Source organism: Burkholderia sp. Z1, from assembly GCF_014893795.1.
Taxonomy (GTDB): domain Bacteria; phylum Pseudomonadota; class Gammaproteobacteria; order Burkholderiales; family Burkholderiaceae; genus Burkholderia; species Burkholderia theae.
In genome coordinates this window covers 229088-286758 of record NZ_JACFYL010000003.1, presented here as the reverse complement: position 1 = coordinate 286758, position 57671 = coordinate 229088, and the positions used below count along the sequence as shown (strand labels likewise).

The 57671-nt window shown below is 65.4% G+C and carries 46 protein-coding genes and 2 pseudogenes (2 of these 48 running past the window's edge); 19 read left to right on the top strand and 29 right to left on the bottom strand.

Features of this window, described 5'->3' with window-relative positions; all coding sequences use genetic code 11:
- The 5 genes from H3H55_RS33650 to xylA form a co-directional block, all read right to left on the bottom strand.
- Positions 1–277, bottom strand: the start of a protein-coding gene (locus H3H55_RS33650; RefSeq protein WP_193102543.1) for a sugar ABC transporter permease. 923 nt of this gene lie to the left of the window's left edge; the window shows 277 of its 1200 coding nt (coding positions 1–277); its start codon is at positions 275–277; its stop codon lies beyond the left edge, outside the window.
- On the bottom strand, positions 274–1833 hold the full coding sequence (gene xylG, locus H3H55_RS33645) for a D-xylose ABC transporter ATP-binding protein (protein ID WP_193102542.1): 1560 nt from the start codon (positions 1831–1833) through the stop codon (positions 274–276). The genes H3H55_RS33650 and xylG overlap by 4 nt, the downstream gene beginning before the upstream one ends.
- A 60-nt stretch (positions 1834–1893) precedes the next feature.
- A complete protein-coding gene (gene xylF / locus H3H55_RS33640; RefSeq protein WP_193102541.1) occupies positions 1894–2922 on the bottom strand; it encodes a D-xylose ABC transporter substrate-binding protein in 1029 nt (342 codons plus the stop codon).
- A 93-nt stretch (positions 2923–3015) separates the two neighbouring features.
- Positions 3016–4506 carry a xylulokinase gene (gene xylB, locus H3H55_RS33635; protein WP_193102540.1) on the bottom strand — a complete coding sequence of 497 codons (1491 nt, stop codon included), beginning with the start codon at positions 4504–4506 and terminating at the stop codon, positions 3016–3018.
- Between the two features lie 4 nt (positions 4507–4510).
- Positions 4511–5833 carry a xylose isomerase gene (gene xylA, locus H3H55_RS33630; RefSeq protein WP_193102539.1) on the bottom strand — a complete coding sequence of 441 codons (1323 nt, stop codon included), beginning with the start codon at positions 5831–5833 and terminating at the stop codon, positions 4511–4513.
- A 273-nt stretch (positions 5834–6106) separates the two neighbouring features.
- On the opposite strand from xylA, the gene H3H55_RS33625 reads away from it, so the two are divergent.
- Both H3H55_RS33625 and H3H55_RS33620 read left to right on the top strand, forming a co-directional pair.
- Positions 6107–7300 carry a XylR family transcriptional regulator gene (locus H3H55_RS33625; RefSeq protein WP_193102538.1) on the top strand — a complete coding sequence of 398 codons (1194 nt, stop codon included), beginning with the start codon at positions 6107–6109 and terminating at the stop codon, positions 7298–7300.
- Between the two features lie 27 nt (positions 7301–7327).
- Entirely contained in the window at positions 7328–8416 is a 1089-nt protein-coding gene (locus H3H55_RS33620) for an aldose epimerase family protein (protein WP_193102537.1), read from the top strand.
- Positions 8417–8514: 98 nt separating this feature from the next.
- On the opposite strand, the gene yjfF is transcribed toward H3H55_RS33620, so the two are convergent.
- From yjfF to H3H55_RS33585, 7 genes are all read right to left on the bottom strand, one after another.
- Positions 8515–9603: a galactofuranose ABC transporter, permease protein YjfF gene (yjfF, locus tag H3H55_RS33615; protein ID WP_193102536.1), complete on the bottom strand. Its 1089-nt coding sequence runs from the start codon at positions 9601–9603 to the stop codon at positions 8515–8517.
- A complete protein-coding gene (locus H3H55_RS33610; protein ID WP_193102535.1) occupies positions 9600–10640 on the bottom strand; it encodes an ABC transporter permease in 1041 nt (346 codons plus the stop codon). Before H3H55_RS33610 ends, yjfF begins: the two co-directional genes overlap by 4 nt.
- Positions 10637–12151, bottom strand: a complete 1515-nt coding sequence (locus tag H3H55_RS33605) for a sugar ABC transporter ATP-binding protein (RefSeq protein WP_193102534.1) — start codon at positions 12149–12151, stop codon at positions 10637–10639. The genes H3H55_RS33610 and H3H55_RS33605 overlap by 4 nt, the downstream gene beginning before the upstream one ends.
- Before the next feature lie 61 nt (positions 12152–12212).
- Complete coding sequence (locus H3H55_RS33600; protein ID WP_129518347.1) at positions 12213–13175, bottom strand: ABC transporter substrate-binding protein; 963 nt, start codon at positions 13173–13175, stop codon at positions 12213–12215.
- A 429-nt stretch (positions 13176–13604) separates the two neighbouring features.
- Positions 13605–14450, bottom strand: a complete 846-nt coding sequence (locus H3H55_RS33595; RefSeq protein ID WP_193102533.1) for a pirin family protein — start codon at positions 14448–14450, stop codon at positions 13605–13607.
- A 36-nt stretch (positions 14451–14486) separates the two neighbouring features.
- Positions 14487–15092 (bottom strand): FMN-dependent NADH-azoreductase, encoded by a 606-nt coding sequence (locus tag H3H55_RS33590; RefSeq protein ID WP_193102532.1) that lies wholly within the window; start codon positions 15090–15092, stop codon positions 14487–14489.
- A 19-nt stretch (positions 15093–15111) separates the two neighbouring features.
- A complete protein-coding gene (locus H3H55_RS33585) occupies positions 15112–15690 on the bottom strand; it encodes a YceI family protein (protein ID WP_129518350.1) in 579 nt (192 codons plus the stop codon).
- Between the two features lie 118 nt (positions 15691–15808).
- On the opposite strand from H3H55_RS33585, the gene H3H55_RS33580 reads away from it, so the two are divergent.
- Together H3H55_RS33580 and H3H55_RS33575 are read left to right on the top strand one after the other, a co-directional pair.
- A complete protein-coding gene (locus H3H55_RS33580; protein WP_193102531.1) occupies positions 15809–16732 on the top strand; it encodes a LysR family transcriptional regulator in 924 nt (307 codons plus the stop codon).
- Positions 16733–16861: 129 nt separating this feature from the next.
- The gene (locus tag H3H55_RS33575) at positions 16862–18250 is read left to right on the top strand and encodes an MFS transporter (RefSeq protein WP_193102530.1); all 1389 of its coding nucleotides are present in this window, start codon (positions 16862–16864) and stop codon (positions 18248–18250) included.
- 100 nt (positions 18251–18350) lie between these two features.
- Here H3H55_RS33575 and H3H55_RS33570 read toward each other — a convergent pair whose 3' ends face one another.
- Positions 18351–18578 carry a hypothetical protein gene (locus H3H55_RS33570; protein WP_193102529.1) on the bottom strand — a complete coding sequence of 76 codons (228 nt, stop codon included), beginning with the start codon at positions 18576–18578 and terminating at the stop codon, positions 18351–18353.
- Between the two features lie 15 nt (positions 18579–18593).
- Entirely contained in the window at positions 18594–18872 is a 279-nt protein-coding gene (locus tag H3H55_RS33565) for a DUF4148 domain-containing protein (RefSeq protein ID WP_129518354.1), read from the bottom strand.
- 269 nt (positions 18873–19141) lie between these two features.
- On the opposite strand from H3H55_RS33565, the gene H3H55_RS33560 reads away from it, so the two are divergent.
- From H3H55_RS33560 to H3H55_RS33550, 3 genes are read left to right on the top strand one after another with little or no spacing between them, the layout of a single operon-like run.
- The gene (locus tag H3H55_RS33560; RefSeq protein WP_193102528.1) at positions 19142–22372 is read left to right on the top strand and encodes an efflux RND transporter permease subunit; all 3231 of its coding nucleotides are present in this window, start codon (positions 19142–19144) and stop codon (positions 22370–22372) included.
- Positions 22373–22421: 49 nt separating this feature from the next.
- Positions 22422–23777, top strand: a complete 1356-nt coding sequence (locus tag H3H55_RS33555; protein WP_193102527.1) for an efflux RND transporter periplasmic adaptor subunit — start codon at positions 22422–22424, stop codon at positions 23775–23777.
- A 31-nt stretch (positions 23778–23808) separates the two neighbouring features.
- The gene (locus H3H55_RS33550) at positions 23809–25317 is read left to right on the top strand and encodes an efflux transporter outer membrane subunit (RefSeq protein ID WP_193102526.1); all 1509 of its coding nucleotides are present in this window, start codon (positions 23809–23811) and stop codon (positions 25315–25317) included.
- On the opposite strand, the gene H3H55_RS33545 is transcribed toward H3H55_RS33550, so the two are convergent.
- Positions 25298–26776 (bottom strand): heavy metal sensor histidine kinase, encoded by a 1479-nt coding sequence (locus H3H55_RS33545; RefSeq protein WP_193102525.1) that lies wholly within the window; start codon positions 26774–26776, stop codon positions 25298–25300. The two genes, H3H55_RS33550 and H3H55_RS33545, sit on opposite strands and share 20 nt — an antisense overlap.
- The gene (locus tag H3H55_RS33540; protein WP_048249019.1) at positions 26773–27450 is read right to left on the bottom strand and encodes a heavy metal response regulator transcription factor; all 678 of its coding nucleotides are present in this window, start codon (positions 27448–27450) and stop codon (positions 26773–26775) included. Before H3H55_RS33540 ends, H3H55_RS33545 begins: the two co-directional genes overlap by 4 nt.
- Positions 27451–27650: 200 nt before the next feature.
- Here H3H55_RS33540 and H3H55_RS33535 point away from each other — a divergent pair, with 200 nt between their 5' ends.
- Positions 27651–27908 carry a DUF4148 domain-containing protein gene (locus tag H3H55_RS33535; RefSeq protein ID WP_193102524.1) on the top strand — a complete coding sequence of 86 codons (258 nt, stop codon included), beginning with the start codon at positions 27651–27653 and terminating at the stop codon, positions 27906–27908.
- A 300-nt stretch (positions 27909–28208) separates the two neighbouring features.
- On the top strand, positions 28209–28535 hold the full coding sequence (locus H3H55_RS33530; protein WP_226800677.1) for a hypothetical protein: 327 nt from the start codon (positions 28209–28211) through the stop codon (positions 28533–28535).
- A 267-nt stretch (positions 28536–28802) separates the two neighbouring features.
- On the opposite strand, the gene H3H55_RS33525 is transcribed toward H3H55_RS33530, so the two are convergent.
- Together H3H55_RS33525 and H3H55_RS33520 are read right to left on the bottom strand one after the other, a co-directional pair.
- Positions 28803–29147, bottom strand: coding sequence for a DoxX family protein (locus tag H3H55_RS33525; protein ID WP_226800676.1), 345 nt, complete (start codon positions 29145–29147; stop codon positions 28803–28805).
- Positions 29148–29149: 2 nt separating this feature from the next.
- Positions 29150–30205: an NAD-dependent epimerase/dehydratase family protein gene (locus H3H55_RS33520; RefSeq protein ID WP_226800675.1), complete on the bottom strand. Its 1056-nt coding sequence runs from the start codon at positions 30203–30205 to the stop codon at positions 29150–29152.
- Here H3H55_RS33520 and H3H55_RS33515 point away from each other — a divergent pair.
- The 4 genes from H3H55_RS33515 to H3H55_RS33500 all read left to right on the top strand — a co-directional run bounded on the left by H3H55_RS33515 (position 30204) and on the right by H3H55_RS33500 (position 35023).
- Positions 30204–30809, top strand: a complete 606-nt coding sequence (locus H3H55_RS33515; RefSeq protein WP_193102522.1) for a TetR/AcrR family transcriptional regulator — start codon at positions 30204–30206, stop codon at positions 30807–30809. The two genes, H3H55_RS33520 and H3H55_RS33515, sit on opposite strands and share 2 nt — an antisense overlap.
- Before the next feature lie 371 nt (positions 30810–31180).
- Complete coding sequence (locus tag H3H55_RS33510) at positions 31181–32416, top strand: MFS transporter (RefSeq protein ID WP_193102521.1); 1236 nt, start codon at positions 31181–31183, stop codon at positions 32414–32416.
- Positions 32417–32441: 25 nt separating this feature from the next.
- Positions 32442–33404: a LysR family transcriptional regulator gene (locus H3H55_RS33505; protein ID WP_193102520.1), complete on the top strand. Its 963-nt coding sequence runs from the start codon at positions 32442–32444 to the stop codon at positions 33402–33404.
- Between the two features lie 89 nt (positions 33405–33493).
- A complete protein-coding gene (locus tag H3H55_RS33500) occupies positions 33494–35023 on the top strand; it encodes an amidase (RefSeq protein WP_193103097.1) in 1530 nt (509 codons plus the stop codon).
- A gap of 41 nt (positions 35024–35064) precedes the next feature.
- Here the strand turns inward: H3H55_RS33500 and H3H55_RS33495 are convergent, their stop codons facing one another.
- Entirely contained in the window at positions 35065–36309 is a 1245-nt protein-coding gene (locus H3H55_RS33495; protein WP_193102519.1) for a hypothetical protein, read from the bottom strand.
- A 482-nt stretch (positions 36310–36791) separates the two neighbouring features.
- On the opposite strand from H3H55_RS33495, the gene H3H55_RS33490 reads away from it, so the two are divergent.
- From H3H55_RS33490 to H3H55_RS33470, 5 genes and pseudogenes are all read left to right on the top strand, one after another.
- A complete protein-coding gene (locus H3H55_RS33490) occupies positions 36792–37958 on the top strand; it encodes a porin (protein WP_413464001.1) in 1167 nt (388 codons plus the stop codon).
- 381 nt (positions 37959–38339) lie between these two features.
- Positions 38340–38729 (top strand): hypothetical protein, encoded by a 390-nt coding sequence (locus H3H55_RS33485; protein WP_193102518.1) that lies wholly within the window; start codon positions 38340–38342, stop codon positions 38727–38729.
- A 137-nt stretch (positions 38730–38866) separates the two neighbouring features.
- Positions 38867–39214 (top strand): hypothetical protein, encoded by a 348-nt coding sequence (locus H3H55_RS33480; RefSeq protein WP_193102517.1) that lies wholly within the window; start codon positions 38867–38869, stop codon positions 39212–39214.
- Between the two features lie 125 nt (positions 39215–39339).
- Positions 39340–41562: pseudogene (gene bamA, locus H3H55_RS33475) on the top strand (outer membrane protein assembly factor BamA); the annotation flags it as partial.
- Positions 41563–41586: 24 nt separating this feature from the next.
- Positions 41587–43924 (top strand): annotated as a pseudogene (locus H3H55_RS33470) (LPS-assembly protein LptD); the annotation flags it as partial.
- A 58-nt stretch (positions 43925–43982) separates the two neighbouring features.
- Here H3H55_RS33470 and H3H55_RS33465 read toward each other — a convergent pair.
- Positions 43983–44348: a nuclear transport factor 2 family protein gene (locus tag H3H55_RS33465; protein ID WP_193102514.1), complete on the bottom strand. Its 366-nt coding sequence runs from the start codon at positions 44346–44348 to the stop codon at positions 43983–43985.
- 49 nt (positions 44349–44397) lie between these two features.
- Positions 44398–45084: a glutathione S-transferase family protein gene (locus H3H55_RS33460; protein WP_193102513.1), complete on the bottom strand. Its 687-nt coding sequence runs from the start codon at positions 45082–45084 to the stop codon at positions 44398–44400.
- Between the two features lie 92 nt (positions 45085–45176).
- On the opposite strand from H3H55_RS33460, the gene H3H55_RS33455 reads away from it, so the two are divergent.
- Positions 45177–46097, top strand: coding sequence for a LysR family transcriptional regulator (locus H3H55_RS33455; RefSeq protein WP_193102512.1), 921 nt, complete (start codon positions 45177–45179; stop codon positions 46095–46097).
- Between the two features lie 250 nt (positions 46098–46347).
- On the opposite strand, the gene H3H55_RS33450 is transcribed toward H3H55_RS33455, so the two are convergent.
- The 8 genes from H3H55_RS33450 to H3H55_RS37710 form a co-directional block, all read right to left on the bottom strand.
- Positions 46348–47202, bottom strand: a complete 855-nt coding sequence (locus H3H55_RS33450) for a peptidyl-prolyl cis-trans isomerase (RefSeq protein WP_193102511.1) — start codon at positions 47200–47202, stop codon at positions 46348–46350.
- 95 nt (positions 47203–47297) lie between these two features.
- Complete coding sequence (locus tag H3H55_RS33445) at positions 47298–49097, bottom strand: ShlB/FhaC/HecB family hemolysin secretion/activation protein (protein WP_193102510.1); 1800 nt, start codon at positions 49095–49097, stop codon at positions 47298–47300.
- A 141-nt stretch (positions 49098–49238) separates the two neighbouring features.
- Entirely contained in the window at positions 49239–51272 is a 2034-nt protein-coding gene (locus tag H3H55_RS33440; protein WP_193103095.1) for a filamentous hemagglutinin N-terminal domain-containing protein, read from the bottom strand.
- 80 nt (positions 51273–51352) lie between these two features.
- Positions 51353–52105, bottom strand: a complete 753-nt coding sequence (locus tag H3H55_RS33435; RefSeq protein ID WP_193102509.1) for a hypothetical protein — start codon at positions 52103–52105, stop codon at positions 51353–51355.
- A gap of 346 nt (positions 52106–52451) precedes the next feature.
- Positions 52452–52661 (bottom strand): hypothetical protein, encoded by a 210-nt coding sequence (locus H3H55_RS33430; RefSeq protein ID WP_226800673.1) that lies wholly within the window; start codon positions 52659–52661, stop codon positions 52452–52454.
- 133 nt (positions 52662–52794) lie between these two features.
- Positions 52795–53145 carry a hypothetical protein gene (locus tag H3H55_RS33425; RefSeq protein WP_129517433.1) on the bottom strand — a complete coding sequence of 117 codons (351 nt, stop codon included), beginning with the start codon at positions 53143–53145 and terminating at the stop codon, positions 52795–52797.
- 806 nt (positions 53146–53951) lie between these two features.
- Entirely contained in the window at positions 53952–54281 is a 330-nt protein-coding gene (locus H3H55_RS33420; RefSeq protein ID WP_129517434.1) for a colicin immunity protein, read from the bottom strand.
- A gap of 6 nt (positions 54282–54287) precedes the next feature.
- Positions 54288–57671: the 3' portion of a colicin E5-related ribonuclease gene (locus H3H55_RS37710; protein ID WP_319022350.1), read on the bottom strand. 2061 nt of this gene lie beyond the right edge of the window; 3384 of the gene's 5445 nt are visible here — the last part of the coding sequence; its start codon lies off the right edge, out of view; it ends in the stop codon at positions 54288–54290.

Here is a 57671-nt window from a genome sequence, read left to right as displayed (position 1 = left end):
CGACCGACAGGTCGATCTCGCCCGCGATGATCACGAACACCATCCCGCACGCGAGCATGCCGGTGATCGACATCTGCCGCAGCAGGTTTGACACGTTGCGCGGCGTGACGAACGCGCCATCGGTCAGCACCGAGAAGAACGCCCAGATCGCCACGACCGCGAACAGCAGCGCGAGCACCTTGTAGCGCACGAAAATCTGGCGAAGCGGACGGCCAGTTGGACGACGCGTGTCGGCGTCCGGCGTCGCGGCGGTAGAAGAGGAAAGTTCGGAATTCATGTCGTGCTCGTTGCGGTGGGTTCGGTCGGCAGCCGGCCGGGTTTCAGCGCGGCGCCCAGAATCTGTTCCTGCGTCAGACCGTCGTTGACGAAATCGCCGCGCAGTTCGCCCTCGCCGATCACCAATACGCGATCGGCGAGCCCGAGCACCTCGGGCATTTCCGACGACACGACGATCAACGCGACGCCGCGCTTCGCGAGCGCGAACACGAGCCGGTAGATCTCGGCCTTCGCGCCCACGTCGACGCCGCGGGTCGGCTCGTCGAGAATCAGCACCTGCGGCTCGGCCAGCAGCATCTTGGCGAGCACGGCCTTCTGCTGGTTGCCGCCGGACAGGCTCGAGATCGGCAGGAACGGGTGCGCGGCGCGCACCGACAGCCGCTGCATCTCGGTGCGGATCGCGTCCAGCTCGGCGGCCGCATCGATCCGCCCGCGCGCCGCGAAGCGCCGCAGCACCGCCAGCGTGATGTTGTGACCGACGCCGAGCTGCGGCACGATGCCGTGGCGCTTGCGATCCTCGGGCACCATCGCGATGCCCGCGCGGATCGCGTCGGCAGGCGAGCGGATCGTGAGCGGCCGGCCGTTCATCAGCACGGTCGCCGTGCACGCACCCGGATACGCGCCGAAGATCGCCTGCATCAGCTCGGTGCGGCCCGCGCCGACGAGCCCGGCGACGCCGAGGATTTCGCCGCGCCGCACGCTGAACGACACGTCGTCGACCCGCTTGCGGCGCGGGTTCGTCATGTCGCGACAGGTCACGTGGCGCGCTTCCAGCACGACGTCGCCGATCTCGTGCGGCTCGCGCGGATACAGGTCGCGGATCTCGCGGCCGACCATCATCGCGATGATCCGGTCGGTCGTCAGCGCGCGCATCGGTTCGGTCGCGACATGGCGGCCGTCGCGGATCACGGTCACCGTGTCGCACACGGCCTCGACCTCGTCGAGCTTGTGCGAGATGTACACGCACGCGACGCCGCGACGTTTCAGGTCGCGCACGATGTCGAGCAGGATCCGCGTCTCCGCGGCGCTCAGCGACGACGACGGCTCGTCGAGGATCAGCAGCTTCGCGCGCTTGTTCAGCGCCTTCGCGATCTCGATCAGTTGCTGGTGCCCGCCGCCGTAGTTCATCACCGGCTGCGCGACGTTGATCGAGTCGATCCGCAACTCGTGCAGCAGTGCCTCGGCACGCTGGACCATCGCCGCGTAATGCATGCGCCCGCCCGGCAGCGTGATCTCGTTGCCGAGGAAAATGTTCTCGGCAACCGACAGTTCGGGCACGAGCATCAGTTCCTGGTGGATGATCACGATGCCCGCGCGCTCGGTGTCGCGCACGCCGGACGCGACGAGCGGCGCGCCTTCCCAGCGGATCTCGCCGTCCCACGTACCGTGCGGATAGACGCCCGACAACACCTTCATCAGCGTCGATTTGCCCGCGCCGTTCTCGCCGCACAGCCCCACGCACTCGCCCGGCCGCACCATCAGGTCGATGCCGTCGAGCGCTTTCACGCCGTCGAAATCCTTGACGATGCCGCGCATCGTCAGCAAGGGTTCGGTCATTCGCTCATGCCTCGCAGTATGCGCGCGGACGCCCCGGTGGGCCGCCCGCGCGCCGCGCCGTTACTGGCTCGCCAGCTGCGCCTGGGTATAGAAGCCGTCCTTCACGACGATGTCGACGTTGCGCTTGGTCAGCAGCGTCGGCTGCAGCAGCACCGTGTCGACCTTCTTCTTGCCGTTGTCGTATTGCGCGTTGAAGGCGGGCTTCGTGCCCTTCGCGAGGTCCACCGCGAGCTTGGCCGCTTCGCTCGCGATCAGCTTGAGCGGCTTGTAGACGGTCATCGTCTGCGTGCCGGCGATCACCCGCTTGACCGCCGCGAGGTCCGCATCCTGCCCGGACACCGGCACCTTGCCGGCCAGGCGCTGCGCGGCGAGTGCCTGGATCGCGCCGCCCGCGGTGCCGTCGTTCGACGCGACGATCGCATCGATCTTGTTGTTGTTCGCGGTCAGCGCATCCTCGACGATCCGCAGCGCGGTCGACGCACTCCATTCAGGCACCCACTGCTGGCCGACGAGCTTGATGTCACCGCGATCGATCGCCGGCTTCAGCACCTTCAGCTGTCCTTCGCGCAGCATCTTCGCGTTGTTGTCGGTCGGCGCGCCGCCGAGCAGGAAATAATTGCCCTTCGGCTTCGCGTCGTAGACGCCCTGCGCCTGCAGCTCGCCGACCTTCTCGTTGTCGAACGAGATATACGCATCGACGTCGGCGTCGAGGATCAGCCGGTCGTACGACACGACCTTGATGCCCGCCTTGCGTGCCTCGGCGACGACGTTGCCGAGCGTCTTCGAATTGAACGGCACGATCACGATCACGTCCACGCCGCGCGAGATCAGGTTCTCGATCTGCGAGATCTGCCGCTCCTCGCTCGCGTCCGCGGACTGCACGGACACTTTCGCGCCGAGCTTCGTGGCGGCGGCCACGAAGTAGTCGCGATCGCGCGACCAGCGCTCGACCCGCAGGTCGTCGATGCAGAAGCCGATCTCCGGCTTGTCCTTGCTCGCATGCGCGAGCGGTGCGCCCAGCGTGAGGGCCGCCAGCGCAGCGGCGCCTGCCAGTGCATTCAATACGGTACGACGCGTTACGGATTTCATGTCTCCAACTCCTCTCTTTATTGGACAACCCCACGAACGCCGGGCGGCCGCCGAAGCACGCCGCCCATCGTCTAGCTACCGCACGGCACGGCGTTATGCCTCAAGGCCCGCACCTGCCGCAAACACCGGTTCGAGCGCGCGATACAGCGCGCGAAACGTCGGCCGCCGCACGTCGCGATACCACGCGTGGCGCGCCATGTCGGGCTCGCGCACGGCCACCACGGGCGGCTGCGGGCACACCGCGTCGAGCGGCGCATCCGGTTCGAGCGCGAGATGCGCGAGCCGCGCGGCGCCAAGCGCCGGCCCGACTTCGCCGCCCGCGCGCAAGGTCAGCGCGCGGCCGCTCAGGTCGGCGAGCATCTGTGTCCAGTACGCGCTGCGCGAGCCGCCGCCGATGACCGTGATGCCGTCGGGTGCGAGCCCGGCCGCATGCAGCGCGTCGATCCCGTCGAGCAGCGCGAAGCCGACGCCCTCGAGCGTCGCGTTCGCGAGGTCCGCGCGCTGCGTGTCGGGCGTCAGCCCGTAGAACACGCCTTTCGCATTCACGTCGTTGTGCGGCGTGCGCTCGCCGCTCAGATAAGGCAGGAACCACGGACGATCCGCGCGCGCGTTCGCCTCGGCGTCGGCGAGCAGCGCCGCGACGCCGTCGTAGCCGGCCAGTTGCGCGGTGAAATCGACGCACCCGGCCGCATTCAGCATCACCGACATCAGGTGCCAGGTGCGCGGCAATGCGTGACAGAAGCTGTGGACCGCCGACTCCGGATTCGCGCGAAAACCGTCCGACACCGCGAAATACACGCCCGACGTGCCGAGCGACAGCAGCGCATCGCCGGGCCGCACGATGCCGACACCGACCGCACCGGCCGCGTTGTCGCCGCCGCCCGCGACGACCGGAATGTCGCGCAACCCCAGTGCACGCGCGACCGCCGGCTGCAGCGTGCCGGTGATGCGATTGCCCTCGAACACGGCGGGCACCTGTGCGCGCGACAGCCCGCACGCGGCGAGCAGCGTGTCGTCGTAGTCGCGCTTCTCGACGTCGAGCCACAGCGTGCCGGCGGCATCCGACGGATCGGTCGCGAACACGCCGGTCAGCCGGTAGCGCAGATAATCCTTCGGCAACAGCACGTGGGCGATGCGCGCGAACACGTCCGGCTCGTGCCGGCGCACCCACAGCAGCTTCGGCGCGGTGAAACCCGGCATCGCGAGGTTGCCGGCGACGGCGCGCAGCGTGGGCGCCAGCCGCTCGAGCTCCGCGCACTCGGCGTCCGCGCGACCGTCGTTCCACAGGATCGCGGGGCGCAGCACGTCGCCGCGTGCATCGAGCAGCGTCGCGCCGTGCATCTGCCCGGTCAGGCCGAGCGCGTCGATGTCGCGCGGATCGATGCCGGCCGCGCGCGCGTCGGCGACCAGCGCCGCCAGCGCGCCGCACGCCGCATCCCACCAGTCGCGCGGCGCCTGTTCGGACCAGCGCGGCCGCGGCCGGCTCACCGCCAGCGGCCGGCTCGCGCTGGCGCGCACCGTACCGTCGCGGTCGAGCAGCACGGCCTTCACGCCCGACGTGCCGAGATCGAGTCCGATATACATAGTGTTAGCGCAGCCCGTAGATCGCCTGGTTCACGATGTTCTCGAGCCGTTCCTGCGCGCCGCTTGCATGCTGCGGGTTCACGCCGCGCGCGAGCGCGTCGGCGGCGAGCGACTCCAGCGTGTAGCCGCCCGACAGGATCTCGCGGCCGAATGCGCTGTCCCACTGCGCGTAGCGCTGCCGGCGCAGCGCGTCGAGCCGGTCGTTTTCGACCAGCACGGCCGCGCGCTCGACGGCCAGCGCGAGCACGTCGATCGCGCCGACATGGCCGTAGAACAGGTCTTCCGGATCGACGCTCTGGCGACGCACCTTCGCGTCGAAGTTCATGCCGCCGGTGGTGAAGCCGCCGTGACGCAGGATCTCGTAGAACGCGAGGGTCAGCTCCTCGACGCTGTTCGGGAACTGGTCGGTGTCCCAGCCGTTCTGCGCATCGCCGCGATTCGCATCGACGCTGCCGAACACATCGAGCGCGAACGCGTTCGCGATCTCGTGATGGAACGAATGGCCGGCGAGCGTCGCGTGGTTCGCTTCGATATTCACGCGGATCTCGTTCTGCAATCCGTATTGCGTGAGGAAACCGTGCACGGTCGCGACGTCGTAGTCGTACTGGTGCTTGGTCGGCTCCTGCGGCTTGGGCTCGATCAGCAGCGCGCCGTTGAAGCCGATCCGGTGCTTGTGCTCGACGACCATCGACAGGAAGCGGGCGAACTGCTCGCGCTCGCGCACGAGATCGGTATTGAGCAGCGTCTCGTACCCTTCGCGGCCGCCCCACAGCACGTAGTTCTCGCCGCCGAGCCGATGCGTCGCGTCGAGCGCGTGGCGCACCTGGGTGGCCGCCCACGCGAATACATCGGGGTTCGGGTTGGTCGCCGCGCCCGCCGCGAAGCGCGGATGCGAGAACAGGTTCGCGGTGCCCCACAGCAGCCGAACGCCCGTCGTCTGCTGACGCTCGGCCAGATAGTCAGTCATCCGCGCGAAGTGCTCGACGTACTCGCGCAGGCTATCGCCCTCCGGCGACACGTCGGTGTCGTGGAACGTATAGAACGGCGTGCCGAGCTTCGTGAAGAACTCGAATGCCGCATCGGCCTTCTGCCGCGCCCGCTCGAGCGGGTCGCCCGGCTGCTGCCATGGCCGTCGGAACGCGCCCTGGCCGAAGATATCGTGGCCGGGCCACACGAACGTGTGCCAGTAGCACACCGCGATCCGCAGGTGTTCCTCGAGCGTCTTGCCGAGCACCTGTTTCGTGCGGTCGTAATACCGGTAGGCCAGCGGGTTGTCCGACTGCGGACCTTCGTAGCGAATCGCGGGAATATGTTCGAAATACGACATGGCGTCTCCGTCCGGTTTCTTGTTGCAGTGCGGCGCGCATCGCGGTGGCGTGCGAGCCGAATTCGATCTGGCTGGATCGTGCCCGCACGCCCTCGCACCCGCAATTGCGAAATTGCGCAGCACGCTTAACGTTTCTTGCCAGTGCGCTGCGCACGGCCCACATTCCGTCCTACAATCGCCGGACACCAGACAGATCAGACAGCCGCGCGGCCTGGCCCGCGCGCCCGGAGACAACGACGCGACGCCATGGTCGGCGCGCGCTTCGAGACCGAGATGAATCGCGCCCCTTCCACCCAGACGCCGCACCGCATCGCGCTGCTGTTCAACGCCAACAAGGTCTACGACCGCGAGATCATCAGCGGCATCGGCCAGTACCTGCGCTCGACGCGCGTGGTCTGGGACCTGTTCCTCGAAGACGACTTCCGCTGCCGGCTCGCCGGCATCGAGCGCTTCGACGGCGACGGCATCATCGCGGACTTCGACGATCCGGCCGTCGCCGACGCGCTCGCCGGCTCGCCGCTGCCGATCGTCGCGGTCGGCTCGTCGTACGAGGATCCGGCGCAGTATCCGGACGACGTGCCGTATATCGCGACCGACAACGCGAAGCTCGTGTCGCTCGCGTACACGCACCTGATCGGCGCCGGGCTGCCGCACTTCGCGATGTACAGCCTGCCCGTCGCGCAGGAGAACCGCTGGGCGCAGCAGCGTGAACGCGCGTTCGAGCGGCTCTCGCACGCGGACGGCGCCGATGCGGCGATCTACCGCGGGCTGTCGACGAGCGCGTCGGGGTGGAACCACGCGATCGAGCAGCTGATCGGCTGGCTGCATGCGCTGCCGAAGCCTGTCGGCATCATTGCGGTGACCGACGCGCGCGCGCGGCACCTGCTGCAGGCGTGCCTGATCGCCGGCCTCGCGGTGCCGGAACAGGTCGCGATCATCGGCATCGACAACGACCCGCTCACACGCACGCTCACGCGCATTCCGCTGTCGTCCGTGATCCAGGGCACCGAGGAAATGGGCCGTACCGCCGCGCACCTGCTGCACCAGATGCTGCGCGGCGCGCGTTTTCCCGACCGGCGGATTCTCGTGCCGCCCGTCGGGATCAACGTGTTCGAATCGACTCGCCACCAGCCGCTCACGAGTCCGTACGTGATGCACGCACGCCACTTCATTCGCCAGTACGCGTGCCAGGGCATCAAGACCGAGCAGGTGGCGGACTACGTCGGCGTGTCGCGCTCGCTGCTCGAAGAGCACTTCCGGCGCGAACTGCAGCGCACCGTGCACCAGGAAATCCTGCGCCACAAACTCGAAGCGGCGCAGGCGTTGCTCGCCGGCCGGCAGGCGTCGAGCGCCGAAGTCGCGATCCGCTGCGGGTTCACGTCGCTCCAATACATGTACGCGGTGTTCCGGCGCGAGCTGGGTTGCACACCGCGCGAATACCAGGAACGCGCGGTCGCCGCGCACTGAAGCTCGCCGTTCACCTCGAATCCACCCATGCACATCGATACCGATTCCCCCCGCCTGACGCCCGGCGTCGCCCGCGTGTCCTCCGAGCCGTGGGGCACGCTGCCCGACGGCGAACCGGTGCGGCGCTACACGCTGCGCAACACGCACGGGATGCGCGTCGTCGTCAGCGACCTCGGCGCGACCGTCGTGTCGTGGCTCGCGCCCGACCGCACCGGACGCTTCGCCGATATCGTGCTCGCGCACGACACGCCCGCGGAATACCTCGAATCGGGTGTCTACCTCGGCGCGACGATCGGCCGCTGGGCGAACCGGATCGCCGGCGCGCGCTTCACGCTCGACGGGGTCGACTACTCGCTCGATCGCAACGAGAACGACAACCTGCTGCATGGCGGCGCGAGCGGCTTTCATCGCCAGCGCTGGGAAGTCGTCGACGACTGCGGCGGGCTGACGCTGCGGCTCGATTCGCCCGAAGGCGATGCGGGTTTTCCGGGCAACGTGAGCGTGCTGGTTCGCTACACGCTCGACGACGACGGCACGCTGACGATCGACTACACCGGCGTCACCGACGCGCGCACGCCGCTCAACCTGACGAATCACAGCTATTTCAACCTCAGCGGCCGCGCGGGCAGCGACGTGCGCGGCCACGTGCTGAGCATCGACGCCGACGCGTTCCTCGAAGTCGACGACGCGCTGATCCCGACCGGCACCGCCGACGTGACCGGCACGGCCTTCGATTTTCGGCAGAGCGCGCCGCTCGGCGCACGCCTCGACTGGCCGCATGCGCAACTCGCGCGGGCGCGCGGCTTCGATCACTGCTTCGTGCTGCGCGACCGTGCGCGCGCGGTCCGGCCTGTCGCCGGCATCTACGATCCGGAAAGCGGCCGCGAACTGGTCGTATCGACCGATCAGCGCGGCCTGCAACTCTATACGGGCAACTATCTCGACGACGTGCGCGTGAGCGGCGGCACGCGTTGCGCGCGACATGCCGCGTTGTGCGTCGAAGCCGGCGGCTTTCCGGATCAGGTCAACATGGCTGGCCTGTGCGACGACGTCATCCTGCAGCCGGGCGCCGTCTATCGACAGACCACGCTGTACCGCGTAGCCGTTCGCGCGTAACGCGCGCGGCGGCCGCCTTCGACAGACACCCGCGGCAAAGTACCGCCCGCGCCGCTGCGCCGCTGCTCGTCACGACGCAGCGCGCGTCGTGCAATCCACTACACGCGCCGCATCGTCGAGACGAGCGCCGCATCCTCGCCAGGCTCGGCCGGCCGCGCGTGCGCGGTGTCGCGCTTCGGCCGTTGCGGGTCGAGCCCCGTGCCACCGGTACGCCGCCGCGCCGCATGCCGCTCGATGACCCGCTGCAGCACGCAGAACACGCACAGCAGCGCGCCGATCACGATCCGCGTCCACCACGAGCTCAACGTGCCGTCGAACGTGATCAGCACCTGGATCGTGCCGAGGATGCCGACGCCGAACACCGAGCCGATCACGTAACCCACGCCGCCCGTGAGCAGCGTGCCGCCGATCACGGTCGCGGCGATCGCGTCGAGTTCCATCCCCTGCGCCTGCAGTCCGTAGCCCGACAGCACATACAGCGTGAACACCACGCCGCCGAGCGCCGAACACAGCCCGCTCAACGCATAGACGCCGATCTTCGTGCGCGCGACCGGCAACCCCATCAGCAGCGCCGATCGTTCGTTGCCGCCGATCGCGTACACGTTGCGGCCGAAGCGCGTGAAATGCGCGACGTAGATCGCGACGGCCAGCGTCACGAGCGCGACCAGTGCACCCGCGCTCAACGTGCCGCCGCCGACCGGCACGCTGATGCCCGCGATCGCATGAAACGTCGGCTCGTTGATCGTGATCGACTGCGTCGTGATCAGGAAGCACGCGCCGCGCGCGAGAAACATCCCGGCCAGCGTGACGATGAACGGCTGCAGCCGGAAATAATGAATCAGCGCGCCCATCGCCGCGCCGTACAGCGCGCCGAACGCCAGCACCAGCGGCACGATCACCCACACGGGCCAGTGCAGCCGCTCGGCGCCGACCGCGCAGAATATCGTTGTCAGCGCAACGACTGAGCCGACCGACAGGTCGATGCCGCCCGACACGATCACGAACGTCATCCCGATCGCGACGATCAGCAGGAACGCGTTGTCGACGAACAGCCCGGTCAGCACCTGCATCGAGAAGAATCCCGTGTACATCACGGACCCGAAACCGAACAGCGCGGCGAACAGCACGATCGTCACGACGATCGGCAGCGTGCGCGGGTCGGCGAGCCGGCCAAGAAATCGGTTCATCGCGGTGTCGCTCCGGGAGTGGCGCGCGAACGCGCGGAAGGCAGCAGCCGCGACGCGTGCCGGACGACGAGCGCGCGCGCCGCGTCCGACTGGATCAGCGTCACGACGATCACGACGACCGCCTTGACGACCAGCGTCGCCTCCGGCGGCACGCCGATCGAATAGGTCGTGTAGGTCAACGTCTGGATGATCAGCGCGCCGAGCACCGAACCGGCGAGACTGAAGCGGCCGCCGAGCAGCGACGTGCCGCCGAGCGTCACCGCGAGGATCGCGTCGAGTTCGAGCAGCAGCCCCGCGTTGTTGCCGTCGGCGCTGCGCACGTTCGAGCTCGCGAGGATGCCGGCGAGCGCCGACATCACACCGGAACACAGATACACGCCGAACACGACCGCGCCCGAGCGCAGCCCGACGAGCCGCGTCGCGACCGGGTTCACGCCGATCGCGCGGATGAACAGCCCGAGCGCCGTGCGGTTCACCAGCAGCGCGGTCGCGGCGATCGTCGCGACCGCGATCCACACCGAGCACGGCACCGTCGCCAGATACCCGCCGCCGAGCGCGAGGTAGCCGGGCGCGCCGATCGGAATGATCTGGCCGCCCGTCAGCAGTTGCGCGACGCCCCGCCCGGCCACCATCAGGATCAGCGTCGCGATGATCGGCTGCATCCCGACGAACGCGACGAGCAGGCCGTTCCATGCGCCTGCGAGCAGCCCGACGCCGAGCGCCGCGGCCAGCGCCACGCCGATCCGCGACGGGTCCGCATCGAGCACGATTGCCGCGGCCGCGCCGGCGATCGCGACGATCGCGCCGACCGAGATGTCGATCCCGCGCGTTGCGATCACGAGCGTCATGCCGAGCGACACGATCACGAGCGGCGCCGCGCGGTTCAGGATGTCGATCGGCGCGCCGAACAGGTGGCCGTCGAGCAGTGAAATCGCCAGGAAGCCCGGACGATGCGCGACGTCGAGCGCGAACAGCAGCGCGAGCGTCAGCACCGGCCACGCGAGCGGATGACGAAACAGCGTGCGCACACGCATCATGACTGGCCTCCCGCGATCAGCCGGTAAACCTGCTCTTCGGACGCGTCGGCGCCGGTCAGCTCGGCGACCTTGCGCCGGTCGCGCAGCACCGCGATCCGGTGGCTCACGCGCACGACCTCGCCGATCTCCGACGAGATGAACAGGATCGCGAGCCCGGTCGCGCACAGCGCGAGCACGCGCTCCATGATGTCGAACTTCGCGGCGACGTCGATGCCGCGGGTCGGCTCGTCGAGAATCAGCAGCTTCGGGTCGGTCGCGAGCCAGCGCGCGAGCAGCACCTTCTGCTGGTTGCCGCCCGACAGCAGCCCGATCGGCTGCTCCGCGTCGCGCGCCTTGATGCCGAGCCGCGCGATATACGTGTCGGCGATCTCGCGCTGACGCGCGCGTCCAATCAGCCGCCACCAGCCGCGCCGCGCCTGCAGCGCGAGGATGATGTTCTCGCGGATCGACAGCGCGGCGACGATGCCCTCCTTCTTGCGGTCTTCCGGGCAGTACGCGATTCCGTGCCTGACCGCATCATGCGGCGACGCGAGCCGCTTGCGCGTGCCGTCGATCTCGATCGCGCCGGTGTCGGTGCGCTCCGCGGCGAACGCGAGCTGCGCGGTTTCGGTGCGCCCCGAGCCGAGCAGCCCGGCCAGCCCGACGATCTCGCCGGGCCGCACGTCGAGATCGAGCGGGCTCATCATCCCGCGCCGGCCGACCTGCTGCAGCGACAGGAACGGCGCGGCCGTGCCGGCGGTCCGCTCGACCGCGGCGGCACCCGCCTGCAGCGTGTCGGACATCCGTTCGCGGCCCGTCATCTTCGCGACCAGCGTGTCGACCGGCAGGTCGCGCGCCAGATATTCGCCTTCGCGCTCGCCGTTGCGCATCACGGTGATCCGGTCGGACACCGCGTAGGTCTGCTCGAGGAAATGCGTGACGAACAGGATCGCGATGCCCGAAGCCTTCAGCCGGCGCAGCACGTCGAACAGCCGCGCGACCTCGCCGTCGTCGAGGCTCGACGTCGGTTCGTCGAGAATCAGCACACGCGCATCGACCGACACCGCGCGCGCGATCGCGACCATCTGCTGCACCGCGATCGGATACGCGTCGAGCGAGCGCGTGACGTCGAGCGACAGGTCGAGTTCGGCCAGCGCGGCGCGCGCCCGTGCATGGATCGCGTTCCAGTCAATCGCGCCGCGCCGCATCGGCTGCCGGCCCGCGAAGATGTTCTCCGCGACCGACAGGTTCGCGCACAAGTTCACTTCCTGATAGAGCGTCTGGATCCCGGCCGCCTCGGCGTCGCGCGGCGCGGCGAAGCGCACGGCCTCGCCGCCGACGCGAATCTCGCCCGCATCGTGCGCATGCACGCCGGTGAGCACGTTGATCAGCGTCGACTTGCCCGCGCCGTTCTGGCCCATCAGCGCGTGGATCTCGCCCGGAAACAGCCGGAAGCTCACGCGCTGCAGCGCGCTGACGCCCGGAAACGACTTGTCGATGTCGATCATCTCGACCACCGGCGGATTCGTCATCAACCCTCCATCGAAGCGGTTGCGGGCGGCGGCTGCTACGCCGCCGCCCATGCGGGCCAGGTCAGTATTTGCGGGTCGGCATCACCTGCGCCGCGACGTTCATCGGGAACACGGTCTCGTTCGTCACGATGCGCTTGGGCAACTGCTTGCCGGCGACGACGTCCTTCACCGCAGTCATCAGTTGCGGGCCGAGCAGCGGACTGCATTCGACGTCGACGTTGATCTTGCCGGCGACCATCGCCTGGAAGCCGCCCTTGGTCGCATCGAACGACACGACGCTCACGTCCTTGCCGGGCTTGATGCCGGCCTCTTCCATCGCCTGGATCGCGCCGAGCGCCATGTCGTCGTTGTGCGCATAGACGACGTTGATCTGCTTGCCGTAGGTCTTCGCGAACGCTTCCATCACCTGCTTGCCACCGGCGAGCGTGAAGTCGCCGCTCTGCGACGCGATCACCTTGAATTTCGGATTGTTCTTGATCACTTCGAGCAGGCCGGCGCGGCGATCGTTGGCCGGTGCCGAGCCGACCGTGCCCTGCAGCTCGACGATGTTGATCGGGCCCGCGTCGTTCTTGTAGTGCTCTTCCATCCAGTGGCCGGCGCGCCGCCCTTCCTCGAGGAAGTCCGAGCCGATCATCGTCACGTACAGCGACGGATCCTTCACGTCGACGCCGCGGTCGGTCAGGATCACCGGGATGTGCGCGGCCTTCGCCTCGGTCAGCACCGGCTCCCAGCCCGATTCGACGACCGGCGAGAACGCGATCACGTCGACCTTCTGCGCGATGAACGAGCGGATCGCGCGGATCTGGTTCTCCTGCTTCTGCTGCGCGTCCGAGAATTTCAGGTTGATGCCGGCATCCTTCGCCGCGCCCTTCACCGACACGGTGTTCGCGGTGCGCCACGCGCTCTCCGCGCCCACCTGCGAGAACCCGAGCGTGATCGGCTTTTGCTGGGCGAACGCGCTCGGCGCCAGTACCGTCGCCGCGGCGACGATCGCACCGGCCGCCAGCTTCCTGATGAATGTCATGGTCCGTCTCCGATGATGTCGTTGTATGCCGCGGCGCTGTTCTGGTTCTGCTTGGCGCGGACGCGGTTCGGGGCGGCGCTGGCCGGTGCGTCCGGCCGGCCCGGTCTGCATGCCCCGCATCAGTCTAGGAACAAGTCCGATAACCTTCCAATGAAATCTTGGATGGGAGCGATATCCGAACCGGCATACGTATAAACACTGATGCGCGGGGAAGCCCGGCGTGGCGGCAGCGCCGGGCACGCCGCGTCACGATTCCGTGAACGGAATGACGGCAGGCGGCGGCAGAAAGGGAGATTGGGGTCTGCTTCGGATTCAGAGGGAGGCGGCGGACGGCACGATCATCGGCATGCCCGGACACAGCACGACGAGGGCAAGCCAGCGCTTGCCCTCGTCGATACCCTGCGTCGTGATGAAACGGCGTCTGCCGGATCAGCGCAACGCGCCCTTGGCGCGCAGTTCGTGGCCGATGCGCACGATTTCACGCTCGCCCTCCACCAGCGCGGCGGCGCTCGTGTGCACCGAGTAGTTGCCCAGATGGAGATCGTGCGGATGCGGGATGGCCGTGCCGACCACGAAGCGCACGTCGGTCACCGCGTCGAATTCGATCGCGGCGTCGGACGGGTCGAACACCGCCAGCTCGCCCTGCCCGACCGGGTCCGGCGTAAGCAGGCTGCCATCCATCACCGCCGTCCAGCCGACCCGCGCGCCCTGCTGCGGCTGGCAGGTCCAGCGCTCGCCGGCCTTGAGGGTCACGACGAAGTAGTTGATGCCCGGCGGCGCATCGATCGGGCTGACCGCGTCGCCGCTGCGGCCGAGCAGCACGCGCGCCGGGCCGTCCGACGGGATATCGTCGATCGACAGGTGCTGGCTGAACGCCGGCGCCAGCTCGCGCCCGGGCGGCAGCGCGACCCATAACTGGAACGCCTTGACCGGCGGCACGACGGTGCCCGTATGCCAGACGCCGCGCCCGGCGCTCATCCATTCGATGTCGCCCGCCTCCATCGTGCCTGCGTGGCCGGTGGATTCGGCGTAGGTGCCGCGTCCGTCGATCGCGAGCGTCAGCGTCGCGATCCCCGAATGCGGATGCCAGCCGAAGGCCGGCTGCCCCAGCGGCGCCTGCGTATCGATCAGGTCGAGAAAGACGAACGGCTTGATCATCTCGCCAACGTCGGACGGGCTCGCCATCCGGACGACCGGCCCGTGCGCGTGGCCGCGCGTACGGAACACGACGTGACGCTCGGCGACGGCGACTGCGGGTTGCGTGGCATTCGACATGGTGGTTCTCCAGTAGCTGGTATCCGGCGCGTTGCGTCAGGCCGCGAGCGCAGCCGCCGCTTCCTTCGCCGATGCGATGGCGCCGCTGCGCTTGTCCTGCCCCATCGCCACGCCTTCCGCGCGAATGAACGTGATGTCCGTGATGCCGAGGAAGCCGAACGCCGCTTTCAGATAGGTTTCCTGATGATCGAACGCGGCCGCCGGCGAGCCTTCGCTGTACACGCCGCCGCGCGACGACGCGACGACCAGCTTCTTGCCGACGCACAGGCCGATCGGCCCGTTCTCGCCGTAGCGAAACGTCTTGCCGGCGACGGAGATGCGGTCGATCCACGCCTTCAGCTGCGATGCAATGCCGAAGTTGTACATCGGTGCGCCGACGACCACGATGTCGGCCGCGAGAAATTCGTCGAGCGCGCGCTGGCCGATCTCGACGTCCGCCTTCAGCGCGTCGTCGATCGGTGCGCCTTGCGCGGCGGCGAGGTGGTCGGCCGTCAGATGGCCGATCGGCGTGGCGGCGAGATCGAGGCGCGTCACCGTGAGGCCGGGGGTGCGGCCGCGGAAAGTCGCGACGGCTTCCGCCGACAGTTCACGGCTGACCGAGCCTTGGCCGAGGATGCTGGAATCGATATGCAGCAGTTTCATGAGGATTCTCCGAAAGGGCTTATTGCTTGAGGGCTTCGGCCGTGATCAGCAGGCGCGTCTTCATGCTGAAGCCGTACGTCTTGCCGAAATCGACGCCGAACTCGCTGCGATCGAACTCGCCCACCGCATCGACGCCGCACACTTCGCGCTTGAGCATCGGATGCGGCATGCACTTGAACGAATCGATCTTCAGCGTCAGCGGCCGCGTCACGCCATGCATCGTGAGATTGCCGACGACCGTCGCCGGCTTGTCGCCGTTGAACGTGATCGCACCCTTGTAGGTCGCGTCCGGGAACTTCGACGCATCGAAGAACTGGTTCGATTGCAGGTCCTGGTCGAGCTTCGTGCTGCCCGTATGCACCGACGCAATGGCGGTCGTCACTTCGACGGTGCCCGTCTTGGCCGCACGATCGAGCGTCACGGTGCCGCTCGATTTGTCGAACTTGCCGCGCCAGACCGACAGGCCGCCGATGTGATCGGCCTCGAAGCTCGGGTACGTATGGTCCGGATCGAGCTGGTACGTCGACGCGGCCGCGAATGCGGAAAACGACAGCGATGCGGCGAGTGCGCCTGCCACGATCGTCAGATGCTTGTTCAATTCAATCTCCTTGGGACGTCAGGTGTTCGTCTGTAGCGTGATACGAGTATGGAGACTGAAGCTGCTTTACACTAGACGGATAAATAGGATTTGATTAATCCATTTTTGGATGAATCCGATGCTCGATCTGAATGATCTCGCGCTGTTCGTCCAGGTCGTCCGCGCCGGCAGCTTCTCGGAGGCCGCGCGGCGCCTGCGCATGCCGGCCAATACGCTGAGCCGGCGCATCGACCAGCTCGAAGGGCAACTCGGCACGCGCCTGCTGCATCGCTCGACCCGCAAGCTCGCGCCGAGCACGGAGGGCCAGACGCTGTTCGAGCGCTATGCGCCGGCACTCGACCGGATCTTCGAGATCGAGCGGCTGCATGCGGACGAGCAGGAACCGTCCGGCACGGTTCGCGTGACCGCGATGGCCGGCCTGTTCGAATTCTTCCGGCTCGAATGGCTGGCCGAGTTCTATGCGCGTTATCCGCAGATCAGCATCGACTTCCTGCTCGACGACACGCCGGCCGACCTGATCGGCGAGCGCATCGACCTCGCGCTGCGGATGGGCATCGAGACCGGCGGCAGCTTCCGCGTGCGCCGGATCGCGCCGGGCACGATGATCCTCGCGGCCAGCCCTGCGTACCTGGAACGGCGTGCCGCGCCGCGCACGCCGCGCGATCTCGCCGAACACGATTGCCTGACGGTTTCCAGCCGCCAGGGCCGCAGCATGTGGCGCCTGCAGGGGCCGCGCGGTACTCAGGAAATCGCAATCGATGGCCGCTTCTCGGTGAACGACATGCGCGTGGTGGTGCAGGCGTGCGTCGCCGGGCTCGGGATCGCGCTGCTGCCGCAGTTGCTCGCCGAACCGGCGATCGAACAAGGAAAACTCGTGCGGGTATTGCCCTCCTATCGACGCTCGAGCACCGGCCTCGGGCTGCAGCTCGTCTATACGAGCCGCCCGCCGCTGCCGCAGGCTGTCGCGCTCTTCGCCGAGTTCCTGCTGGAAAAACTGGGCGACGGCATGCCCGGGCAGCCAGCGAGCCAGGCAGACCGATAACGTTTCCTTGTCGGCGCAAACGGAATTTCTTGTTGGACGCGGAATTTCGGCGATCCAACACTGCGGGGCATCGCGTCGGGGTCCGACCGACGCCATACAAGGGCCCGGTGCCCATCGCAGGAGACAGCCATGCCGGCAGCAGGAAGGTCCATCAATGTCCGTGAGTTCATCGACGCGCGCGCGGTCAGCCCGTTTCAGTGGCTGGTCGGGTTTCTCACGTTCGTCGTGATCTCGCTGGACGGCTGGGATACCGTCATCATCGGCTTCGTCGTCCCCGAACTGATCAAGGAATGGGGCGTCACCAAGAACGCGCTGGCGCCGGTACTGAGCGCCGCGTTGTTCGGCCTGGCGGCGGGCGCACTGCTCGGCGGGCCGATTGCCGACCGGTTCGGGCGCAAGCGCGTGCTGGTCGCCAGCGTGCTGATCATCGGCCTCGGGACGCTGGCCACCGCGCACGCCACGTCGCTCGCGACGATGCTGCCGATCCGGTTCGTCACCGGGCTCGGTCTCGGCGCCGTGATGCCGAACGTCGTGACGCTGTGGTCCGAGTACGTGCCGGAACGCCGGCGCTCGTTCCTCGTGACGATCGTGTACAGCGGCTTCACGGTGGGCGCCGCACTGTGCGGCTTCATCGCGGCCTGGATCATTCCGAGCTACGGATGGCGCACGATGCTCACGGTCGGCGGCGCGCTGGCCGTGGTGTGCGTGCCGCTTCTGATGCGCTGGCTGCCGGAATCGGTGGCATTCCTGACGGTTCAGAACAAGCGTCCCGAACGGATCGCGAAAATTCTGTCCGCGATCGGCCGGACGCGCGTGCCGGCCGATACGTCATTCTTCCTGCCGGCCCAGCCCAGGGTGAAAGGCGGCGCGATCGGCACCATCCTGTCGAAGCGCTACGTCGCCGGCACGGTCCTCATCTGGCTGTGTTATTTCGTCGGGCTGTTCGTCACCTACCTGCTCTACAACTGGCTGCCGACGATGGCGAAAGAGGCCGGCTACACGAGTGCGCAGGGCGCGATCATGGTCGGCTTCCTGAACTGGGGCGGCACGCTGGGCTCGATCGCGATCGGCTGGCTGATGGATCGCTTCGATCGATACCGGACGATCGCGTTGAGCTTTTGCCTGGCAGCCGTGTCGCTCTGGGCAGTCCATGGGATGCAGTCGACGTTCGGCGCGTTGCAGGTGCTCGCGTTCGCGTGGGGATGGTTCATACCCGGCACCAATACGGGGATGAACGCGTTGACCGCGCGCTTCTACCCGACCGTCGCGCGCTCCACCGGCCTGAGCTGGATGCATGCGTTCGGGCGGCTGGGCGCCATCGGCAGCGCGTTTGCCGGCGCAGCCATCCTGAGCGCGGGATTGGGGCTCGGCCAGATTCTCCCGATGATGGCGGTTGCGCCGCTGACGGGTGCGGTGGCCGTGCTCGTCATCGCGGGGCTCGTGAAGCGGTGGGCGCTGGCCGACGAATCGGTGTCGGTGGTGGTGCCTGCGGCGACCGAGGTTTCGCCGAATACGTGACGCACGTTGAACCCTGGACGATCGCGCGGCTGCATGCATGCCGCGCGTGCGTCCGCCGGTCCACGCCGAAACCGGAACGCATGACGGCCGTCGCCGCGGCTCAGTTCCGGCATGCCACCGCCTTCCTGTCGGTGTCGCGATCCTGATTCGAAACGACGCTTGCAGCGTGCGCCCGCGTGTCGTCACTTACCCGCGTCGGATTCAACTCGCGTAACACGCTGGCGCGCCCGCCATCGTCATCCGGCAGTTGCGGCATCCCGCGCGCAAAGGCCGGCGCGACCGCCACCGCGAGCAGCGCGGCGATCGCCAGTCGGGAAAGAACCTTCATCGCCCGGCTCCCGCTTTACTGCGCATTGACGGACGGCACGGACGTCGACGCGGTCGCGGTGCCCGGTTCGCCGTGCGCGATCGCATAAAGCTCGGCATTGCGCGAGATCGTCTGCGTGCTCGGCGGATAGTCCCAGTTCGACGTCGGCACGGTGCCGTCGCGCTGCGCCTGGACCAGCTGGGCGATCACGTCGGCGCGCGTCAGGCCCGACGACGACGTCTGTGCGAAAGCGGCGACCGGCGTGCCGATTGCGAGTGCGAGCAGCGCGGTGGCTGCGATCAGTTTGCGATTCATGATGAAACTCCCGGAACGGTTCGATGAGGACGCATCGTCGATGCGCCGCCGGCGGTGCCGCGAATGCGGTTCGCCGCCCGACACCTTCATTCTGGTCATCGCGGCCGGCACGACGCTGACCGCCACATGACAATCCTGAAATCTGCGGCTCGGCACGCAGATAACAGCTTCGTAATCTTCGAGTCAGGGCCGGGTCAACGCGGCGCCGGCAGACTGCACGCTCGTCGCATCGAATGCGGCGCCCCTGCCCTGCTTCGAGGAACAAACTCATGTGGATCGTCCGGCTGGCGTTGCGCAGGCCCTATACGTTCGTCGTGCTCGCGCTGCTGATCTTCATCGCGGGACCGCTCGCGCTGCTGCGCACGCCGACCGACATCTTCCCGAACATCGACATTCCGGTGGTCAGCATCGTCTGGTCGTACAACGGCTTCTCCGCCGAGGACATGGCCAAGCGCATCACGTCGAACTACGAGCGCGCGCTCACGTCCGACGTCGACGACATCGAGCACATCGAATCGCAATCGCTGAACGGCGTGTCGGTCGTGAAGATCTTCTTCCACCCCGGCGCGGACATCAATCGCGCGATCGCGGAAGCCGCGAGCAATTCCGCGTCAATCCTGCGGATCCTGCCGCCCGGCACGCTGCCGCCGAACATCATCACGTACAACGCGTCGACGGTGCCGATCCTGCAGCTCGGGCTGTCGAGCGACACGCTCGCCGAGCAGCAGCTGTACGACCTCGGCAACAGCTTCATCCGCACGCAGCTCGCGACCGTCCAGGGCGCGGCCGTGCCGCTGCCGTTCGGCGGCAAGATCCGCCAGATCGTCGTCGATCTCGACACGCGCGCGCTGCAGGCGAAGGGGCTCGCGCCGATCGACGTGGTAAACGCGATCAACGCGCAGAACCTGATCCTGCCCGGCGGCACCGCGAAAATCGGCACGCGCGAATACAACGTGCAGATGAACGGCAGCACGCAGACGGTCGCCGCGCTGAACAACCTGCCGGTGAAGACGATCGGCGGCAGCGTCGTGTATGTGCGCGACGTCGCGCATGTCCGCGACGGTTACGCGCCGCAGACCAACATCGTGCGCGCCGACGGCAAGCGCGCGGCGCTGCTGACCGTCGAGAAGACCGGTAGCGCATCGACGCTGACGATCATCGACCAGGTCAAAGCGATGCTGCCGAAGATCGCGGCCGGCCTGCCGAAGGCGCTGCACATCTCGGCGCTCGGCGATCAATCCGTGTTCGTGAAAGCGGCGATCCAGGGCGTCGTGCGCGAGGCGCTGATCGCCGCGTGCCTGACCTCGCTGATGATCCTGCTGTTTCTCGGCAGCTGGCGCGCGACGCTGATCATCGCGGTGTCGATCCCGCTCGCGGTACTCACATCGCTGCTCGCGCTCGCCGCGCTCGGCCAGACGATCAACATCATGACGCTCGGCGGGCTCGCGCTCGCGGTCGGGATACTCGTCGACGACGCGACCGTCGCGATCGAGAACATCACGCATCACCTCGAACGCGGTGCGCCGCTCGAAGACGCGATCCTGACCGGCGCGGGCGAGATCGCGGTGCCGACCTTCGTATCGACGCTGTCGATCTGCATCGTGTTCGTGCCGATGTTCCTGCTGACCGGCGTCGCGCGCTACCTGTTCGTGCCGATGGCCGAGGCGGTGATCTTCGCGATGGTCGCGTCGTATTTCTTCTCGCGCACGCTGGTGCCGACGCTCGCGATGGCGCTGATGCGCGCGAAGGGGCACGGCAAGCCGCCGCGCGGCGTGTTCGCACGGATCGCGCGTTTCCAGACCGCGTTCGAGCAGCGTTTCGAGGCAGTGCGGCTGCGCTATCGCGCGCTGCTGTCGGCGGCGATCGCGCGCCGCCGCCGTTTCGCGGCGGCCTTCCTGCTCGCGTGCGCCGCATCGACCGGCCTGTTCGCGCTCGCCGGGCAGGATTTCTTCCCGTCGGTCGACACGGGTGAGATCCGCCTGCACCTGCGCGCGCCGACCGGCACGCGGATCGAGGAAACCGCACGCCTGACCGACGAGGTCGAAGCGCGCATCCACGACGTGATTCCCGCGAACGAGATCGCGAGCGTGCTCGACAACATCGGCGTGCCGGTCAGCGGGATCAACCTCACGTACGACTCGTCCGACCCGATCGGCACCGAGGACGCCGACGTGATGATCACGCTGAAGCCGAACCACGCGCCGACTGCCGCCTATGTCGCGAAGCTGCGCAACCTGCTCGCGCAGTCGTTCCCCGGCGTGACGTTCGCATTCCTGCCGGCCGATATCGTCAGCCAGATCCTCAACTTCGGGCTGCCCGCGCCGATCGACATCCAGATCGTCGGCAACAAGCTCGACCAGAACCGCGTCGTCGCGAATGCGCTGCTCGCGAAGCTGCGCGGCGTGCGCGGCCTCGTCGACGCGCGCATCCAGCAGCCCGGCGACGAGCCGGCGATCAACGTGAACGTGGATCGCACCAAGGCGATCCAGGCCGGCCTCGAACAGCGCGACGTCGCGCAGAACCTGCTGATCGCGCTGTCCGGCAGTTCGCAGACGACGCCGAACTTCTGGCTCGACCCGCGCAATGGCGTCAGTTATCCGCTGATGGTGCAGACGCCGCAGTATTCGGTCGATTCGCTGCAGGCGCTCGCGAACGTGCCGCTGCCCGCCGGCACCGCCCGTTCGCCGCAGACGCCGGCCGGCGGCCCGGCGGCCGGTGCGCCCGCGCAAAACCTGCTCGGCGCGCTCGGCAGCTTCTCGCGCGCGACGCAGCAGGCGGTCGTGTCGCACTACAACGTGCAGCCGGTGCTCGACCTCTTCGCGTCGGTGCAGGGGCGCGATCTCGGCGGCGTCACGGCCGACGTGACGAAGCTCGTCGACGACGCGCGCGCGCAGTTGCCGCCCGGTTCGTCGATCGTGCTGCGCGGCCAGGTGCAGGCGATGCACGAATCGTTCGCCGGGCTGCTCGGCGGCCTCGCGCTCGCGATCGCACTCGTCTACCTGCTGATGGTCGTCAACTTCCAGTCGTGGCTCGACCCGCTCGTGATCGTCGGCGGCCTGCCCGCGTCGCTCGCCGGTATCGCATGGATGCTGTTCGTCACGCGCACGACGCTGTCGGTGCCCGCGCTGACCGGCACGATCCTGTGCATCGGCATCGCGACCGCGAACAGCATTCTGGTCGTCAACGCGGCGCGCGAGTTGATCGCGGGCGGCGCGCCGCCGTGGCAGGCCGCGCTCGATGCAGGCTTCAGCCGCTTCCGGCCGGTCGTGATGACCGCGCTCGCGATGCTGATCGGCATGCTGCCGATGGCGCTGGGCCTCGGCGACGGCGGCGAGCAGAACGCGCCGCTCGGCCGCGCGGTGATCGGCGGGCTCGCGTTCGGCACGGTGTCGACGCTGCTGTTCGTGCCCGTCTTGTTCGGCTTCGTCCATGCGTGGCTCGAGCGCCGCCGCGACGCGGCCGCCACGCGCCGCGCGCAGGACACGCCGGCGCTGTCCTGATCGCCGCTTCATGCCGATTCCCTTCGACTCGCCCGACCTCGACCCCATCATGAACGACTCGACCGAACCCCTCGCCCCTGCACCGGCCGCCGAAGCGGACACGGCGCCGCCAACCGTGCGCGACACGTCACCCGAAGCCGCACCGCGCCGCCGCCCCCGCAAACTCGCCGTGCCGCTGGCCGTGCTTGCGGTGGCCGTCGCGCTGCTGGCCGCCGGCATCGTGCCGCGCGTCGATGCACGCGCCGCGCAACGCGTGCAGGTGGCCGCGCAGCAGGCGTTGCCGGTCTCCGTGATCCTGCCGGGCACCGCGCCCGCCGACCAGACGCTGACGCTGCCGGGCTCGGTGATGCCCTATGCCGAGGCGTCGATCTATGCGCGCACGAGCGGTTATATCGCGCACTGGAGCGCCGACATCGGCGCGCACGTGAAGGCCGGGCAGACGCTCGCGCAGATCACCGCGCCCGACCTCGACGCGCAGTTGCGGCAGGCGCGCGCCGACGCGGCGACCGCGCAGGCGAACTACGACTACGCGAAATCGACCGCGCAGCGCTGGCAGGACATGCTGAAAACGCAATCGGTATCGCAGCAGGACACCGACACGAAGGTCGCCGACATGAACGCGAAACGCGCGATGCTGGCTTCCGCGCAGGCGAACGTCGCGCACCTGACCGAGCTGGTGTCGTACGAAACCGTCGCGGCGCCGTTCGACGGCGTGATCACCGCGCGCAACGTCGACGTCGGCACGCTCGTCACCGCGGGCGGCACGCCGGGCAGCCCCGGCCTGTCCGGCGAGCTGTTCCATCTCGAACAGACCGGCACGCTGCGCGTGTTCGTCGACGTGCCGCAGGACAGCGCGGCCGGCGTGACGACGGGCACGTCCGTCTACCTGACCACGCAGCAGTACCCGGCGCGGCGCTTCGCCGCCCGCGTCGCGCGCAGCGCCGGCGCGATCGATCCGGTCACGCGCACGCTGCGCGTCGAGATCGACGTCGACAACGCCGACGGCGCGCTGATGCCCGGCGCGTATGCGCAGGCGCACCTGCTCGTGCCGAGCGCGGCCCCCGCGTTCGAGCTGCCCGTCAGCGCGCTGCTGTTCCGGCCGAACGGTGTGACGGTCGCGACCGTCGCCGCGAACGGCACCACCGCGCTGAAGACCGTGCAGATCGGGCGCGATTTCGGCACGCACGTCGAGATCGTGTCGGGGCTCGCCGCCGGCGATCGCGTGATCGACAACCCGGGCGATTCGATTTCGGCCGGCGAGGCGGTGAAGATCGTGGCGGTCGCGCATGGCGCGGCGCCGGCCACGCAAACCGGCCCGGTTACCGGTGCGAAGGCCGCACCGCGCGCCGCTGCGGCGGCGCCCGCTTCGATGCCGGCAGCGGTTGTCACGCCGGCCCGCGGCTGATCCGCCGATGCAAACCCGCGAGAGTTCCGTCATGTACTTCCTTCGTCCGCTTCCGTTCGCCCGCCGCGTCGTCGTGCTCGGCGTCGCCGCCTCTTTGACCGCGTTGTCCGCATGCTCGACGTTGCCTGCCTATTCGCCGCCCTCCGTCGCGGTGCCCGCGCACTATGCGGGCGTACCGGCTTCGGGCGCCCCCAACGCCCAGCCCGGCTGGAACGTCGCCGCGCCGGCCGATGCCGCGTCGCGCGGCCCATGGTGGACCGTCTTCGACGACGCCGACCTGAACGCGCTCGAAGCGCGCATCGACATCTCGAACCAGACCGTGAAGAAAGCTGTCGCGGATCTCCAGCAGGCCCGCGCGATGGTCGACTACCAGCATGCGGGGTTCCTGCCGACCGTGACGGCGGGCGTCACGCAGACCCGCTCGCGCATATCGCAGAACAAGCTCGGCTCGTCGCTCGCCGGTAAAACGACACCCGACTATCAGGCCGGCGTGGCCGCGAGCTGGGAACCCGACCTGTTCGGCCGCGTGCGCGACGCGGTGACCGGCGCACAGGCGAACGCCGACGCGAGCGCGGCCGACCTGCAGGCCGTGAAGCTGTCGGTCACGTCCACGCTCGCGACCGACTATTTCGCGCTGCGCTCGCTCGATACGCAGAAGCAGTTGCTCGACGACACGGTGCGCGCGTACGCGGACGCGCTGAAGCTGCTGAAACAACAGCTCGCGGCCGGTGCGATCGACGCGTCGGCCGTCGCGCAGGCCGCGACACAACTGGAATCGACGCGCACGCAGGACACCGACATCGACGCGTCCCGTGCGCAGCTTCAGCATGCGATCGCGACGCTCGTCGGCGAAAGTGCGTCGACGTTCGCGCTGCCGCCGCGCGTGCAGGCGTTCGACGTGCCGGCGATCCCGGCCGGCGTGCCGTCGCAACTGCTCGAGCGGCGGCCCGACATCGCGGCGGCCGAGCGCCGCGTCGCGGCCGCCAACGCGCAGATCGGCGAGGCGCGCGCCGCGTTCTTTCCCGATCTCGTGCTGTCGGCGAGCGCCGGGCTCGAAAGCGGCTTCTTCGCGCCGTGGCTGACCGCGCCGAGCCTGTTCTGGTCGCTCGGCTCGCAGCTCGCCGGCACGCTGTTCGACGGCGGGCGCCGCAGCGCGTCGCTGCGCGGCGCGCATGCGCAATACGACGGCACGGTCGCCGACTATCGGCAGACCGTGCTGGTCGCGTTCCAGCAGGTCGAGGATCAGCTGTCCACGCTCGATGCGCTCGCGTCGGAGGCCGGCAGCCAGCAGCGCGCGACTGATGCGGCCGACCTGTCGCTGCGGCTGACGACGAACCGCTTCAACGCGGGCGCGGTCAGCTACCTGGATGTCGTGACCGCGCAGACGATCGCGCTGACGAACCGGCGCCTGGCCGACCAGATCGCCGCGCGCCGGATGGAGGCCGCAGTCGGGTTGCTGACCGCGCTGGGCGGCGGCTGGCACACGGGTGCGGACACAACCGCCGCCGGGCACCCGGCCGCTACGCCGTCGGCGTCTTGATGAACGTGAGGATGAAGCGCGTCCCGCCCGCGTCGCTCTCGACGCGCGCGGTGCCGCCGTGCAGTTCCATCACCGACCGCACGATCGCGAGTCCCAGCCCGGCCGTGCCGCCCGGCACGCCGCCGCTGCGCGCGGGGTCACCGCGCACGAAGCGGTCGAAGATACGCGGCAGCAGCGCGGGATCGATCGGCTCGCCCGGGTTCGAGACGACGACGCACACCGCGTCCGCCATTTCGTCGACGCGCAGCGCAATGACGCCGCCCGCCGGCGTATAGCGCAGCGCGTTCGCGAGCAGGTTGCTGACCGCGCGGCGAAACAGTTCGAGATCGGCGGTCAGCCGGCCGTGCCCGTCGACGCGCAGCGTCGAACCGGCTTCATCGGCGAGCCCTTCGAAATAACCGGCGATGCGCTCCAGTTCGTCGTGCACGTCGAATGCGCGCTGCCGCGTGACGAAGCCGGGATGTTCGGCGCGCGCGAGAAACAGCACGTTCTCGATCATCCGCGCGAGACGGTCGTATTCCTCGAGATTCGATTCGAGCAGCGCCTGGTATTCGTCGGCCGAACGCGGCCGCGCCAGCGCCACCTCGGTCGCGCCGCGCATGTTGTTCAGCGGCGTGCGCAGGTCGTGCGCGAGATCCGCGCTGAATTGCGACAGGTGCCCGAACGCCTGCTGCAGGCGGCCGAGCATCGCATTCTGCGCGTCGACGAGCGCCGTCAGCTCGCGCGGTGCGCGCGCTGCATCGAGCCGCGTATCGAGCTTGTCGACGGTGATGCGGCCCGTGTTCGCGACGATCTCGCGCAGCGGTGCGAGCGCGCTGCGGATCAGCCAGTAGCTGAGCAGCATCGCGAACAGCGCGCCGAGGCCGCCGGCGATCTTCAGCTTGTCGCGGTAACCGTCGAGCAGTGCGGCGCGATCGCTCATGTTGCGCGCGAGCGCGATCCGGATCAGCGTGTGATCGCGCAGCGCGGCCTCGGCGACGATACCGCGCACCGGCGTGCCGCCGTCGGCGGTCCACGTCGCGATCCGGTCGACGGTAATCCGGTCGTTCGCGGGCACCGGCGTCGTGTGCGGCGGAAACAGTTCGGCATCGGGTAACGCGGGCCGCGCCGGCAGCGCGGGCGACGATGCGTCCGGCGGATCCTCGAGCTCGGTGCGCTCGACGTTGTGGCGCGCGAGCACGTTGCCCTGCGCGTCGGCGACGGCCAGCGACAGCGCCGCGTTGCCAAGCACCTGGCTCGTCAGCCGGTCCGCATGCGCGCGCACCGCGTCGAGCGAATCGAGCTCGCCCGCCAGCCGGCGCGTGTGCCGCGCGGCGAGCACGATGTCCAGGTCGTCCTGCGCGCTCACCTGCCGCTCGAGGCCGCTGTACACATACGTGCCGACGAGCGCGAACACGGCGAGCGTGGTCGCGCCGAACGCGAGCGCGAGCGTCGCGCCGAGCGAGCGGCCGAGCGTCATGCGCCGTCCTTCGGTTCGAGCACGTAACCGACGCCGCGCACCGTATGGATCAGCTTGACGGCGAACGCGTCGTCGATCTTCGCGCGCAGCCGCCGGATCGCGACTTCGACGACATTGGTGTCGCTGTCGAAATTCATGTCCCACACGTACGACGCGATCTGCGTGCGGCTCAGCACCTCGCCTTGCCGGCGCGCGAGCAATTGCAGCAGCGAGAACTCGCGCGGCGTCAGGTCAATCCGCACCGTGCCGCGCTTCACGCGGCGGCGCACGACGTCGATCTCCAGGTCGCCCACGGCAATACGCTCCGTCTCGCGCGGCGGCCCGCGGCGCGCGAGCGTGCGGATGCGGGCGAGCAGTTCGACGAACGCGAAAGGCTTCACGAGGTAATCGTCGGCGCCGAGTTCGAGGCCGTGCACGCGGTCCTGCACGTCGTCGCGCGCGGTCAGGAACAGCACGGGCGTCGTGTGCGTGTCGCGCAGCCGCTTCAGCACGCTCCAGCCGTCGAGCACCGGCAGCATCACGTCGAGCACGATCACGTCGTAGCTTTCTTCCTGCGCGAGCGTCAGCCCCTCGCCGCCGTCCTTCGCGAGATCGACGCTGAAACCGGATTCCTCGAGCCCCTTCTTCAGGTACGCGCCGGTCTTCGGTTCGTCTTCGACTATCAGGATGCGCATGATCGGCTCCGTCGCATTCGGTGATGACATGCGCCGATGTTACCGGGAATCGATGCGGGCGCGCCGCCCCGCGCGGGCGCGACACGGCTTGATTACGAAACTGTAATCAGCGGGTCAGTGTGGTGACGGCTCGGGAAACCAGAATGGGAAACGTGGGCCCCTCCCCACTCGCCCGTTCATTCATCCGCCCAGGAGCCATCATGAAACTCGTCGCTGCTTTCGTCGTTGCCACGCTGAGCCTGCCGTTCGGCACGCAGGCCTTCGCCCAGTCCACGCAGGCGCCGATCACGCGCGCCGAAGTGCGCCAGCAACTGATCGATGCCGAAGCCGACGGCCTGCTGCCGTCGAACCGGAACGACTACCCGCCGTCGCAGTCGCAGATCGCGCGCAACCGCCAGCTTTACGCGCTCCAGCATCCGGACGCGGCGCCGGTCGCGACCGCTTCGACCGGAAATTGATGTCGGCTTATTACCGACAGCCGGCTGACAGCCGCATGTCGCACCTGCCCCGCACATTGCCGAATATTCCGCGGCGCGCCAAAACCGCGTCCGCGGAATCCATTTCAATCAAGTGCTTGAACGTATCGTCTCGACCGCTGTAATACCGTTTAACGATCGACCCGCGTGCGTGAAAGCCGCCCTTGATCGCCTTATCCGCGGCACCGCTATTTTTGGAAATCGGACGTTACCCCCGTGTAATTCTCATTCATCCGACCTTCCACTAGATTGAAGGCGTTCCCAGCGCAACGAGGTGACACGATGAATGCGAAACAATGGGCCGTCCTAGGCTCGGGCGTGCTGATTGCATGCCTTTCCGTACAGCCGGCGATGGCCGGTATTTCGATCGGTGTCGGCATTGCGGCGCCCGCGCCCGTCTATGTCGCACCGGCACCCGTGTATGTCGCGCCGCCGCCGGTCGTCGTTCCAGCGCCGCCGGTGGCCTACGCGCCGTATGCACCGGCCGTCGTGGCCGCGCCCGTGATGGTGCCCACGGTCGGCATCGCGCTCGGCTGGCATGGTGGCCGCTACTGGGATGGCCGCCGCTGGTGGGGTCGGCAGGACTGGGCCGCGCATCACCGCTGGTAAGCGCACGTCGCGCGGCCGACGCCGACACCGGCTCGCCGCAAACAAACTTGATCGACTGCACGCCCCGCGCGGCGGATGCGGATCAGAGGCGGCGATGCGATCGCTGCCCCTAGTCCTTTTTGTGGTTCTTCATGGATTTCCAGCGGATATCTGTCGGATAACGACCCGCAAGCGATGCTCGTCGCTCTCGACAACGGACCTTCGCCAGAGGCAATGTGAGTTGCAGGCCTGACGTCCCTGTCTCGCTCACGTGATGGCGAGCAGGCTTCAACCGCGGATCGCCGCAGTCGCCACGATGAGCGCCGAGAAGAAAAGCGCCGGAGCGATATGCCGGAATGGCTCCCGATTTCGCAGCAACGTGAATAACGCGCCGATCATGATCGCACCGGCCAGCATCAGACCCAGCACCCTCGTTTGATGTCCAACAAGAAGTGCCGCACTGAACAGTTCGAGCGCGCCGCAAAGCAACTGAAACCATGCCGGGTAACCCCAGCGTGCGAAGTCGCGCTTCGCCGCGCCGCGTCTTGAGAGATTGACCACGCCGGCAACCGCGAACAGCACCGCTGCGATCGTCGCGAGAATCGACTCAACAGAAGCAGGGTTGAACGCCATCGTCATGCTCCGTTGCGTTGCTGAAAATGCTCCCGTGCAGAGAGGTCCGCAATCAGGCCCGGGCCATGCGGCTCCCACGCCAGTACGTGCCGCGCATGCTGGCCGCTGACCGTCTGGTCGAGCGCCAGTGCATCGGCAAATGGCCCAAGCGATTGGCGAGCGTGGTCGAGCGGCCAGCATTCGACGCGGTCGGCGCCGACCGACGCCCGAATCGCTTCGCCCATTTCGGCAACCGCCACGGCCTCTTCCGCGACCACGTTGAAGATCTGTCCGTTGACGCGATCGTCCCCGCTTGCCAGCCGCGCCACCGCGCTCAGATAGGCCGTGGCCAGATCATCGACGTGCACGGCAGGCCAGTGATTACGACCATCGCCGACGATGCTCACGCTGCCGGTCTGGCCGACCATGCCGGCAAGCATGCCGAAGATGCCGCCGCCGTAGCCGTGGACCATCGCCGGCCTGAGGATCGCCGCGGCAATCGAACGGCGTGCTGCCAGCGCCTGCACGCGTTGCTCCACGGCGGGCCGCCAGGCGACGAGGGGGGTCGGGTTCAGCGCCGATGTTTCCGTCGCCGGCTTGTCTTCCGTATTGCCGTAGACCCATATGCCCGATGTGTAGACGAACGCCGCGCCCGGATGCAGATGGGCAAGCATCGCCTCAACGGCGGCCTCGTCGGCAGCGGCGGCGGAAGCATCGTTGGTCGACGCCATGTGCACGACGCCATCGGCAGCACCGGCAGCCGCGGCAAAGGACTGTGGCTCACGCAAGTCGCCCGCATGCAGTTTCACGCCGAAACGAGCCAGCGCGCTCGCGGCCGCCGACCGGTCGTCGCGCACCAGCGCCGTCACTTGATGGCCGAGGCGGATTGCCTGGCGCGCGACCGCTTGCCCGATGTAGCCCGTACCACCTGTAATGAACAGTTCCATGGTGTTTTCCTCGATGAGTGCCCGCGAAGTCGACAGGTCACAAAAACGAGACTCATCAGTCTCGTTTCGGCCAATGTAGACGAGACTGGACAGTCTTGTCAACGATTCGACGATCTGATATTTATCGGGCATGAACACTTCCTCTGTCCCCGACTTGAGCCCGCTGCAACGCCGCAAGCGGTCCGCCATCCTCGACGGTGCGAAAACCGTTTTCTTAAGCCAGGGTTTCGGCCTGGCGACCATGGACGACGTCGCCGCGGCCGCGGGCGTCGGCAAACAGACGGTCTACCGTCACTTCAAGTCGAAGGAAGCACTCTTCGTTGGCCTGGTGACCTCGATGTGCGCTCAGGTGGGTGGCGTGCTTGCCGGCGCGCTGGACGCGCAAGCCGACGGCTTGCCCGAAGCCGAGTTGCGCGAACTGGGATGGGCCTTGGCCCGGATCCTCATCGTTCCGGACAATCTGCGGCTTTACCGGGCCATCGTTGCCGAGGCCGAGCGTCTCCCGGAACTCGGCCAGGTGTTTTACGAAAACGGCTTAAAGGTCGTGCGTGCGTTCGCCGCGAAAATTCTGCAACAGAGATTCGACGAATCGACGGCTGCATTGCGTGCAGCGACATTCGTTCAACTCGTGCTGGGCGACGCGTATCTGGAACTGTCGATTGGCTTCCCGGTGCCCGATGTCGATGCGCGCTTTGCGTTGCAGGTCGACGAGGCGGTTGCGGCAGCGCTTCGTTAAGGCGCAGCGCACGCCAATGCCGGACAGGTGTTGCCGCGAGCATCACGCGTACGTCATGCGTTTGCCTCCCTCCGAGCCGAGATGCGGCCGTCCGTGCCGCATGCCCTCCCGATTCGACTCAGCCACCGTGGCGACACCGGAACGCTTCGTCGTCCACCCGATGCGAAGCACGCATTCGTCTTGTGCGTGAAACGCACCTACGCCACCACCACCCGCCGCCCGTTTCAGTGATTTTTCGCGAACGGAGGAATCTGAATATGTCACTTGTCGGCCAGTTTGTAGCTACTTACGATCGATTCGACTAGTCGCGGTGGGACTGCACGGCACAGCTGAAGCGGGCCCGGTCTTCTCTCTGTTGGCGGATGCTCGGCATGATCGACCCCCATGAAAGCAAACGCGCTAGCCTCGCGGTGTTCGCGCTGCTCTACCTCGGTTTTTGTCTGTCGTACATCGATCGCTCGGCGATCGCGCTGTCGTTCGTCGCCATCGGCAAGGAGTTCCACGTCGGCGCGGCCGCACTCGGCGTGGTGATGAGCACGTTCTATATCGGTTATGCCGCCATGCAGATTCCCGGCGGATGGCTCGCGGATCGCTGGGGCAGCAAGAAGGTTATCGTCGTATCGATCCTGTCGTGGTCGGTATTCACGTTGATGACCGGTCTCGCGTGGTCGCTGGCTTCGCTGATCGCGATCCGCTTCATCTTCGGTCTCGGCGAAGGCGGTTATCCCGGCGCTGCAATGAAGGGCATGGCCGAATCGAGTGCGCGGGAAGATCGCCCGAAACTGTTTGCGCTGCTCATGTCGTCGAACTATGTCGGCAGCTTCATCGCACCGCTCGCCATCGCCCCCCTCATCCTGACTCTCGGCTGGCGTCACGCGTTTGTCGTCGCGGGTGTGGTGGGTCTCGTGTTCGCGCTGTTCTATCTGTTCGCGGTGAAGGACACGCATCAAAAGCGCGATTCGGCAGGCCGACCCGCACGCATCGACGGCGCGGCAACGCGCGCGCTCCTCAAGATGCCGCTGATGTGGAAGATTCTGCTGACCTGGTTCGGCATGGGCATCGTCAACAAGGGACTCGATGCGTGGATGCCCACGTATCTGCTGACCGAAAGACATCTCGATCTCAGGGCGGTCGGCATGCTCACGCCACTGCCGTTCGTGGCGGCAAGCATCTCGACGGCGCTCGGCGGCTGGATTCTCGCGCGCTGGTTCGACGGCCGCGAAAAATGGTTGATGGCCGCGTGCTGCGCGATCTCGGGCTTCTTCCTCTACGCGATGTACACGGCCGAAACGGTGGCCGGCGTGATTACCTATCAGGCCATCGTCTACTTCTTCAAGTCGTTCGTCTTCGCCGGCGTGTTTGCGCTACCGGCAAAATTCCTGCCGCAAAAACTCATCGGCACGGGTACCGGCATGGTGAACTTCGGCGGACAGGTCGCGGGATTTGTCGCGCCCGCGGTCATCGGCCTGCTGATCGCGGTCACCGGCAACTATGACGCGGTATTCGGCTTCCTGATCGTGGCAACGGCATTTGCGTTCGTCACCAGTCTGTCGATCCGGCTGTCGCCCGAGACAGATTCACGCATCGGCGCTGTCGAGGAGGCCTGATCGCGCCGCCCGCCCACCGGACGTTATGATGGAACATTGCGTGTCCTCCCGTCGATCCATCATGAGCGCCCGTATTCTTCAGGAAGCCGCTGTCCGTTATTTCCTCGAAGTGGTCAACGCCGGTTCCGTCGCCGATGCCGCCACTCGCCTGAATGTCGTGCCATCCGCGGTGAGCCGCCAGATTGCGCGGCTCGAGAACGAGCTTGGCACGCCGCTCTTCGTGCGGCAATCGCGCGGCATGGTCCCGAGCAAGGCGGGCGAAATGCTTGCCGCGTATGCGCGCCGCTCGCAGCTCGACGCCGAACAGATTTCGCTGGAAATCGACGCGCTGCGCGGTGAGGCCGAACGCACGATCCGCATCGCCTGCACCGAAGGATTCGCGGCCCACTTTCTGCCGCGCGCGATGGCGGACTTCCGGCGTACGGTCGCGCCGGCCTCGTTCGAGGTCGTCGTCGATACGGCCGCCGACGTCACGCAGCGCGTGCGCGACGGCGAATGCGATATCGGCCTCACGTTCAGCTTCGGGCCGTCCAAGGACATTCAGATCTGCTTTTCCGCGCCGTCGCCCGTATTCGCGATCGTTGCGTCGTCTCATCCGCTCGCGCGGGCCGAGCAGGTGTCGTTTCGCGAATTGCTGGCGTACCCGCTCGCGTTGCCGGGGGTGCATTCGACGCTGCACAAGCTGATCGATATCTATTGCAGCCGCGAAGGCGTCGCGTGCAAGAGCGTCCTCCGCAGCGCGACGCTCGAAACGCTCCTCGGTTTCACACTCGCAAGCGACGCCGTCACGTTCTGCGGCGAACTCGTGGTGCGCCCGCGTCTCGCGTCCGGCGAACTCGTCGCGTTGCCCGTGCCGGAGCTCACCACCGGCGAGCGTGCCATCGAAATTCAAACCCTCGCGCGACGTGAACTCCCGCCGCTGCTGCAATCGTTTGTCGAGCATCTGAGCAACGGGATTTCGCCGTCCGCACGCGTTGAGCAAAAGTGAACCGACCGTTCGATAATCATCACTGGCGGCCGTTTTTCTCGTCGTCTACATTGAGCGGACCCCTGCCTCGTCACTTAAAGCACCGTCCGATGAACCACCGTCACGAACTGACCCGTTACAGCGCCGTCGAGCTGCGTGTGTTGTTGCAGGCGCGGGAAATTTCCGCCGTCGAATTGCTTGAAGCCTGCATCGCGCGAATCGAAGCACTGAATCCATATGTCAACGCCATCACGGCAACGAGCTTCGAACGTGCGCGGATCGAAGCCCGGGCCGCGGATGCCGGATTCGCACGCGGCGACACCGTCGGTGCCTTGCATGGCTTGCCGATCGGCATCAAGGATCTCGAAGAGACCGAAGGCCTGCTGACGACGTACGGCTCGCCGATCTATCGCGCGAATGTGCCTGCGCACGACAACACGCTGGTGCGCCGCCTGCGAGCAGCGGGTGCGATCGTCGTCGGCAAAACCAACGTGCCGGAACTGGGTGCGGGTGCGAACAGCTTCAATCCCGTGTGGGGCGCAACGGGCAATCCGTTCGATCCGCGCCTGAACGCCGGTGGCTCGTCGGGTGGCTCAGCGGCCGCGCTCGCGCTCGACCTGGTGCCGCTTGCCAGCGGCTCGGACACCGGCGGCTCGCTGCGTATTCCGGCCGCGAAATGCGGTGTGGTCGGTTTGCGCACCTCGCCGGGGCTCGTGCCGAGCGATCGCAAGCCGCTTGGCTGGACGCCGATTGCGGTGGTCGGGCCGATGGGACGCACCGTCGAAGACACCTGGCTGCAACTCGCCGCGACGGTCGGCCAGTCGAGCACCGATCCGCTCGGCTATCCGTTCGCGATGAGTCCGACGATGGACGGCCGCGCCCCCACCGACCTGTCGAAACTGCGCATCGGTTACACCGAGGATTTCGGCGTATGCGAAGTGGACGACGACATTCGCGCCGTGTTCCGCCGCAAGATCGACTTTCTGCGTCGCGAGGTGGCCGTCTGCGATCCGATCGACGTGGACTTCGAGGGCGCGCATCGCTGCTTCGATGTCCTGCGCGCGGAGGCCTTCGTCGCCGGCCTGCAAAAGGCGTACGAGGCCAACCCCGATTCACTCGGCCCGAATCCGCGCGCGAACTACGAAATGGGTATCGGCCTCGGGCTCGCGGATTGCGTGCGTGCGCACGGCGACCAGACGCGCTTGTTCCGCCGCTTCCAGACGCTGTTCGACCGTTACGACGTGATTCTTTCGCCGACGACGCCCGTCTCGCCGTTTCCGTGGACGCAGCCGTATCTGAAATCGGTGAACGGTGTCGAACTCGAGAACTACTATCGCTGGCTGTCGCTCACGTACGTCGTGACGCTCGCGACGAATCCGGCACTGTCGCTGCCGTGCGGTGTCGATCATCGCGGCATGCCGTTTGGTCTGCAAATGATCGGCGCGTTCCGGGGCGATCTTGCGCTGCTCGATGCGGCGCGTTCGTTCGAAACGCTCTTCGCGTCGTCCGACGAAACCCGCCGCCCGATTCCCGATGCCGCGAAGCTGCGCGCGTCGCAGGTCGACCTGAAGTCGATCGTCACGCATCCGCCGATACTGGATGCCGTGTCGGCTTCGAATAGCGCCTCTTCCGTGGCCTGAGCGACGCGCTGCTTATCGCCGATGTTTCTGGCGGCCGCTGTCTACCGCCGCGTCGCCAGGAAATTGCGCGCCGTGCTCGTCAACCGCGACCACGGCCCCGCCCGCCGCTCCGCGCCCTGCTCGGCCAGCCCACCCAGCGCCGCCTTCATCATCGCGAGTTCGCTCGCAAGCACGGTGTCGCAGCCGAAGCTGCCGGCCGCGGCGAGATCCACGATCCGCATCGCCTGATCGACGCACATGTGTGCATAGGCGGCTGTGGCATCCGCATCGGCGCGTGTGCCCAGCGTCGCCTCGGCCAGCTTGCTCGCCCACAGCGCGAGCGCATCGACCGGTGCGCTGCCGTCGCGCACGAGCAGCTTGCCGATTTCCATCGCGGCGAGATGCACGTCCTCGTCGTCGGAGCACGACAGCGTGCGGCTGCGCACCGCATGGTTCCGGTGCGCGGCACGCATCGACGGCGTCAATCCGGTCAGGTTCGCGATCCACGCTTCCGCGGCGCTCAGGTACGCATGCGACCGGATCGCCAGGTCGCAATCGAAGATCGCATCCGCGTGAGTCGTCGCATGCCGCATCGCGAGCAGCCAGCACCCGAGAAAGGCACGATAGGTAGCGGCCGGCCCGACATACGCCGCGTGCGCCTTGAAGAATTCGATGCTGTGATCGGCCGGCCGCTCGCCGACGCACGGGAAGTTATCCGGCAGATCAATTCGCAAGCCGACGACGACGCGCTCGACCGCCGGCACGCTGCGGCCGCACGCGAGCGCCAGGTACGGCAGCGCGATGCAGTGCGCATCGCGATGCGCGACGAGCCGGTCGCAGCACGACTGCCACTGCGCGAGCGGATTGCGCGCGACGACGATATGAACGACGTCCGGGAACGCGCGGCGCATCCATGCGAGGCGTCCGAGCGATTCGCCGAACCGGAATACCGGAATGCATCCGCGATCGAACGCCTGCGCCATCAGTTCGCGCAGAAAGTATTCGATGTCGCCCGCGTATTCAGGTGTCGCCTCTTCGAACTGGTTGGCAGAAAACGCCATCTCGACGCGCGACATGCCGAGCGTGTCCTGCCTGAGCGTATCGGCAATGCTCGCGGCCGGCCGCCGGCCGGGCGCGGGTCCTTCCGAACCGGTGCCGGCATATTGCGCGTAGTCGACCGACTCGACCATCGCGCGCAGCGGTTCGTCGTAGGCCGTCACGCCATCGAGATCACGAAGGCAGGACCACAGCCAGCCGTCGGTCGCACCATATCCGGAATGCAGAAACACCGCTTGGGTCGAGTTCATGGAAGCCATTGGATCGTTGCGTTGAAGTTCGTCCATCACGTCGATCCAGTGTAGGTTCCTGTGGAATTACCCGGTTTACGGGCTCGGTTACGGTGATTTACCGGCCGCACTCGCGCACCGGGCAAGCGGATTTCATACCAGCCCGAGCCATGTCCGATTTCCCCACACCATTTTCATTACGGCATTTGACGCGCGAATGCGCACTCGCGCATCGCTTCGCGCCGCAACATGACCAACCGCCACCGACGCAGCCCCGTGCGACACGGCTCGCGCGGCGAATCGCACCTCGCCATGCAACGCATCAAATCGATTGCGCACGCAACCATCACATTACATGAACGCTTTGCGGAAACCGGCGGTAAACCCGTCGTTGTGGATTCCCAACGGACTGAAAATTGTGACGTGACCTAATGGCGGCTCCTGACGAAGGCCGATCGATTCGGCAGGAACGCAAGCAGTCCCGTTACATGCCAGGAGAGTTCATGATGAAAGGTATTTTGAGGAAATCGCTGTTGTCGCTCGCGTTGCTCACCGGCTTCACTGCCGCGCACGCACAGAGCACGGTGACGCTGTACGGCGTCATCGACGAGTCGCTGCAGTTCACGCACAACGCCACGCCCACCGGCAGCAACCAGCTCGGCCTTTACTCGGGCAACCTGTCCGGCAGCCGCTGGGGCCTGATGGGCAGCGAGGATCTCGGCGGCGGGCTGAAGGCGATCTTCCAGCTCGAGAACGGCTTCAACGTCAACAACGGCAAGATGGGCACCTACAACGGCACGACCTCGCTGTTCGGCCGCCAGGCCTACGTCGGCCTTCAAAGCAATCAATACGGCACGGTCACGCTCGGCCGTCAGTACGATCCGCTCGTCGACCAGGTCCAGGGCCTCACCGAGGACAATTATTTCGGCAGCACGTTCGCCACCGCCGGCGACGTCGACAATTACGACAACAGTTCGCGCACCAACAACGCGATCAAATACCTTTCGCCGAGCTACGGCGGGCTGCAGGTCGAGACGATGTACGCGCTCGGCGGCGTCGCGGGGCAAACCGGATCGGGGCAGACGTGGGCGGTCGCGGCCTCGTACAACAACGGTCCGTTCTCGCTGGCCGCCGGTTACTACGTGGCGGACAACTCGAATTCGACGCTCGCACGCACCGGCTGGTCGTCGACGTCGGACGGCACCTTCGACGGCCCGGTCAACTCGGGCTATGCAACGGCGAAGTCGATCAATATCGCGCGCGTCGCCGCACGCTACATCGCCGGGCCGTACACGGTCGGCCTCGCGTACAGCAATTCGGCGTACAAGGCAGACGCGCAGTCGGCATTCGCGTCGACCGAGAAGTTCAACACGGGCCAGGCCTATTTCAACTACCAGGCCACGCCGGCGCTGCTGCTCGGCCTCGGCTACAGCTATACGCATGCGAGCGGCGATACCAACGCATCCTATAACCAGGTGTCGCTCGGCGCCGACTACAGCCTGTCGAAGCGGACCGACGTGTATCTCGTCGGCGCGTGGCAGAAGGCGACCGGCACGCAGCTGAACGCGGATGGCACCGTGTCGAGCGCCGACGCATCGATCGGCTCGTACGGCGTCGCCGGCACGAACAGCCAGGACATGGTCAGCCTCGGCATCCGCCACCGGTTCTGATCGCAAACGGCACCGGCCATCGTTCGCGACGGCCGGCGCACGACCGTTTTTCGCCGCAATCGTTTGAAATATTGCGGCCTTCCAACGCGCTGAAATGCGCTCCCCGATGCGCAAACCCGGCAAACGATGGCGCGTCACGCGTCACGACGCAGCATCGATTACCGATCGCGCCCATTGCCCGCTGTCAGCGTCTTCGAATATCTCAATAATAGACGGCCACTCTTGCGCGAGATCCAATTCATTCCGCTTACAACACGTCATTCACGGAGTCCTGAATATGACGAAACAATCTTGAAATTTATTTGACGATCGCGTGACCTATGCTTCCGTCACACCGCATACCGGCCACGCCGATAGCGGCCGTCCTCCCCGACAGCGAAAGTGAAAGGCCCGATCATGTATCACACGATGCGCATGGAAGTCTCCACCGAATCCGGGTATCCAGTGATCCGATTCACGATCGACGGCCAGACATCCGTACTCGGCGTTCACGACATCGACCAGATGATCCTGCAGCTCGCGACCGCACGGGCCGCGATGCAGCCGACGCATCCGGTCGAACCGCCGGAAGGCCAGTATCCGCTGCAGATCGACCCGTGCTGGCGCGTCGACCGGCTCGCCGACTACGACGGTGCGGTGCTGTCGATCCGTCACGTCGGGATGGGCTGGATCGCGTTCGCGCTGCCGTCCGGCAACCTGACCAACCTCGTCGAAGCGCTCGCGTCGCCGCCTGAAATGACCGCACCGGTCAACCACGCGATGCTGAACTGATGCGCGATCGGCGCTGACCGCTGTCTCGCCAGACCGCCGAGCTAGATCCAATTTAATTCGCTATGCGAATCATCACGATCCGCCGATACCGGCCTGGATCGTGGCCTTCCGTTCCTTTCTCCCAGGACATGCCCATCATGCGAATCCCCTCCCCGATCACCGCGCTCGCCCGGCGCTCATCCGCCTATGCGTTGTCGGATCTCGGCGCCCGCACCTGGTTTCTGCTGCCGATCGACTCTCGGCCGGCCGTGTCCACGGCCGGCACCGCGCCCGCATTCGACGCGCGTCCGATCTTCCGCTGCCGGCTCACCGGCCGCTATGCACCCGGGCTGTCGCTGAATGCCGTCTGCGGCAACGGCTACGCGGCCGTGCATCAGCTGGCCGAATCGCATGTCGACACGGTATCGCGCCTGCTCGTGCGCGATGCGCAGAACGACGCCGAACATCGCGTTCACGCGCTCGACGACGGGATCGACTGGCAGTGAAGACGCGTTCGATGAGCTTAGGCTGGCTCGCCCGGCTTTGCTGGCTCACGCCAGTCGCATTCCCGGTCCACGCGCAACCGGCGCAGGCCGCGCAAACGGCGCCCGACACACCGGCGTCGACCGGTTTCGCGATCCAGGACATCCGCGTCGAGGGTCTGACGCGCATCGAGCCCGGCACCGTGTTTTCCTATCTGCCGTTCAAGATCGGCGACACCTTCACCGACGACAAGGCATCAGCCGCGATCCGCACGCTTTACGCGACCGGGTTCTTCAACGACGTGCGGATCACGACCGAAGGCAACGTCGTGATCGTGAACGTCGCCGAACGCTCGGTGATCGGCACGATCGATTTCGCGGGCCTCCACGAGTTCGACAAGGACGCGATCGAGAAGGCGATGAAATCGGTCGGCCTGGTGTCCGGACACGCGTACGACCCGTCGCTCGTCAGCAAGGCCGAGCAGGAACTCAAGCGGCAGTACCTGACGCGCGGCTACTACGCGGCCGAGGTGACGACCACCGTCAGCCCCATCGACCGCAACCGCGTCGGGCTGCTGTTCTCCGTCATCGAAGGGCCGAGCGCGAAGATCCGGCAGGTCGCCTTCCTCGGCAACCACGTATTCAGCGACGCGACGCTGCGCGACGAAATGCAGCTGTCGACGCCGAACTGGTTCTCCTGGTACACGAAGGACGACCTGTATTCGAAGGACAAGCTCGCGACCGATCTCGATGCCGTTCGCGCGTACTACCTCGATCGCGGGTATCTGGAGTTCAACATCGAGTCGACCCAGGTGTCGCTGTCCCCGGACCGCAAGGACATGGACCTGACGATCACGCTGCACGAAGGCCAGCCGTACACGATCTCCGCCATCCGTCTGGCCGGCAACCTGCTCGGGCGCGAGGCCGAACTGAACCGGATCATCGAGATTCGCGCGGGGGAACGCTTTTCCGCGGCGAAGCTCAAGGACACGACGCAGGCGCTGATCGACAAGCTCGGCGAGTATGGTTACGCATTCGCCACCATCAATACGGTCCCGCAGATCGACCAGCAGCACCACAAGGTCGACCTCACGCTGCAGGTCACGCCCGGACGCCGCGTCTACGTGCGGCACGTCGACATTTCCGGCAACACGCGCACGCGCGACGAGGTGATCCGCCGCGAAATGCGCCAGATGGAAGATGCATGGTTCGATTCGTCGCGGCTCAAGCTGTCGAAGGACCGCATCAACCGCCTCGGCTATTTCACCGACGTCGACGTCACGACCGTGCCGGTCGATGGCACCGCCGACCAGGTCGACGTGCACGTGAAAGTCACCGAAAAGCCGACCGGCACGATCTCGCTCGGCCTCGGCTACGGTTCCGGCGAAGGCCCGATCATCTCGGCCGGCGTGTCGCAGGACAACGTGTTCGGCAGCGGCCAGACGATTGCCGTCAACGCGAACACCGCGACGACGATGCGCACGCTGACGGTGTCGCAGACCGATCCGTACTTCACGATCGACGGCGTCAAGCGCATCACCGACGTGTACTACAAGACGACCCAGCCGCTCTACTACTCGAGCACGAACGACACCAGCTTCCGGATCATCTCGTACGGTCTGGACACGAAGTTCGGGATCCCGTTCTCCGAAAGCGACATGGTGTATTTCGGGCTCGGGCTCGAACAGGATCGCCTCGACATCGATTCGACCACCCCGCAGAGCTATATCGACTACGTGAACACGTTCGGCCGCGTATCGAACGTCGCACCGTTCACGGTCGGCTGGTCGCGCGACATGCGCGACAGCGCGCTGATCCCGGGGCGCGGCTACTTCCTGCAGGCGAACGCGGAATACGGCACGCCGATCGGCACCGTGTCGTACTACAAGACCGACGTGCAGGCGCAGTACTACCACTCGTTCGCACGCGGCCTCGTGCTCGGGATGAATTTCCAGGCCGGCTACGGCAACGGCCTCGGCGGGCAACCCTACCCGATCTTCAAGAACTACTTCGCGGGCGGCATCGGTTCGGTGCGCGGCTACGAGCCCGGTTCGCTCGGCCCGCGCGACGCAACGACCGGCGACCCGATCGGCGGCTCGAAGATGGTGGTCGGCAACGTCGAGATGACCGTGCCGCTGCCCGGCACCGGCTACGACCGCACGCTGCGCGTGTTCACGTTCGTCGACGGCGGCAACGTATGGGGCACCGAAGGCAATAGCGTCGGTGCGAACGGCTTGCGGTACAGCTACGGCATCGGGCTCGAATGGATCTCGCCGATCGGCCCGCTGAAGATCGACTATGCGCTGCCGATCGTCCACCACACCGGCGACCAGTATCAGAAGTTCCAGTTCCAGATTGGCACGTCGTTCTGATCCCGCCACCGGCCCGCGCAACGCAGCGCGCGGCGGCCTCGTCGCCCGTCTCCGCGCGTCGGCGATCGCACTGCTCGTCGACGCCGCACTGTCGATCGCGATCTGCGCGCCGCGCGACGCCGACGCGCAATTGCTGAACGCCGCGGCGGACCCGTACCGGATCGGCGATGCGTGGGGGCTGCGCATCGCGTCGCAGCTCGTCGAGCATCCGCTTGCGGCCGGCCAGGTCGCGACGACGTTCGGCATCGGCGCGACGGCCACCGGCACCGTCGACCAGGACCTGTCGCTGCACGGCGACGCCGAACTGCGCCGCGGCCCGTCGGTCGTGAAAGCGGACGCGATCCACTACGACGCCGACACCGACATGACCGACGCGTACGGCCATGTGCGGGTCGTCCACGACGGCAACGCACTCGCCGGCCCCGATGCGCATCTGCAGCTCGACAGTGTCGAAGGCACGATGACGTCGCCGCACTACCGCTTCAACCTCACGGGCGGCTCGGGCTCCGGCACGCGCGTCGACCTGCTCGACGACGCGCGCGAGGTCGTCTACGACGGCACCTACACGACCTGTCACTGCGCGAAGGATCCGGCGTGGTATCTCAGGTCGTCGCGGCTCGATCTCGACAACGACGCCGGCGAAGGCGTCGCGCACGACGGCGTGCTGTTTTTCGCGGGCGTCCCGGTGTTCGCGTCTCCGTGGATGTCGTTCCCGCTGAACGGCGAGCGCCACAGCGGCATCCTGCCGCCCACGTTCGCGGTCAGCTCGACCAACGGCGACGACATCGCGGTGCCGATCTATTTCAACCTCGCGCCCAACTACGACCTGACGGTCACGCCCCGGCTGATGACCAAGCGCGGCGCGATGCTCACGACCGACTACCGCTACCTGAGCCCGACCTATTCCGGCTCGCTGTCCGTCAGCGTGCTGCCCGATGACGCAACGACGCACACCAACCGCTACTCGATCGCGTTCCAGCATCGCGAGAACCTCGGCAACGGCTTCGCCGCGTATGCGAACTACAACCGCGTGTCCGACGCATCGGTGCCGTCGGACTTCTCGAGCGCGAACTCGCTCGTCATCGGGTCGCAAACGCTGTTCCAGCAGGAAGCGGGCGTCACCTACAACCACGGGCCGTGGTCGGTGCTCGCGCGCGTGCAGAACTGGCAGTCGTTCACCACCACGCCGCCGTACAACCGCGAACCGGAGCTCGATGCGAAATACACGCGCTACAACGTCGGCGGCTTCGATTTCGGCGTCGACGTGAACGCGACGCGCTTCACGATCCCGATCGCCGATTCGACCGAAGGCAACCGGCTGACGTTCGACACCTCGGTCAGCTACCCGGTCGTGACGCCCGGCTGGTATGTGACGCCGAAGCTCCAGTGGCATGCGGCGTCGTACGACCTCACGTCGATCGGCAGCGACGCGCCGGCCGGGCAACCGAAGAACTTCACCGTCAACGTGCCGACCGCGAGCCTCGACATGGGCGCCACGTTCGAGCGCGCGGTCCGGCTGTTCGGCATCGACCTGATCCAGACGCTCGAACCTCGGCTGTACTACGTCTATACGCCGTACCGCAACCAGACTTTCGCGCCGGCGTTCGACACCGCGCCGCTCGACTTCGGTCTCGCCGAGATCTTCACGAGCAACCGCTTTGTCGGCGGCGACCGCGTCAGCGACATGAACCGCTTGACGGCCGGCGTCACCACGCGATTCGTCGATGCCGGCAGCGGCACCGAGCTCGCGCGCTTCGTGCTCGCGCAGGAATATTACTTTCGCGCGTCGCAGGTCACGATGCCGGGCGACACGCCGCCGACGGTCGGCCCGTCCGACGTGATCGCCGGCGCCGCGTTCCATCTCGACTCCGGCCTCGAGCTGCAGCAGGCCGCCGAATACAACCAGTCGAGCAGCGAACTGACCCAGGCCACGGCCGGCATCGACTGGAAGCCGGCCGCCGGCAAGGTGATCAATCTCGCGTACCTGTACGCCCGTGCCAACGCGACCCTCGACGACGAGCCCGAGAACCAGGTGCTGCTGTCCGCGCAATGGCCGCTGACGCATGCGTTGTCGGGCGTCGGCTCGGTCGACTACGACCTGGCCGCGCACCGGCTGGTCAGCGGGCTGCTCGGGTTCCAGTACGCGGCCGACTGCTGGGCCGTCAGCGTCGCGCTCCAGAAGTACACCAACTACAACGGCACCACGTCGCCGACCACCGGAACCCGCGTGCTGATGCAGTTGCAGCTCAACGGGCTGAGCCGCATCGACAACGGGCTGCTGCAGCAATTCCGCGCGAACGTGCCCGGTTATTCGACGCCGACGCTGCCGGCGCCGACCTCGCGGTTCACGGATTATCCGTAAGCTGTCTCGACGAGCGATTCATTCGACGCGGCGAATAAACCACCCGCCCACCGCACGCCTACGACGGCTCCGAATCGAGGAACACATAGAGCGCGGCAATCTTCCCGTCACGCACGATGATCACGTCCTCGCCCGTATATACGGGCGCTTCGCCACGCAGCCCGGAACCCCACGCGATGCGGCCGGCGTTATGGAGTGCCTGCGGCTTGCCATGCGGCGTGTAGACGAAATGCGGATGCGTTGCGCGCAAATCGCCGGCAAACTTGTCGAGCGCGTCGTGCCCGACGAACGTGCCGGGCGGTACGTAGAGCACACAGTCGTCGGTGTAAAGCGCTTCGATCGCGGCGCGTCGGCGCGCCGCATCGCCCTCGCCGAACACTTCCTGCAGATTGCGGTCGAGCAGTTCATGGATACGGTCGTTCATTTTCGTTCTCCTGATCAAGTAACGTAAATAGTCAGCGCATGCCCTCGCGTTACCGCGCGAGTGCCAGGGTTTTGTCGACGGCGGTGACGACCGCCGGGCGCGCGGCGATTTCGTCGTACCAGCGCGCGACGGCCGGAAAGCGGTCGAGCGACGCGCCGATCGACTGATGGCGCCACACCCAGCCGAAGTGCGCGATGTCCGCGATGCTGTATGCATCGCCGGCCACGTATCGGCTGCGGTCGAGCCCATGCTCGAGCACGCCCAGCGTCCGATCCACTTCCGCCAGCGCGCGCGCTTTCGCGTCCGGTTCCGGCGACGCCTGAATCGCCACCCGGAAGGCCTGCAGGAAAGCCGGGCTCAGCCCCGACGCGTGGAAAAACAGCTGTTCGAACACCTTGCCGCGTTGCGGACCGTCGCTGGGCAGCAGTTGCCCGGTCTTCTCCGCCAGGTACACCAGGATCGCGGCCGACTCGCTCAGCACGATGTCGCCATCGGCATGAGCCGAGCGGTCGACGAGCACCGGCACCTTGGCGTCCGGATTCATCGCCCTGAACGCGTCGGTCTTGTGCTCGCCCCGGCGCAGGTCGACGGGCACGAGCCGATAGTCGACACCCATCTCTTCCAGCGCGATGGGCACCTTGACGCTGTTGGGCGTCGCGAATGCGAAAACTTCCAGCGTGGCCGAATCGGGCTTGCCGGCGGCGACGGCATTCTTTCTTTCGAGTTTGGGTTCCATGATTCATCTCTGTGTTGCGGTGAGACAAATGTATGGCGCCGTGCTATTTTTCGAAATAGAAACGATTGCAAACCATCATTGCAAATATGTCGATGTCGAAACTGCCGGATTTTGAAGGTTTCGCGATGTTCGCGAAGGTCGCCGAAGAAGGCTCGTTCGCCGCTGCCGCGACGGCGATGGGCGTGTCGGTCGCGACGGTTTCGCGCGCCGTGACGCGCCTCGAGGAGCGGCTCGGCGGGCGCCTGTTCAACCGCACGTCGCGACGGCTCGCGCTCACGGATTACGGCCATACGCTGATCGAACGGGCGGCGAAACTCTACGCCGATGCGGAAGACACCGAGGATTTCGCGCGCGAAACGTCGAGCCGGCCGCGCGGCCTCGTGAAGCTGGCCGCGCCGCTGTCGTTCGGCGCGCGCTGGGTTGCGCCACTGCTGCCCGAATTCTTCGAGATCTATCCGGATATCTCCGTCGATCTCCACCTCACCGATACGCATTCCGACCTGATCGGCGAAGGCTTCGACGCCGCACTGCGTATCGCGATCCTCGAAGACTCGTCGCTCGTCGCGCGGCTCATTGCACCGGTTCGCCGGTTCGTCGTAGCGTCGCCGGCTTATCTGTCGCGCCACGGCCGGCCGCGGCATCCGCAGGAGCTCGGCGCCCATCCGTGCCTGACGTACGCGAACCGAAACCAGCGCGACGTGTGGCGCTTCACGCGCCAGGACGGCGAAACGTGCGCGGTCACGCCCGGCGGGATGCTGCGCGGCACCAGCGTGGAAGCGTTGTTGCCGACGGTGCTCGCGGGGCTGGCGATCACCGAGTTGCCCGAGTTCGCCGCGACGCCGTATTTCGCGGACCGGCAGCTTGAACCGATCCTGACCGACTGGCGCCTGCCCGAAGGCGGCCTGTACTTCGTCACGCCGTCTGCGCGCGCACGACCGGCCAAGGTCAGTGCGCTCGCCGATTTCTTTATCGCGAGGCTGGCGACGGCCGAGTGGCGTGCGCCGGCCGGGTGATCGCGCTAGACGCTCATTGCAGGTTCGTGTGCGCCCCCGTCCAGACTTCGATATCGATGCACCGATCGCTGCTGCCACGGCACGTTTCGCTACGGTGTCGTACGCGGCCAGGTAGCCGCGACCGCTCGCAAACGCGCGATTCAGCGCAACGGGCACCGCTCACGCTGAGGTGTTTACAACTTAATTACGGATGCGTGACCGATAGCCGGCCTGCGATTGAGGCGCTGTTGCGACATTCCGTTGGCTACGCTTACTGCTGAATGGTCGCATTCTTCATCAGACCGCCGACGAAATCCACCGTCGCCCTTTCGATCGCCAACGCCTGCAACTGCTGCTGAATCGTCGCCTTCGCCCCATCGAACGACGGCACCTGCGTCGGTCGCTTCGCATCGACCTTGACGATCGCTCGCGGGCCATTTGCGTCATTGCCGACTGCGATTGACTGCGGTGTCACGCCGCCTGCGGGCAACTGCGTGATCGCCTGTGCAACCGCGAGCGGCAATCCTTGCGTATTCCCGTCCGTCACCGGTGTCTTGAAGCTCACCCACGGCAGTTCACCACCTGCCGCGGCAGTCGGCGCCTGGCTGTATTGTCGTGCCAGTGCGTCGAACGACTGCCCCGCTTTCAGGCCGGCCAGCACCGTCGCGGCGGTCGCTGCATCCTTCGTCACGATGATGCGCGGCTTGACCTCTTCCTTGCCGAGCGATGCCACGATCTCCTCGTATCGCGCCTTCACTTGTGCGTCCGTGACGGGTTCGGCTTTCACGTTGTCGCGTACGAAAAGTTGTGTCTCGGCGTTGGATTTTGCAAGCTGCATTGCCGTTTGCACTTCCGGCTTGCTGCCATAGTTCGCCTTTTCTGCCGCTTGCCGAATCAGCACCTGCGCGATCAGCTGGTTCTTGATCGCTTGGCGAAACTGCGGCGTATCGGGCTGGCGGGACGCCTGCAACACCGCATCGACTTCCGCCTTTGTGATCGGCGTGCCGTTCACCGTTGCGACGGCACCAGTCGGCAACGACGAGGATTGTGCGTGCGCCTGGACAGGCAACGCCAATTGCCAGGCAATCGCCGTCGCGACGAGAACGCGGTTGAACGTCATTTGCATGTCTGATGCTCCTGCTTGTATGAAAAGGCACACCGACCTCAGCCGCTGTGCAAAATGTCCGACGCCGCGGGCAACCTGGCCCGCCCCGATACGCCCTAGTAAAACCAGTTCAAGGTGCCGAGCACCAACGTCGCCTTGTTGCCCAGTGCGGCCGGTTGCGTCAGCGCGCGACCGACCAGCACCTCGCCCGACAGCGATTGCTTGCGCCACTGCCATTGCGCACGCAGGCCGGCCCCGATGCCTGCGAGTGTCGGAAAACCCGACGCACCGATCAGGCTTGCTTTGCCGGCGTCGAGAAATACATAGGGCTCGATACGGCCTTCCTTCCACGTCGGCACGTTCACCCACGCGAACTCGTTACGCGAATAAAGACCGCGGTCGCCGGCGATCTCACCCGATCGAAAGCCCCGGATCGTGTCCATGCCGCCAAGATAAAGTTGCTCCGAGCCAAACAGCGCCGTATTCGTGTACTGGCCGCCCAACGCGCCCCGGTACACCAACACCGCCCCATTCAGCCTCGGCAGCGGCAACGTAACCGTCGCTGTCGCATCGAGCTTGGTGAACTGGCTATGCGCGGCGTCGCGCGCGATGCCGTGCTCGTCGTGATTCGCACCGAACCATGGCAGCCCCTGGGATACCCCGCCGTTCACGGTGAAATTTCCCTGCGCGTCGTTCATCACGAACTTGTGCAGCCAGTTGCCGCCAATCCGGAGCACGGCCACCCGCTGCGGATCGAGGTCTGCTCCGTTGATGGTCCGATCGGTGCGACGCCACGACAGTGTCGTGTCGATGCTGGTGATGTCACTCGCGGTCCTGCCGACCAGATAGTTCCAGCCGAAAATATGCGAGAGCGTGCGGCCATAGAGCAGCGCCGTCGAGCCGATCAGTTGCTGATACTCGGAGTCCGCGATCGTGTAGCTGAAGGTATTCCGCCCGAACGGCACGGCGAACGATCCTACCAGCGCGTTGCTGTCCTGACTGTCAAGGAAGTTGACGCTCAACGATTCCTGCAACCCAAGCAGGTTGTTCGCTTCGACACCGGCCCGATAGCGCGTCACCCCGGTTGCCGAACTACCGTAGTTGTCGAGACCGAGATTGAAATACAGCCGGTCACCGGGCTTGTTGTCGATTGCAACGACCGAGTCGCCGGCATTCTGACCCGGCAGGATCTGTATCGCCGCCTGATTGCGGCGCAGACGGTTGATCTGTGCGACGCCTTGATCGATGTCCGACAGACGCAAGGGATCGCCTGGCGACGCCGGGAATGCATTTGCATAGCCGACGTCAGTGAGCCAGCCACCACCCGCCGAAGCTTCGCCGGGTTTGAGCCGATGAATCGGCTGCCCGTTGACGACAAAATCCGCAATGTGGCCGACCTGAATCGTGACCCTGAGCGTGCCGGACGACAGATTCTGCGCGCCGAGCAGCGCGCGAGTCGTCACGTAGCCCGCCGACACGAAGGTATCGGTCAAGCGCTTCAGCAGCACATTGATACGATGCGTACCGAGTTCGTGATTCACAAACTCGGTGACGATGGCATCGAGCTTTGCTCGCGATACGCCGCCGGGTGACTCGAAGGGTTTGCCGTCAGCCGCTTGCAGCACGATCTGATCGACCCGGAATGTCGGGCCGTTTTCGACGATCGCGTCGACCGGTGTCCCGGGCGGGATGTCGAGTGCCGTGCCGAACGGCGGCGGGATCGTCACCGAAGCCGGCGGCTGCTCGAGCTGGCGCTGGCGTGCCTGTTCACGCTGTTGTTCGATGATCAGCTGCGCGGGATCCTGAACCGGTCGGACAGCGGGAGGCACCGTTTGCGCATGCGCCGGCACGTACCATGCGGCGAGGCTCGCGATCAGCAGCGGCAGCTTGTATCGGGGGAAAACGGATGCTTTCATCGTTGTTGTGCGTGCAAAAGCCCGTGAGCCGACGTGGCCCTGCCGGTGGCGCCGCTCATCGACGCCGCAAAGGCGACCGTGACAGCCAGAAAAGCGACGACCGCCACCCCGAGGCGATTTTTTGTTCGATAGTTCATTCGGTTAGCGCCACCACCACGTCGTCAGGCCCAGATGCTGGTCGATTGAAACCGGCGTTCTCGACGGCGCGCGCACGGTGGTGATACCGCCCGCGGCCGTCACACCTTTTCCGCCAGTGAACGAGCCACCGTCGATCACGCCATCGCCGGTCAGGATGACCTGTCCGTTCGCGGAAAATCCGCCGCCGATGTCCATTGCGATCAGCTGCGCCCACGTGCTGCCGAAGAACGCCTTGAAGCCGCGATCCTGATTGATCGCCGAGTATCCGGTCACGCCTTGCGCATAGGCGATCGGCGCATCGACCTTGATGTCACCCGTCGCAAAGACATTACCGCCGACGTTGCGCGCGGTGGTGCCGCTCTTGATCAAGATGTTGCCGCTCGCGTTGGATTGCGAACCGCCACTCGCCTGGATCGTGCCACCGTAGGGCGTGACGTTGCTCGACGCGCTGGCGCGACAGAAGATCCAGCAGCTGCGCGAATAACTCGCCTGCCCCGAGAACACCGCCGCATTCGTGAATGCGTTCTGCGCGGTGATTGAAATATCGCCGCCGGTCGTCTGGATGACACCGCCGGAATTCGTCACGTTACGTCCGGTGATCGTCAACGGCCCACTGGTCGTCGCGAGGTAGGCAAGCTGGTCGGGTCGATTGACGGTGCCGTAGTCGACGTTCACGCCGATCGTCGAATGCGTGAAGAACAAGAAGCTGCCGCCGCGATCCGTATAGGCGGTCGGCTGGCCACCGTTCGTGCCACCCGAGTGGTCGATGGTGTTCAGCACGTCGCCGGCCGCCGTCAGGCTCATGCCGCCGTTCGATGCGATGCGCGCGTTGTCGTTGACGATGTTCCCGCCCGCGGTCAGCGAGGTCTTGCCGTTGGCCGAGAACATGATGCCCTGATTGCTGGCGCTCGATCCGTTGAGGATGTCGCCCGCCGCGTTCAGCGTCAGGTCGCCACCGGCCGGTGTGCCGTTCGCTGTCGTGCCCGCCTGAATCACGCTGCCGACGTTCGTAATGGCGCCGCTGCTCGTCAGGTTGACCGCGTTGTTTGCACTTAGCGTCGACGGCCCCGTCGCATCGTCCGAAAGCGAAATCGAACCGGCGCGTACCGTCGCGTTGTTGCCGGCGTTCAGTTGAGCGCCCTGCAACGATACCGCGCCAGTCGTCGCGACCAATGCGTCGTGAGCGCCGAAGAACTGATTGTCAGCGATCGTGATGTCGCCGGTGGACGTCACCACCGCATCACCCGCGTTCGCGTAGAGCTTGCCGAGACTGCGCACGCCGGCGCCCTGATCGGTGATGATCAGTTCCACGCGCCCGGCCGTCAGCCCGCCGGCGGCCGTAATGTCGACCGCGAGTGCGTTGCTTGCCGCTGCGGGGGAAGACACGCCGATCAGCCAGTCGTGACCGTTGTCGGTCGGCGACATCCCGCCGTTCCAGCTCGTGGTGGTGCTGCCAACAGTGCCGCGGATAAAACTCGGCACGCCGGTCTTGTTGTCGTAGGTATTCGTCACCGGCCCGTTGACGGCCAGTTGTTTCGCGACCAGATCGAGGCCGATAAGATTGCCCGTCAGGCCGCCCGCGCCGATCGTGATCGTGCCGCGATCCGTGTTCAGCACCACGTTGCGCTGCACCGTACCGGGTGCAAGCGTGACGTCGGCAAAGCTCACCTGGCCTGTCGACAGCACGACGTGGCCGGTGTTCGTGAAACTTCCGCCGTCTACTGTCACGCCGTTCGGATTCGCCAGGATGACGTTCGCGCGCGGGCCGAGGACGTTGATGTTGCCCTGGATCAGCGACGGGTTCGTGCTCGTCACCTGGTTGACGATCGTGCGCGCATTGATGCCGACGTTGTTGAGGTCCGCGCCGGCTTTCGAGACGTTGAAGGATGAGTAGGTGTTGTTCGAGACCCCGCCGACTGATGGAGCGATATTGACAGTTTGGCGACCGCCCACGCCCGCCGAAACGGACGTTGCCGTACTACCGTCAGGAACGATGGTCCCGGCAAATACGACGTCCTGCCATGCCGGACATGACATGATTAGCAGTATTGAAAGATGCTTGGCGCGTACGAACCGCTCGATTTCGTTAGCTTTCTTCATGTCATTCCAGTGTTTTCTTACTTCTGGCTGGCACTTGCAGATTCGGTTATCCCTCTGCTTGTCAGCAACGCGGTACGAAACTGCGGCACGAAGCTCATGAGCGCCTCGTCAACGCCCTTGATTGCGTTAGGTAAATCCTTCACTAGATCTGTATAGAAAGGATAGACATAAGGGCCATTTTCCTTGACATCCGAAGCGAAGTTGGAGCCTGTATTTTTATTAACCCCGCCGCTTCCTGATGTTGGGCTTATACGACTTGGAATCGGAAAAAATATATTCTGCGAAAAAATAGGCTCAAATGTTTTTGCCGAAAAAATTCGAATTCGGCTATTAACCGATCTGACATATGGCCAACCTAGTCCATTTGCGCCGTATCCCGTATTAGCCGGTGCAATTAGAATTGCGTCTGCTCCCGAATAGGCCTCACCTTCCAGTTTCGGATGCAACCAATCTCCTGCAATTTTTGGCATACCGGCCCGACCAAGATCGATTTCCGTCACTTGATAGCCTTGCGCTCGCAGCTCGGCCTCCAGTGCCTCGATGTATTTTCGGTTCAGTCCGGTATCACCAAGCTCGCTTTTGACGAGACTGTTGAAATCCTTGTTGGTACGAGTCGATACCGCCGCCGTCCCGCCAGCGATTACCCCTCCGACAGCCGCTGCCAGAAGACTTACCCCTGGAATCGGGACGATTATTGGACCACCCGCCGTAACAGCAAAATATGCGGTTGGCCTCGACACATCGATCGCAATCGTCTTAACCGATGACATTTTCTGCGCATCGAATTCGACTTGAGGTTTCGACGCACATGCGCACATCATGGCTGCAATACAAGCCATTGAAATTATATTAGCTATCCTCATATCACCACGCAGAAAAATCTTTCAAAAAATAACGTCAACTTAAGATCCAAATCAGCCAGCGACGCTTTCGGCAGAACTGCAATCCGGCAAACTACCGCATGGAAAATCAACGATGATTTTCCCTGATCGCAAGCTGGCTTGCATTTGCTGTCGAATCGAAATGCCAATCATCGATATGGCCTATGCCGGCCTTGGTAATGTTGACGCGCGGCTTCACTCGATCAGACTCAGAGCCACCTGTGACAAACAGTCACTAAATGTCAAGAACCCCCACCGTCGCAAGAGCATATCTACCGCTGTCTTCTAGAAACGCCTCCACTTCATAGGCAACCGGTGCGCTGGGATCGCGGAATGCGAGCACAACCGAAACAACCGTTCCAACCGGTAACACGACGACTTCGTGTTCACCGATCGCCATCGCCTCGACTGGTTCCGACAACGAAAACACATCGTTCTCTTTCATAATTTCCACTTTTTCGTCGGAATTCTCGTCGCAAACCGAACGATATCCGAGTTGTCCTTCATGAAAACGAACGTCGTGTTGATGGTCTTTCCGTTCGCGGAGCGACCGAACGCCTTTCAAACAACTGTACAGATCAAGTACCCATCAACTCGAGCGCAATTTCCAGTTTTTCCTTCGCCTCTCGTGAAAGACGCTTTTTTCGAAACGTTGCAATATCGATTGTTTGCAACAGGACATGCTCGTCATCAGATAGTCGACTCCGAGGAATCTCGGCTTTCGCTATCTCGGTGGCGCTAATAAGAATCCAATAGATGTCTTCTGCCTGCTCCGGCAGCCACTGCACAATGAAAGCTCTTTCGAGATTCGGCAAGAAACCTCGGAGCACAAGTCCCAATCCACTCTGGTCTCTTTTTGAGCAGATCTGCTCGGAAGTATGAACAAGTTCTCTTCGAATCAACTCTCTTCTTTCAGAATTTTTCGTCATTTCAGCTTTCCAGGAAACGCCATTACAAGGTTGTCGTACTTGTCGACTATCACAGTCATTGTCGACGTTGACTGGTAGTTATTGATATTACCGGTGCGAACCACCTGTCCGGCATTAACTTACCGGACATAGTTAAGGCTACCGCCACTCTGGATGACCCGGATCACGGAGTCGACACGATACTTTGACTCCGCAGTTAATTTTTAAGATCACTCACGTCAATTGCAAACTGACTGGCATTTACCGTCGAATCAAGATATCAATATGGTCCATGCCGTCGTTGGCTGCATTGATGCGCGACTGTACTCGACCAGGTACAGAGCTGTCCGTGACAACAAGGCTACGAGCCCAGTCCAGGTCTATTGATCAGATCAAGTAATCTCTCGAGTTCTAGCCCGTACTCGTCTGGCTCAAAGGTCGGCAATATGCCTTCCATCATGAACTCTGCATTGATCAGTCCACAAATCACGTCTATCTCGGAGAAGGTCATCCCCCGTATCCAGACTATCGAACGCCGCCGCGTTCTTTCCTGCGTCTTTGACACGTAGGATGCTCACGATTTCCTTTTGACGATCTGTTAGCGCTAGTTTCATTTTCCGACTCCTGCTGCACTTGTTCCCCATGTAGTGACCACATTGCCTTGTGGATTGACCACCACGATTTCGTTCTGCCTCAAAATGCCAGTCGTCAATATGGCCTATTCCGGCCGTGGCAATGTTGACGCGAGGCTGCACTCGATCAAGCCCGGAGCTGTCTGTGACAAATAATAACGGCGCCGACACTGGTTAGTCCGCTCTCCATCCAACTCACCAGCCTGTTATCCTTGGGGCCGTCACAACAAAGGCGTCATGCGCTTGACTCTCTGATCGAATGAATTTTGCGGCTGTTAGATTGTTTTGTTCCGCGACACGCACGTCAACGGGGGGATCAACTCCGTCCCAAATGCAATCGAGCCTCGCTTCGAATCCGGGAGAACGCCAAATACCGCCCTCAATTCGAGCAACAACCAAACCATGTTGGGCGGCACGCTCACAAACTGCAATTGCTGCATCGACAGACAACTTCATCACAACGCTTCCACCGAACGTGAAAAAGTCATCCGACGAATCATAGCGTCGTTGGAGATCAATTTTCATCGCGCCTCACTTCCACTTAATTCGACTATCGGGAATCCAGCCCGGATCGTTCTTACCACTCACCTGTACGACTTCTCCGGTCCGGTCATTGACCACAACGTAACCGTTCTTCGAACCATACACTGAAGCGGGGTCATTTCTCGGCAGCCCATCTGGAGTTTTTCCCGCTGAGCGGTTATCCATCGTCGTTCCGACAGGCCCCTCGCTAACGACCGTTTGCACATCTTTCTGCGTCCAACCCCGCGCCTCAAGCTGACCACCGATCTTGCTGTCGATAGTAATCTTGCCCGTGTTTGTGGCTCCCCCCGGATTCGTTGAAGCACTTTCATTGCCGTCGCCGCTACTGCTTGACTGAATCGGTGTGCCGGCAGGCGCGATCAACGGTGGCGTCGACACAATCGTACCGTAGGGGCCGGGCAGCGCGACCGGCGGCGTCACCACCGCTCCGGCGGTCCCGCTCGTATTGTCGTTGCTGCCTCCTCCTGAAAGTTGATTATTGGCATCGGTCGGCGGCGTCTTTCCACCATAATCCCGCTGCATGTTGCCAACAAGCTGGTTCTTCCAGTCCGTCATCGAACCAATCGGGTCACCATAGGTGTTGCTGAGCCAAGTCAAGAATGCATTCTTAGCGCGCGTCGCAATGCCACCGGTTTGCGCCGCGTTAGCAGCATGTGGATCGGTGTTGTTCATCACTTCGTTCTGCGCAGCGGTCATCGCGCCGTTGACGTTCTGACCGGCAAGCCCGGCAATCCCGCCACCTGCCCACGTCGCGAATACTGCGAGTACTGCTTGCTGCCCCTGATCGAGCGGTGCCCCCGTCGGATCAATCTCCTTCAGAACGTCGGGAGAAAGCGCAGCACTGACCGCTCCGCCAATCGCCCCGCCACCACACCCTTGCCCGGCAGCAGCTCCAGAAGCACATCCCAACGCTGCGTGAAGAGCGATATACGCGGCTTCGCCAGCAACCGGTCCCAGATCTTTCAGGAGCCCATCTTTTGCATTGCCGATACCAAACGCCACGACCGCTCCCGCATTCGATATCGCACTATTGCGCAGATTCGTGAGAAAGCTTCCGCCCTGAATCCCGGTCTGTATGCTTGCTTGAAGCACCGTCTCAGCAGCAAGCGCAGTGAACGCGGTCGGCAGCGAACCGGCTGCTGCACCCGCCTGCGGCACGAGCGTATTGCCCACCGATTGCACGCCCGCGAGCGCCGCAAGGCTGTTTTGCGAGGCATTCCACGACCAGCCCAAGCTACCGTTGTCAAACGTAATGCCATTCGTCAGGCCAGCCGTCAGTGCAGCGACACCGCCAGTCTCAAGCACCTTCCCGGCACTGAACGAGCCTCCGCTGTTCAACTGGCTCATCGTGCTGTTCATCATGCCGGCAAATGCGGCCGACAACGCGATGTTCGCCGTGCCTGCGCCAACCGCCGCCGCCGTCGTTATGGTCACCTCGGTCGCGCCAACGGCTATCGTCGTCGTTGTCGCCGGCACTGCCGCGGCAAAGGTCGTTCCCGCCGATGCAGACGCCGCCGCGCCAATTGCTCCTGACGCCGCCATCCCCCCCATGATCGACAACCCGACGATCACGCCCGTCATGAAGACCTGGTCGTACCACGCATCGCCATCAACAGCTTGGGTATCGAGATGGTCGGTGACGGTCTGTTGCGTGAAGTTGCCGCCGAGTTGGTTCTTCAGATTCGCCAGCATCGCTTGCGTGCCGGCGGTGTCGACAGCGCCGTCTGCGCCGGTTTTCTGGAGCGCCCCGCCGATCTGCGTCAGGCTCTGCACATTCAGGTCGTAGTTCGCGGCCGACATGAAACCGCCCTGCTGCGCGACCGTACCCGTCGTGCGCAGGAATACCCCTTCGTCGCCAATCTGGTAAATCGTCCCGACGTTCGTCGAACGCTGTTCGTTCGTGAGACTGCCGGTGTTGACCGCCAGGTTTTGCGCCGTGACGGTGCCGGTGTTGAGAATGCTGTTCGCGTAATTCAGCGTGACGTTCGTGCCGGTGATCTGGCCGTCCGCGTTCACGGCCGCGTAGTTCTTCGGCAGCAAGACCTCGGGCATCAATGCCTGCACCGTCGGGCAGGACGCGCCACCGGATGCCTGACAGCCCGGTTCCGGTACCGCTTGCTGCACGTACCAGAGCATCGGCGCATTGATCTGCGCGAGCTGCGCGTCGCTCAGCTGCGTACCGAGCGCGATATTGTTCTGCTTTGCGTATTCGAGCGCCGCGCCATACAGCGCCGCCTTGTCCTGATTGTTGATCGACGCCTGGCTCGTGCTGTCGGTCGCGCTCGACGTGCTGTAGAAGCTGTTCTTGCCGGTTGCCTGCAGCGCGGCTCGCTCGATCTGCTGATTCTCCGTGTACGGGTCGTAATAGAACGGCACGCTACCCGGCTGCAGGTTGGCCGGCAGATTGGCAATCAGCGATGCCGACGAAAGCGAGTCGACCACCTGCGCCGCCGGGTTGCTCGTCAGATACGACACCGTCACCGTTTGACCGGACAGCGTCTGGACCGACGTGTTGGCCGGCGTATTCACGCCCGTCACGATCGGCGCCGTCGGCTTGCCCACCGTTTGCGCGCCGATCGGCGTATTGGGCGGCAGGCCCGTCATGCCGGTGACCGACGTGGGACGCCCATCCTGGTTGGTCACCAACCCGGCCTGGTTGACCGCAGCAGCCACCGAGGTCGGCAGCGTCGGCGGCGCCAGCGAAATCACCTGCCCCGAGACGACGGGCGGCGGCGTGAAGACGTTCGGGTTCGTGATCCCGTTGACGAGCGTCGAACCCGTCAGCTTGATCGTCTGCCCGATCACGTTGCCGGTGTTGTTCAGCGTCGGTGAACGGACGCTCAGATTGCCCGCCTGAATCGTTCCGGGCACGAAATCCGGCAGCCCGACGTTCGAAGGCAGGCCCGAAGCCGCTTGCGCATCACCCAGACTGAACGCGCCGCCGTACAGATTCTGGCAATCCGAGGCCATGCCGAGACAGCCCCACGTGCGCGTACCGCCCGGATCGCCGGTCCAGTACGCGCGCAGGTACTGGTTGTCGCTCGCTGCGCTCGTCGACGCGATGATCGTCGCGGTGTTCAGCGCAGTCACGAGACTGCCGGTATTGCTGAACGTCCCTGCCGTGATCGAAAGAGTGTTGTTGGCCGTGATCGTCGACGGACTGGCCGACTGCACCTGGATATACGCTTCGCAGTTCTGTCCGCAGCCGGTGTACGGAGACGCCGAGCCATAGTTCTGGTGAACCGCCACCGGTGCGGCAATCGTGTTCGTCACGCTCGCCGCGTTGATTTCCACGTTGTTGCCCGCTTCGATCGCGGCCGACGTGTTCGTCACACTCGCAGCCTGCGTCGGATTCGCCGCGGTCGTACCCGC

Excerpts from the sequence above, each read along its gene's own strand:
- H3H55_RS33590 (WP_193102532.1), bottom strand. The coding sequence starts at position 15,092 with ATGAAACTGCTGCATATCGATTCCAGCATCCTCGGCCAAGGCTCGGTC.
- H3H55_RS33610 (WP_193102535.1), bottom strand. The coding sequence starts at position 10,640 with ATGATGCGTGTGCGCACGCTGTTTCGTCATCCGCTCGCGTGGCCGGTG.
- H3H55_RS33440 (WP_193103095.1), bottom strand. The coding sequence starts at position 51,272 with ATGTCATGTCCGGCATGGCAGGACGTCGTATTTGCCGGGACCATCGTT.
- H3H55_RS33425 (WP_129517433.1), bottom strand. The coding sequence starts at position 53,145 with ATGACGAAAAATTCTGAAAGAAGAGAGTTGATTCGAAGAGAACTTGTT.
- H3H55_RS33580 (WP_193102531.1), top strand. The coding sequence starts at position 15,809 with ATGCTCGATCTGAATGATCTCGCGCTGTTCGTCCAGGTCGTCCGCGCC.
- H3H55_RS33465 (WP_193102514.1), bottom strand. The coding sequence starts at position 44,348 with ATGAACGACCGTATCCATGAACTGCTCGACCGCAATCTGCAGGAAGTG.
- H3H55_RS33435 (WP_193102509.1), bottom strand. The coding sequence starts at position 52,105 with ATGTCATCGGTTAAGACGATTGCGATCGATGTGTCGAGGCCAACCGCA.
- H3H55_RS33445 (WP_193102510.1), bottom strand. The coding sequence starts at position 49,097 with ATGAAAGCATCCGTTTTCCCCCGATACAAGCTGCCGCTGCTGATCGCG.
- H3H55_RS33625 (WP_193102538.1), top strand. The coding sequence starts at position 6,107 with ATGAATCGCGCCCCTTCCACCCAGACGCCGCACCGCATCGCGCTGCTG.
- H3H55_RS33595 (WP_193102533.1), bottom strand. The coding sequence starts at position 14,450 with ATGTCGAATGCCACGCAACCCGCAGTCGCCGTCGCCGAGCGTCACGTC.
- H3H55_RS33525 (WP_226800676.1), bottom strand. The coding sequence starts at position 29,147 with ATGGCGTTCAACCCTGCTTCTGTTGAGTCGATTCTCGCGACGATCGCA.
- H3H55_RS33505 (WP_193102520.1), top strand. The coding sequence starts at position 32,442 with ATGATGGAACATTGCGTGTCCTCCCGTCGATCCATCATGAGCGCCCGT.
- H3H55_RS33545 (WP_193102525.1), bottom strand. The coding sequence starts at position 26,776 with ATGACGCTCGGCCGCTCGCTCGGCGCGACGCTCGCGCTCGCGTTCGGC.
- H3H55_RS33555 (WP_193102527.1), top strand. The coding sequence starts at position 22,422 with ATGAACGACTCGACCGAACCCCTCGCCCCTGCACCGGCCGCCGAAGCG.
- H3H55_RS33605 (WP_193102534.1), bottom strand. The coding sequence starts at position 12,151 with ATGACGAATCCGCCGGTGGTCGAGATGATCGACATCGACAAGTCGTTT.
- H3H55_RS33565 (WP_129518354.1), bottom strand. The coding sequence starts at position 18,872 with ATGAATCGCAAACTGATCGCAGCCACCGCGCTGCTCGCACTCGCAATC.
- H3H55_RS33455 (WP_193102512.1), top strand. The coding sequence starts at position 45,177 with ATGTCGAAACTGCCGGATTTTGAAGGTTTCGCGATGTTCGCGAAGGTC.
- xylB (WP_193102540.1), bottom strand. The coding sequence starts at position 4,506 with ATGTATATCGGACTCGATCTCGGCACGTCGGGCGTGAAGGCCGTGCTG.
- H3H55_RS33495 (WP_193102519.1), bottom strand. The coding sequence starts at position 36,309 with ATGAACTCGACCCAAGCGGTGTTTCTGCATTCCGGATATGGTGCGACC.
- H3H55_RS33620 (WP_193102537.1), top strand. The coding sequence starts at position 7,328 with ATGCACATCGATACCGATTCCCCCCGCCTGACGCCCGGCGTCGCCCGC.
- H3H55_RS33430 (WP_226800673.1), bottom strand. The coding sequence starts at position 52,661 with ATGAAAGAGAACGATGTGTTTTCGTTGTCGGAACCAGTCGAGGCGATG.
- H3H55_RS33600 (WP_129518347.1), bottom strand. The coding sequence starts at position 13,175 with ATGACATTCATCAGGAAGCTGGCGGCCGGTGCGATCGTCGCCGCGGCG.
- H3H55_RS33460 (WP_193102513.1), bottom strand. The coding sequence starts at position 45,084 with ATGGAACCCAAACTCGAAAGAAAGAATGCCGTCGCCGCCGGCAAGCCC.
- H3H55_RS33500 (WP_193103097.1), top strand. The coding sequence starts at position 33,494 with ATGAACCACCGTCACGAACTGACCCGTTACAGCGCCGTCGAGCTGCGT.
- H3H55_RS33450 (WP_193102511.1), bottom strand. The coding sequence starts at position 47,202 with ATGCAAATGACGTTCAACCGCGTTCTCGTCGCGACGGCGATTGCCTGG.
- H3H55_RS33560 (WP_193102528.1), top strand. The coding sequence starts at position 19,142 with ATGTGGATCGTCCGGCTGGCGTTGCGCAGGCCCTATACGTTCGTCGTG.
- H3H55_RS33480 (WP_193102517.1), top strand. The coding sequence starts at position 38,867 with ATGCGAATCCCCTCCCCGATCACCGCGCTCGCCCGGCGCTCATCCGCC.
- H3H55_RS33530 (WP_226800677.1), top strand. The coding sequence starts at position 28,209 with ATGAATGCGAAACAATGGGCCGTCCTAGGCTCGGGCGTGCTGATTGCA.
- xylG (WP_193102542.1), bottom strand. The coding sequence starts at position 1,833 with ATGACCGAACCCTTGCTGACGATGCGCGGCATCGTCAAGGATTTCGAC.
- xylF (WP_193102541.1), bottom strand. The coding sequence starts at position 2,922 with ATGAAATCCGTAACGCGTCGTACCGTATTGAATGCACTGGCAGGCGCC.
- yjfF (WP_193102536.1), bottom strand. The coding sequence starts at position 9,603 with ATGAACCGATTTCTTGGCCGGCTCGCCGACCCGCGCACGCTGCCGATC.
- H3H55_RS33535 (WP_193102524.1), top strand. The coding sequence starts at position 27,651 with ATGAAACTCGTCGCTGCTTTCGTCGTTGCCACGCTGAGCCTGCCGTTC.
- H3H55_RS33520 (WP_226800675.1), bottom strand. The coding sequence starts at position 30,205 with ATGCCCGATAAATATCAGATCGTCGAATCGTTGACAAGACTGTCCAGT.
- H3H55_RS33570 (WP_193102529.1), bottom strand. The coding sequence starts at position 18,578 with ATGAAGGTTCTTTCCCGACTGGCGATCGCCGCGCTGCTCGCGGTGGCG.
- H3H55_RS33550 (WP_193102526.1), top strand. The coding sequence starts at position 23,809 with ATGTACTTCCTTCGTCCGCTTCCGTTCGCCCGCCGCGTCGTCGTGCTC.
- H3H55_RS33420 (WP_129517434.1), bottom strand. The coding sequence starts at position 54,281 with ATGAAAATTGATCTCCAACGACGCTATGATTCGTCGGATGACTTTTTC.
- H3H55_RS33515 (WP_193102522.1), top strand. The coding sequence starts at position 30,204 with ATGAACACTTCCTCTGTCCCCGACTTGAGCCCGCTGCAACGCCGCAAG.
- H3H55_RS33540 (WP_048249019.1), bottom strand. The coding sequence starts at position 27,450 with ATGCGCATCCTGATAGTCGAAGACGAACCGAAGACCGGCGCGTACCTG.
- xylA (WP_193102539.1), bottom strand. The coding sequence starts at position 5,833 with ATGTCGTATTTCGAACATATTCCCGCGATTCGCTACGAAGGTCCGCAG.
- H3H55_RS33575 (WP_193102530.1), top strand. The coding sequence starts at position 16,862 with ATGCCGGCAGCAGGAAGGTCCATCAATGTCCGTGAGTTCATCGACGCG.
- H3H55_RS33510 (WP_193102521.1), top strand. The coding sequence starts at position 31,181 with ATGATCGACCCCCATGAAAGCAAACGCGCTAGCCTCGCGGTGTTCGCG.
- H3H55_RS33490 (WP_413464001.1), top strand. The coding sequence starts at position 36,792 with ATGATGAAAGGTATTTTGAGGAAATCGCTGTTGTCGCTCGCGTTGCTC.